The sequence below is a fragment of the Halapricum desulfuricans genome (genome assembly GCF_017094525.1).
Taxonomy (GTDB): Archaea; Halobacteriota; Halobacteria; order Halobacteriales; family Haloarculaceae; genus Halapricum; species Halapricum desulfuricans.
In genome coordinates, this window is record NZ_CP064788.1 from 1,504,569 (window position 1) to 1,559,507 (window position 54,939).

59 protein-coding genes and 1 pseudogene (2 of these 60 running past the window's edge) are annotated in these 54,939 nt (G+C 64.5%); 32 read left to right on the forward strand and 28 right to left on the reverse strand.

The window, feature by feature from the left end; genetic code table 11:
- The 4 genes from HSR122_RS07760 to HSR122_RS07775 form a co-directional block, all read left to right on the forward strand.
- On the forward strand, positions 1–125 hold the 3' end of the coding sequence (locus HSR122_RS07760) for an AbrB/MazE/SpoVT family DNA-binding domain-containing protein (RefSeq protein WP_229109013.1). Its footprint begins 142 nt before the window's first position; only the last 125 of its 267 coding nucleotides appear in the window; its start codon lies off the left edge, out of view; it ends in the stop codon at positions 123–125.
- Between the two features lies 1 nt (position 126).
- Positions 127–480, forward strand: a complete 354-nt coding sequence (locus HSR122_RS07765; protein ID WP_229109014.1) for a type II toxin-antitoxin system PemK/MazF family toxin — start codon at positions 127–129, stop codon at positions 478–480.
- Positions 481–637: 157 nt separating this feature from the next.
- Positions 638–898 carry an antitoxin VapB family protein gene (locus tag HSR122_RS07770; protein ID WP_229109015.1) on the forward strand — a complete coding sequence of 87 codons (261 nt, stop codon included), beginning with the start codon at positions 638–640 and terminating at the stop codon, positions 896–898.
- Positions 895–1,287, forward strand: coding sequence for a type II toxin-antitoxin system VapC family toxin (locus HSR122_RS07775; protein ID WP_229109016.1), 393 nt, complete (start codon positions 895–897; stop codon positions 1,285–1,287). Before HSR122_RS07770 ends, HSR122_RS07775 begins: the two co-directional genes overlap by 4 nt.
- Positions 1,288–1,301: 14 nt before the next feature.
- Here HSR122_RS07775 and HSR122_RS07780 read toward each other — a convergent pair whose 3' ends face one another.
- The 3 genes from HSR122_RS07780 to HSR122_RS07790 form a co-directional block, all read right to left on the reverse strand.
- Positions 1,302–1,607 carry a chorismate mutase gene (locus HSR122_RS07780; protein WP_229109017.1) on the reverse strand — a complete coding sequence of 102 codons (306 nt, stop codon included), beginning with the start codon at positions 1,605–1,607 and terminating at the stop codon, positions 1,302–1,304.
- The gene (locus HSR122_RS07785) at positions 1,565–2,425 is read right to left on the reverse strand and encodes a shikimate kinase (protein ID WP_229109018.1); all 861 of its coding nucleotides are present in this window, start codon (positions 2,423–2,425) and stop codon (positions 1,565–1,567) included. The genes HSR122_RS07780 and HSR122_RS07785 overlap by 43 nt, the downstream gene beginning before the upstream one ends.
- A gap of 87 nt (positions 2,426–2,512) precedes the next feature.
- Positions 2,513–2,713, reverse strand: a complete 201-nt coding sequence (locus HSR122_RS07790) for a dodecin (RefSeq protein WP_229109019.1) — start codon at positions 2,711–2,713, stop codon at positions 2,513–2,515.
- 118 nt (positions 2,714–2,831) lie between these two features.
- Between HSR122_RS07790 and HSR122_RS07795 the strand changes: the two genes are divergently transcribed.
- Together HSR122_RS07795 and HSR122_RS07800 are read left to right on the forward strand one after the other, a co-directional pair.
- Entirely contained in the window at positions 2,832–3,551 is a 720-nt protein-coding gene (locus tag HSR122_RS07795; RefSeq protein ID WP_229109020.1) for a DNA-directed RNA polymerase subunit epsilon, read from the forward strand.
- A 104-nt stretch (positions 3,552–3,655) separates the two neighbouring features.
- The gene (locus tag HSR122_RS07800; protein WP_229109021.1) at positions 3,656–3,934 is read left to right on the forward strand and encodes a hypothetical protein; all 279 of its coding nucleotides are present in this window, start codon (positions 3,656–3,658) and stop codon (positions 3,932–3,934) included.
- A 45-nt stretch (positions 3,935–3,979) separates the two neighbouring features.
- Here the strand turns inward: HSR122_RS07800 and HSR122_RS07805 are convergent, their stop codons facing one another.
- Positions 3,980–5,206, reverse strand: a complete 1,227-nt coding sequence (locus tag HSR122_RS07805; protein ID WP_229109022.1) for a Tm-1-like ATP-binding domain-containing protein — start codon at positions 5,204–5,206, stop codon at positions 3,980–3,982.
- Between the two features lies 1 nt (position 5,207).
- A complete protein-coding gene (locus HSR122_RS07810) occupies positions 5,208–6,041 on the reverse strand; it encodes a phosphoenolpyruvate hydrolase family protein (protein WP_229109023.1) in 834 nt (277 codons plus the stop codon).
- A gap of 151 nt (positions 6,042–6,192) precedes the next feature.
- On the opposite strand from HSR122_RS07810, the gene HSR122_RS07815 reads away from it, so the two are divergent.
- The 4 genes from HSR122_RS07815 to HSR122_RS07830 all read left to right on the forward strand — a co-directional run bounded on the left by HSR122_RS07815 (position 6,193) and on the right by HSR122_RS07830 (position 10,095).
- Positions 6,193–6,636, forward strand: a complete 444-nt coding sequence (locus HSR122_RS07815) for a ferritin-like domain-containing protein (RefSeq protein ID WP_229109024.1) — start codon at positions 6,193–6,195, stop codon at positions 6,634–6,636.
- A gap of 48 nt (positions 6,637–6,684) precedes the next feature.
- On the forward strand, positions 6,685–7,716 hold the full coding sequence (locus tag HSR122_RS07820) for a helix-turn-helix transcriptional regulator (RefSeq protein ID WP_229109025.1): 1,032 nt from the start codon (positions 6,685–6,687) through the stop codon (positions 7,714–7,716).
- Between the two features lie 134 nt (positions 7,717–7,850).
- Positions 7,851–8,546 carry a hypothetical protein gene (locus tag HSR122_RS07825; RefSeq protein WP_229109026.1) on the forward strand — a complete coding sequence of 232 codons (696 nt, stop codon included), beginning with the start codon at positions 7,851–7,853 and terminating at the stop codon, positions 8,544–8,546.
- Between the two features lie 292 nt (positions 8,547–8,838).
- Complete coding sequence (locus HSR122_RS07830; protein ID WP_229112195.1) at positions 8,839–10,095, forward strand: RNA-guided endonuclease InsQ/TnpB family protein; 1,257 nt, start codon at positions 8,839–8,841, stop codon at positions 10,093–10,095.
- A 295-nt stretch (positions 10,096–10,390) separates the two neighbouring features.
- On the opposite strand, the gene HSR122_RS07835 is transcribed toward HSR122_RS07830, so the two are convergent.
- Positions 10,391–11,179 carry a DNA methyltransferase gene (locus tag HSR122_RS07835; protein ID WP_229109027.1) on the reverse strand — a complete coding sequence of 263 codons (789 nt, stop codon included), beginning with the start codon at positions 11,177–11,179 and terminating at the stop codon, positions 10,391–10,393.
- Between the two features lie 265 nt (positions 11,180–11,444).
- Here HSR122_RS07835 and HSR122_RS07840 point away from each other — a divergent pair.
- A pseudogene (locus HSR122_RS07840) lies at positions 11,445–11,585 on the forward strand (dTMP kinase); the annotation flags it as partial.
- Between the two features lie 245 nt (positions 11,586–11,830).
- On the opposite strand, the gene HSR122_RS07845 reads toward HSR122_RS07840, so the two are convergent.
- Positions 11,831–13,105, reverse strand: a complete 1,275-nt coding sequence (locus HSR122_RS07845) for an IS4 family transposase (protein WP_229109028.1) — start codon at positions 13,103–13,105, stop codon at positions 11,831–11,833.
- A gap of 651 nt (positions 13,106–13,756) precedes the next feature.
- Between HSR122_RS07845 and gfo6 the strand changes: the two genes are divergently transcribed.
- The gene (gene gfo6, locus HSR122_RS07850) at positions 13,757–14,842 is read left to right on the forward strand and encodes a D-xylose 1-dehydrogenase Gfo6 (protein ID WP_229109029.1); all 1,086 of its coding nucleotides are present in this window, start codon (positions 13,757–13,759) and stop codon (positions 14,840–14,842) included.
- A gap of 89 nt (positions 14,843–14,931) precedes the next feature.
- Here the strand turns inward: gfo6 and HSR122_RS07855 are convergent, their stop codons facing one another.
- Positions 14,932–15,408: a hypothetical protein gene (locus HSR122_RS07855; protein WP_229109030.1), complete on the reverse strand. Its 477-nt coding sequence runs from the start codon at positions 15,406–15,408 to the stop codon at positions 14,932–14,934.
- Between the two features lie 64 nt (positions 15,409–15,472).
- Here HSR122_RS07855 and HSR122_RS07860 point away from each other — a divergent pair, with 64 nt between their 5' ends.
- On the forward strand, positions 15,473–16,465 hold the full coding sequence (locus HSR122_RS07860; protein ID WP_229109031.1) for a glutathione S-transferase family protein: 993 nt from the start codon (positions 15,473–15,475) through the stop codon (positions 16,463–16,465).
- Here HSR122_RS07860 and HSR122_RS07865 read toward each other — a convergent pair.
- Positions 16,462–16,725 carry a C2H2-type zinc finger protein gene (locus tag HSR122_RS07865; RefSeq protein WP_229109032.1) on the reverse strand — a complete coding sequence of 88 codons (264 nt, stop codon included), beginning with the start codon at positions 16,723–16,725 and terminating at the stop codon, positions 16,462–16,464. The two genes, HSR122_RS07860 and HSR122_RS07865, sit on opposite strands and share 4 nt — an antisense overlap.
- Position 16,726: 1 nt before the next feature.
- Complete coding sequence (locus HSR122_RS07870; protein WP_229109033.1) at positions 16,727–18,112, reverse strand: hypothetical protein; 1,386 nt, start codon at positions 18,110–18,112, stop codon at positions 16,727–16,729.
- A gap of 107 nt (positions 18,113–18,219) precedes the next feature.
- Here HSR122_RS07870 and HSR122_RS07875 point away from each other — a divergent pair, with 107 nt between their 5' ends.
- Complete coding sequence (locus HSR122_RS07875; protein WP_229109034.1) at positions 18,220–19,095, forward strand: cytochrome c oxidase subunit 3; 876 nt, start codon at positions 18,220–18,222, stop codon at positions 19,093–19,095.
- A 381-nt stretch (positions 19,096–19,476) separates the two neighbouring features.
- On the opposite strand, the gene HSR122_RS07880 is transcribed toward HSR122_RS07875, so the two are convergent.
- From HSR122_RS07880 to HSR122_RS07895, 4 genes are all read right to left on the reverse strand, one after another.
- On the reverse strand, positions 19,477–20,385 hold the full coding sequence (locus HSR122_RS07880; protein WP_229109035.1) for a segregation and condensation protein A: 909 nt from the start codon (positions 20,383–20,385) through the stop codon (positions 19,477–19,479).
- Entirely contained in the window at positions 20,382–20,600 is a 219-nt protein-coding gene (locus tag HSR122_RS07885) for a hypothetical protein (protein WP_229109036.1), read from the reverse strand. The genes HSR122_RS07880 and HSR122_RS07885 overlap by 4 nt, the downstream gene beginning before the upstream one ends.
- A complete protein-coding gene (gene smc, locus HSR122_RS07890; protein WP_229109037.1) occupies positions 20,593–24,165 on the reverse strand; it encodes a chromosome segregation protein SMC in 3,573 nt (1,190 codons plus the stop codon). The genes HSR122_RS07885 and smc overlap by 8 nt, the downstream gene beginning before the upstream one ends.
- A 61-nt stretch (positions 24,166–24,226) precedes the next feature.
- Positions 24,227–24,505 carry a DUF7518 family protein gene (locus tag HSR122_RS07895; RefSeq protein WP_229109038.1) on the reverse strand — a complete coding sequence of 93 codons (279 nt, stop codon included), beginning with the start codon at positions 24,503–24,505 and terminating at the stop codon, positions 24,227–24,229.
- A 146-nt stretch (positions 24,506–24,651) separates the two neighbouring features.
- Here HSR122_RS07895 and rpiA point away from each other — a divergent pair, with 146 nt between their 5' ends.
- Positions 24,652–25,332, forward strand: coding sequence for a ribose-5-phosphate isomerase RpiA (gene rpiA, locus HSR122_RS07900; RefSeq protein WP_229109039.1), 681 nt, complete (start codon positions 24,652–24,654; stop codon positions 25,330–25,332).
- Here rpiA and HSR122_RS07905 read toward each other — a convergent pair.
- Positions 25,329–26,324 carry an AEC family transporter gene (locus HSR122_RS07905; RefSeq protein WP_229109040.1) on the reverse strand — a complete coding sequence of 332 codons (996 nt, stop codon included), beginning with the start codon at positions 26,322–26,324 and terminating at the stop codon, positions 25,329–25,331. The two genes, rpiA and HSR122_RS07905, sit on opposite strands and share 4 nt — an antisense overlap.
- 131 nt (positions 26,325–26,455) lie before the next feature.
- Here HSR122_RS07905 and HSR122_RS07910 point away from each other — a divergent pair, with 131 nt between their 5' ends.
- Positions 26,456–27,196, forward strand: a complete 741-nt coding sequence (locus HSR122_RS07910) for a nucleoside phosphorylase (RefSeq protein WP_229109041.1) — start codon at positions 26,456–26,458, stop codon at positions 27,194–27,196.
- A 97-nt stretch (positions 27,197–27,293) separates the two neighbouring features.
- Positions 27,294–28,886: an HPP family protein gene (locus HSR122_RS07915; protein ID WP_229109042.1), complete on the forward strand. Its 1,593-nt coding sequence runs from the start codon at positions 27,294–27,296 to the stop codon at positions 28,884–28,886.
- 13 nt (positions 28,887–28,899) lie between these two features.
- Here the strand turns inward: HSR122_RS07915 and HSR122_RS07920 are convergent, their stop codons facing one another.
- From HSR122_RS07920 to HSR122_RS07945, 6 genes are all read right to left on the reverse strand, one after another.
- Positions 28,900–30,117, reverse strand: a complete 1,218-nt coding sequence (locus HSR122_RS07920) for a DUF7126 family protein (RefSeq protein ID WP_394355519.1) — start codon at positions 30,115–30,117, stop codon at positions 28,900–28,902.
- A gap of 55 nt (positions 30,118–30,172) precedes the next feature.
- Positions 30,173–31,036 carry a hypothetical protein gene (locus tag HSR122_RS07925; RefSeq protein WP_229109044.1) on the reverse strand — a complete coding sequence of 288 codons (864 nt, stop codon included), beginning with the start codon at positions 31,034–31,036 and terminating at the stop codon, positions 30,173–30,175.
- A 74-nt stretch (positions 31,037–31,110) separates the two neighbouring features.
- Positions 31,111–31,524, reverse strand: coding sequence for a DUF302 domain-containing protein (locus HSR122_RS07930; RefSeq protein ID WP_229109045.1), 414 nt, complete (start codon positions 31,522–31,524; stop codon positions 31,111–31,113).
- 123 nt (positions 31,525–31,647) lie between these two features.
- The gene (locus HSR122_RS07935) at positions 31,648–32,106 is read right to left on the reverse strand and encodes a 30S ribosomal protein S19e (protein WP_229109046.1); all 459 of its coding nucleotides are present in this window, start codon (positions 32,104–32,106) and stop codon (positions 31,648–31,650) included.
- A 79-nt stretch (positions 32,107–32,185) separates the two neighbouring features.
- Positions 32,186–34,240: a DNA mismatch repair endonuclease MutL gene (mutL, locus tag HSR122_RS07940; RefSeq protein WP_229109047.1), complete on the reverse strand. Its 2,055-nt coding sequence runs from the start codon at positions 34,238–34,240 to the stop codon at positions 32,186–32,188.
- A 142-nt stretch (positions 34,241–34,382) separates the two neighbouring features.
- Positions 34,383–36,035 carry a histidine kinase N-terminal 7TM domain-containing protein gene (locus HSR122_RS07945; protein ID WP_229109048.1) on the reverse strand — a complete coding sequence of 551 codons (1,653 nt, stop codon included), beginning with the start codon at positions 36,033–36,035 and terminating at the stop codon, positions 34,383–34,385.
- Positions 36,036–36,129: 94 nt separating this feature from the next.
- Between HSR122_RS07945 and HSR122_RS07950 the strand changes: the two genes are divergently transcribed.
- Entirely contained in the window at positions 36,130–36,678 is a 549-nt protein-coding gene (locus HSR122_RS07950; RefSeq protein ID WP_229109049.1) for a hypothetical protein, read from the forward strand.
- Between the two features lie 286 nt (positions 36,679–36,964).
- A complete protein-coding gene (locus HSR122_RS07955) occupies positions 36,965–38,875 on the forward strand; it encodes an ABC transporter ATP-binding protein (RefSeq protein WP_394355560.1) in 1,911 nt (636 codons plus the stop codon).
- Positions 38,876–39,216: 341 nt separating this feature from the next.
- On the opposite strand, the gene HSR122_RS07960 is transcribed toward HSR122_RS07955, so the two are convergent.
- Together HSR122_RS07960 and HSR122_RS07965 are read right to left on the reverse strand one after the other, a co-directional pair.
- Positions 39,217–41,049, reverse strand: a complete 1,833-nt coding sequence (locus HSR122_RS07960; protein WP_229109051.1) for a ribosome biogenesis/translation initiation ATPase RLI — start codon at positions 41,047–41,049, stop codon at positions 39,217–39,219.
- Between the two features lie 14 nt (positions 41,050–41,063).
- Complete coding sequence (locus tag HSR122_RS07965) at positions 41,064–41,366, reverse strand: EMC6-like membrane protein (protein WP_229109052.1); 303 nt, start codon at positions 41,364–41,366, stop codon at positions 41,064–41,066.
- Between the two features lie 119 nt (positions 41,367–41,485).
- Between HSR122_RS07965 and HSR122_RS07970 the strand changes: the two genes are divergently transcribed.
- Positions 41,486–41,752, forward strand: a complete 267-nt coding sequence (locus HSR122_RS07970; protein WP_229109053.1) for a winged helix-turn-helix transcriptional regulator — start codon at positions 41,486–41,488, stop codon at positions 41,750–41,752.
- Here HSR122_RS07970 and HSR122_RS07975 read toward each other — a convergent pair whose 3' ends face one another.
- Together HSR122_RS07975 and cdd are read right to left on the reverse strand one after the other, a co-directional pair.
- The gene (locus HSR122_RS07975) at positions 41,753–42,589 is read right to left on the reverse strand and encodes a nucleoside phosphorylase (RefSeq protein ID WP_229109054.1); all 837 of its coding nucleotides are present in this window, start codon (positions 42,587–42,589) and stop codon (positions 41,753–41,755) included.
- The gene (gene cdd / locus HSR122_RS07980) at positions 42,586–42,978 is read right to left on the reverse strand and encodes a cytidine deaminase (RefSeq protein WP_229109055.1); all 393 of its coding nucleotides are present in this window, start codon (positions 42,976–42,978) and stop codon (positions 42,586–42,588) included. Before cdd ends, HSR122_RS07975 begins: the two co-directional genes overlap by 4 nt.
- A 375-nt stretch (positions 42,979–43,353) precedes the next feature.
- Between cdd and HSR122_RS14960 the strand changes: the two genes are divergently transcribed.
- Positions 43,354–43,473, forward strand: a complete 120-nt coding sequence (locus HSR122_RS14960) for an HVO_2523 family zinc finger protein (protein ID WP_324254637.1) — start codon at positions 43,354–43,356, stop codon at positions 43,471–43,473.
- Here HSR122_RS14960 and HSR122_RS07985 read toward each other — a convergent pair.
- Entirely contained in the window at positions 43,467–44,141 is a 675-nt protein-coding gene (locus HSR122_RS07985; protein ID WP_229109056.1) for a TVP38/TMEM64 family protein, read from the reverse strand. The two genes, HSR122_RS14960 and HSR122_RS07985, sit on opposite strands and share 7 nt — an antisense overlap.
- 76 nt (positions 44,142–44,217) lie before the next feature.
- Between HSR122_RS07985 and HSR122_RS07990 the strand changes: the two genes are divergently transcribed.
- On the forward strand, positions 44,218–44,574 hold the full coding sequence (locus HSR122_RS07990; RefSeq protein WP_229109057.1) for a DUF5830 family protein: 357 nt from the start codon (positions 44,218–44,220) through the stop codon (positions 44,572–44,574).
- Positions 44,575–44,589: 15 nt separating this feature from the next.
- Here HSR122_RS07990 and HSR122_RS07995 read toward each other — a convergent pair whose 3' ends face one another.
- Positions 44,590–45,627 (reverse strand): NAD(P)/FAD-dependent oxidoreductase, encoded by a 1,038-nt coding sequence (locus tag HSR122_RS07995; protein WP_229109058.1) that lies wholly within the window; start codon positions 45,625–45,627, stop codon positions 44,590–44,592.
- Positions 45,628–45,750: 123 nt separating this feature from the next.
- Here HSR122_RS07995 and HSR122_RS08000 point away from each other — a divergent pair, with 123 nt between their 5' ends.
- Genes HSR122_RS08000 through HSR122_RS08015 form a run of 4 tightly spaced genes read left to right on the forward strand, consistent with a single transcriptional unit; the run spans position 45,751 to position 49,068 of the window.
- Positions 45,751–46,524, forward strand: a complete 774-nt coding sequence (locus HSR122_RS08000; protein WP_229109059.1) for a transporter substrate-binding domain-containing protein — start codon at positions 45,751–45,753, stop codon at positions 46,522–46,524.
- Positions 46,525–46,529: 5 nt separating this feature from the next.
- A complete protein-coding gene (locus HSR122_RS08005) occupies positions 46,530–47,333 on the forward strand; it encodes an amino acid ABC transporter permease (RefSeq protein ID WP_229109060.1) in 804 nt (267 codons plus the stop codon).
- The gene (locus HSR122_RS08010) at positions 47,330–48,064 is read left to right on the forward strand and encodes an amino acid ABC transporter ATP-binding protein (RefSeq protein ID WP_229109061.1); all 735 of its coding nucleotides are present in this window, start codon (positions 47,330–47,332) and stop codon (positions 48,062–48,064) included. Before HSR122_RS08005 ends, HSR122_RS08010 begins: the two co-directional genes overlap by 4 nt.
- Positions 48,061–49,068, forward strand: coding sequence for an amino acid ABC transporter permease (locus HSR122_RS08015; protein ID WP_229109062.1), 1,008 nt, complete (start codon positions 48,061–48,063; stop codon positions 49,066–49,068). The genes HSR122_RS08010 and HSR122_RS08015 overlap by 4 nt, the downstream gene beginning before the upstream one ends.
- Positions 49,069–49,120: 52 nt before the next feature.
- Here the strand turns inward: HSR122_RS08015 and HSR122_RS08020 are convergent, their stop codons facing one another.
- Positions 49,121–50,440 (reverse strand): MFS transporter, encoded by a 1,320-nt coding sequence (locus HSR122_RS08020; RefSeq protein WP_229109063.1) that lies wholly within the window; start codon positions 50,438–50,440, stop codon positions 49,121–49,123.
- A 168-nt stretch (positions 50,441–50,608) separates the two neighbouring features.
- Here HSR122_RS08020 and HSR122_RS08025 point away from each other — a divergent pair, with 168 nt between their 5' ends.
- The 6 genes from HSR122_RS08025 to HSR122_RS08050 all read left to right on the forward strand — a co-directional run.
- Positions 50,609–50,965 carry a DnaJ domain-containing protein gene (locus HSR122_RS08025; protein WP_229109064.1) on the forward strand — a complete coding sequence of 119 codons (357 nt, stop codon included), beginning with the start codon at positions 50,609–50,611 and terminating at the stop codon, positions 50,963–50,965.
- A gap of 42 nt (positions 50,966–51,007) precedes the next feature.
- Entirely contained in the window at positions 51,008–51,619 is a 612-nt protein-coding gene (locus HSR122_RS08030; protein WP_229109065.1) for an ArsR/SmtB family transcription factor, read from the forward strand.
- A 102-nt stretch (positions 51,620–51,721) separates the two neighbouring features.
- A complete protein-coding gene (gene hisD, locus HSR122_RS08035) occupies positions 51,722–52,993 on the forward strand; it encodes a histidinol dehydrogenase (RefSeq protein ID WP_229109066.1) in 1,272 nt (423 codons plus the stop codon).
- Between the two features lie 92 nt (positions 52,994–53,085).
- Positions 53,086–53,469: a fluoride efflux transporter FluC gene (locus tag HSR122_RS08040; RefSeq protein WP_229109067.1), complete on the forward strand. Its 384-nt coding sequence runs from the start codon at positions 53,086–53,088 to the stop codon at positions 53,467–53,469.
- Positions 53,466–53,825 (forward strand): fluoride efflux transporter FluC, encoded by a 360-nt coding sequence (locus tag HSR122_RS08045; protein ID WP_229109068.1) that lies wholly within the window; start codon positions 53,466–53,468, stop codon positions 53,823–53,825. Before HSR122_RS08040 ends, HSR122_RS08045 begins: the two co-directional genes overlap by 4 nt.
- A 75-nt stretch (positions 53,826–53,900) precedes the next feature.
- Positions 53,901–54,939: the 5' portion of an aminotransferase class V-fold PLP-dependent enzyme gene (locus tag HSR122_RS08050; RefSeq protein ID WP_229109069.1), read on the forward strand. Its footprint extends 68 nt past the window's final position; the window shows 1,039 of its 1,107 coding nt (coding positions 1–1,039); the start codon lies at positions 53,901–53,903; its stop codon lies beyond the right edge, outside the window.

Genomic DNA, 54,939 nt, shown 5'->3' on the forward strand with positions numbered 1-54,939 from the left:
TCAGTCGGGAGGAACTGGCCGAAGGATATCGACGATACGCGACACGAGCAGCAACCCTCGAAGCGGAGCTGTCCGGCGTGTCCAGTGAAGCCAACCAGTACCTCGGTGACGCGCCGGACTGGTAACATGCGTGTTCGACGCGGGGATGTCGTCACCGTCGATCTCGATCCCGCAACGGGGTCAGAGCAACGGGGGACTCGTCCGTGTCTCGTCGTGCAAAACGACGTCGGGAACGACAACGCACCGACGACGATTATCGTCCCGTTCTCGACGTCGTTCGGTGACAGACTCTATCCGTTCGAGGTGCACGTCCCGGCGGACGAGTCCCCGCTCCATGAGGATTCGATCGCCCTCTGCAACCAGATCCGCACAGTCGCTGTCGAGGAACGCATCGCCGAGAATATCGGTCCCGTTCCGGACGCCCGGATGGCGGAGGTCGATACGGCACTCGAATACAGTCTCGGTCTGCGAGAACTGTGACTACCTGTTCTCGCGCCGCTCGGCCTTGTTCAAGCCGATAACTCACTACCCTGTTTCGTGTACGGTGCCGGTCTCTCGGGGAATGAGGTCACCGTTCCACCGGGCGGATAGGGTTCGCACTAGTTTTTTAAGTGTGCATGTAGTACTGTGTACTACGATGGCGACGAAAACGATTTCACTCGACGAGGAAGCCTACGAGCGGCTGAAAGCCCGAAAAATGGAGGGAGAAAGCTTCAGTGAGACCGTCAAGCGCCTTGCAGGAGAACGGTCGTGGAACGAGGTCGCAGGAATTCTCTCCGAGGACGAGGCGGCAGACCTCGAGGCAGCTATCGAGGACGGACGAACGAAGTCCAGCGAACGGAGTGATCGCCTCGCAGCGGCGTTAAACGAAACCGGAGACGACGAGACGTCGGAATGATTCAGGACACATCGTTCATCATCGACTTGCTCCGGGGCGACGAAAACACGAAACGACTTCTCAATATCGTCGAAAAAGAAGCGCGACCACAGAAACTGTCCTCCGTGACGGTTTTGGAACTCTACGAGGGCGTTGTTCGGTCTCAAACGCCGGAGACGAAGCGGGAGCGAGTTCTCGAGATACTGGAAACGAAGCACGTCGTGAACGCTGACCACATTGTGATGCGAAAAGCCGGAAAACTGTCCGGTGAGCTAATCGATGACGGCGAACGGATCGAGCGAGAAGACCGTATTATCGCTGCGACGGCGCTTCTCAACGACGAACCGGTTATCACGAGAAACGCGAAGCACTTCGGACGTATCGACGGCCTCGAAGTACGGTCGTACTAAATCCTCGAGCGAAGTTACCTGTTCTCGCGCTGTTCGACCTTGTTCAACTCGATCAGGAGTCGGAAGACGGCCTTGACCAAGTTGGCGTCGACGTCGAACTGCTCGGCGTTGTCGCCGGCGCGTTCCATCACGGCCTGTTCCTGCTGCTCGTCGGTCGTCGGCAGCCCCCTCTCGGATTTGACCTGTGCGATCGTGTCCGCGACGTAGGTTCGCTGGGCGATCTTCTCGACGATCTCGCGGTCGATCGTCTCGATCTCCTCGCGCAGTTCCTCGAGGCTCATCTCGTCCGGGTGCCTGCTGTCTGTGTCGTTGTCAGCCATGTTGATCCGTCCCGTTGGTCCCACATCTCTCGTACGTCCTCTAATGACTCCCGGTCCCCGACCGCGACGACGCTCGGGCCGGTCCCCGACAGCGAGACGCCCTCGACCAGGGGCATCGCCTCGACCATCGGGTCCGTCGAGAAGGAAAGCGCCGCGGAGAAGGCCAGTCCGTTGACCGTCATCGCACGGCCGTACGCGCCCTCGCGGGCCAGATCGAAGGCCAGTTCGGCCATCGGAGCGATTCGTTCGCAGCGCTGGACGTCCGCGTCGGCGCTGAACGACTGCTCGTCGGGCGTCCAGACGAGCACGTTCCAGTCGACGTCCTCTCGGGCGAGCAACTCGTCGGTCGTGTTGTCCGTGACGGTGACACCCCCGAGCATCGACGCCGAGGCGTCGTCGAACGCGCCGGTGACGGTGACTCCGACCTCCCGGGCGGCCATCACGCCCAGTCGAGCGGCGTCCTCGCGGGTCATCCGATCGGTCGCGTCGAGCGCGTCGAGCGTCGCCATGACGGTCGCGTTGGCGGCCGCCGAAGACGATTTCAGCCCCGAAGCCATCGGCACCTCGCTCTCGGTCTCGACGTGTGCACCCGAGGTCTCCGGGTCGCCGTGGGCGTCGAGGACGTACTCGACGCAGGTCTCGATCAGCCGCGTGTCGGCGTCGGGGTCTTCCGCCACCGCTCCGGTCACATCCTCGGTATCGTCAAGCAGTTCCACTGTCGCGGTCGTGTATGCGTCGATAGCGAACGCCGAGCCCTTGCCGGTCGCGAGCGCGTTGAGTACCGTCCCGGCTGCCGGTGCCCGTGCCTGACCCTGCATGGTCGTCGGTGGGTTCGAACCGGATATATGGGTGGTGGTTCGCAACGGGAAGGAAATACGGAGTGTGGCTGGACCGTAATGCGAGGTCTAGTCTTCGAGTTGGAAAGCGACGACCGCTTCGGCCTGATACTCGCGGTCTTCCGCGCTTGCGACCTCGACCCCGAACTCTTCGACTTCGACCCAGTGGATGTTCTCGAGTGTCGCTTCGGCGCGCTCGATAGCGTCGTCGACCGCGTCCTCGAAACTCTCTGTGCTCGTCCCGATCAGCGTGATTTTCTTGAAGACCATTGTGGTCACCTGCTGGCACGACTCCCGAGCGGGCCGCGTGCCACCGAATAATTGTCACGGAAAACAAATATAGTTACCGACCGCCACAGTCTTGCCCGCCGAACCCCGAGAGACGGGTATGCGGTACGAGGATCAGGGACTGCGCGAGCCGTCCGAGGGGCCGTGGGTCAGTTCCGGCCCGGGGGACGGTTCGCTACCGAGGACCGAGGCCGTCAAAGACGAGCGCGTCCGCCGGTGGGACGTTGCGACGCCGAGCGCGACGCTGATCGGCCGAGCAAAGGGTCCGGACGAGGACATCCCCGAGCGCCTGCGCCGGCTCCACGAGGAGCGTCACCCGGCGATGGCCGGCCACAGCGAGCGCATGCACCGGCTGGACAAGATTCGGATCGCGCACGCGATCTGTTCGCGACTCGATCTGACGCCCTGGGAGCGCGATCGTGTGCTCGGGCTGATGGCCGATCTCGATCTCACGGCGTTCGGCAGCCAGCGCGCCGTCCCCACGGTCACGCTCGTCGTCGTCAGCCACGTCGTCGATCGCGAGCGACAGCGCCAGCTCGGCCTGCACGACGACGAGCGACTGGCAGCGCTGTCGGCCGACAGCATGGAACGGCTGTACGAACTGTACGACCCGATCACCGACGACGACACCTACCGACAGTTACTCGATCAGCAAGAGGTGACGACGACGAACATCAATCGCCTCAAGCGCGTGCTCGAGACGCAGATCGAGGAGCAGGGGCTCGACGGGGCGGTGCTGGGCCGGTCGCCGTTCCGCGATCCGAACCTCCCGCCGGTCACTGACGACCGCGAGCGCTCCGAGCAGCCAGAGGACGCCTGATCCAGGGCGCCACTGCTGGTAATGGCCGGCTCGATCGGTTACACGCCTCATCCCGGAGATGACGCCAGCAGAGTTATTCGATCCCAGCCCGTACTTTGCCTATAATGACAGTGGATACACAAGAATTGGTCGAGGCAGTAAAGAGAGGGGAGATGACCGACGCCGGGGGAATGACGACCACACAGGACGTTGCTGACGTGGTCTCAGATGCGTACGAGACGGTAGCCGAGAAGTTGCGTGCCCTCGAGCGCGACGGTGTTATCGAGAGTAAACTGTTCGGAAACGAGCGGGTCTGGGTCGTCCCCGAAGACACTGACACTCCTGACGTGGCGTCAGACGAGACTCCTATCCCAACAGACACCCGGGCCCCACCAGACGTGTGACAGCGGCGAAAACCGGGCGGCGACGGATGTGCTACGGCGTTCTGCTCACTCGTCGGGCCCGAGGCCCGCCTCCTGCATGTACTCGTCGAGCTTCTCGGCCATCGCTCGCGCGAACGCCTCGTCGTTGACGTCGGTCTCCATCTCGACCAGTTCGACGGAATCAGCCAGATGTTCTCTGAGCGCCTCGAACAGGGCTGTGTCGGCCTCGGGGTCGTGGAAGTCCTCGCCCTCGATGTCGATCATCGAGACGCCCGAAAGCGGCAGGTACAGCGCGGTCGGTCCGGTCGCCGCGGAGAGTTTCTCGGCGATAATCTCCCCCAGTTCGGCGTTCTCCTCGGGCGTGGTCCGCATCAGCGTCACCTGCGGGTTGTGGATGTGGAACTGCCTGTCCTCGAACGTCTCGGGGACGGAATCGCGCGGCCCGAAGTTGACCATGTCCAGCGCGCCCGTCGAGACGACCTGCGGCGTGCCCGTCTCCGCGGCGGCGTCGAGGCGGTCCGGGCCGGCGTTGAGCACGCCCCCGACGAGTTCGTCGGCCCACTCGGTCGTCGTCACGTCCAGCACGCCGTCGATGACGCCCTGCCGCACCAGGTCTTCCATCGCCTTGCCGCCGGTCCCGGTCGCGTGGAAGACGATCGTCTCGTAGCCCCGCTCTTCGAGGTACTCGCGGGCCGTCTGGACGCAGGGCGTGGTGACGCCGAACATCGTGATCCCGATGGTGGGTCGGTCCGCGACGGCGACGTCGGGTTCGTTCGTGACCATCCCGACCATCGCCAGCGCCGCGTTGGCGATCACCTTCCGGGAGAGCTGGTTGAGGCCCTCGATGTCGGCCACCGAGTACAGCATCATCATGTCCTTCGCACCGACGTACGGCTCGGTATCGCCGGAGGCCATCGTCGAGACCATCACCTTCGGGACGCCGACCGGCAGCGCGCGCATCGCGGTAGTCGCGATCGAGGTGTTGCCCGACCCACCCAGTCCGAGCACACCGTCGAGTTCGCCGTCGTCGTGCATCTGCCGGGCGATCGCGGCCGCGCCCTCGCCCATCGCCTCCATCGCCTCGCCGCGCTCGGCGTCCTCGCGGAGGCGCTCCAGCGTCGTGTCGGCAGCCTCGGCGACCTCGCTCGCAGTAGTGTCCGGATCGATCTCCGGGTCGCCCAGCACGCCCGTGTCGATCACGTGTACGCCGACCCCTTGCGAGCGGAGGACGTCCCGCGCGAATCCGATCTCCTCGCCTTTCGTATCGAGCGTGCCGACGATGACGACGGTCATCTCAGAGGTCGATCTCCTTGAACTCGCGGGCCTGGTTCTCGATGGCCTCCTCCGTCGGGAGGCGCTCGATGCTGGAGGCGCCGAAGAACCCGACGACGCCCTCGGTGTTGTTCAGGACGTACCTGGCGTCGTCGGGCCAGGCGATCGGGCCGCCGTGACAGATCACCATGACGTCCTCGTTGATCTCCTTGGCGGCATCGTGATGTGTCTGGACGCGCTCGGCGGCGGCTTCGAGGTCCAGCGCGGTCTCGGCACCGATGTCTCCCGAGGTCGTCAGACCCATGTGCGAGACGATCACGTCCGCCCCCGCTTCGGCCATCTCGCGGGCCTGTTCCTCCGTGAAGACGTACGGGCAGGTGAGCATGTCCTGCTCGGCGGCCTCTTGGATCATGTCGACTTCCTTGTCGTAGCCCATCCCCGTCTCCTCGAGGTTCTGCCTGAACCCGCTATCCTCGTCGATGAGGCCCACTGTCGGAAAGTTCTGGACGCCCGAGAACCCGCGCCGTTTCAGGTCCTCGATGAAGACGTCCATCTGCCGGAAGGGGTCGGTCCCGTTGACGCCCGCGAGCACGGGCGTGTCCTCGACGACCGGGATGACCTCGTGACCCATCTCGACGACGATCTCGTTGGCGTCACCGTAGGGCAACAGCCCGGCCAACGACCCGCGACCGTTCATCCGGTAGCGCCCGGAATTATAGATGATCAGCAGATCGACGCCGCCACGCTCGGCGAACTTCGCCGATATTCCCGTCCCCGCACCCGCACCGATGATCGGGTCGCCGTGCGATACCGTTTCCTGTAGCCGGTCGAGCGACTCCTGACGTGTGAACTCCATGTGTCATGTATTACCGTCACATCCCACTGTCATCAAATTTTTGATAACTTCGGCGCATCACGAGATTGTGAAATATTAACCATTATTGTTCCCAGCGACCGGGAGTTCGGCCCGTCAATTTATTGTGTGGCCCCCTGAGAGGATACCTGCAATGTCAGACGAAGTCGTTGATTTGCTCAGACAGGCGTACGCCGATGAGGTCGAGACCGTGATGAACTACCTCGCGAACGCGATTTATCTGGAGACGTTCGACGGCGAGGACATCGCCGAGGACCTGATGGAAGACGTCGAAGAGGAACTGGGACACGCCGAGGAACTGGGCTATCGGCTCCGCTACTACGGAGAGGTGCCACCGGCGTCGATGGACATCGAACCGGCACAGGACATGCTCCAGCCCCCCGAAGACAGCACTGACGTTGAGGCAGTCATCGACGGTGTCATCGAAGCCGAAGAAGAGGCGATCGGAACCTACGAGGCGCTGGTCGAAGCGGCAGAGGAAGCCAACGATTACGTCACCGCCGACCTGGCGACGGAACTGCTCGCCGATGAGCAGGCACACAAGGCGGCGTTCCTCAGCATCAAGAAGTCCTTCTAGGTCGCGCGGCCACTACCTCTTTCCCGGACGAGGGCGTACTCGCTGCCGATGACTTCCCCCGCTGTTCGCGCTGTGTTCGTCGCTGCGGTCTTGCTGGGCGGCGTCGCAGCCGGTCCCGCCCTCGCCGGCGACGATGCGCGCGCGGAACTCGGTGCGGAAACGTTCGCCCAGAGCGACCTCGACCCGGATAACATCGTCCTCGATCTACGTCTCGAGCCGGACGGCACCGCGGTCTGGTCGGTCTCCTATCGGGTTGAACTCGCGACGGACAACGAGACGGCGGCCTTCGAGCAACTCCAGGCCGATATCGCGGACAACACCACGACCTACACCGCGGCCTTCCGCGACCGCATGGAGCGCACTGCACGGACTGCCGAGAACGCTACGGGCCGGTCGATGGCGATCGAGAACCTCTCGGTGTCGACGAGCGTCGAAAGCCTCCAGCAGTACGGAACTGTCACCTATCGGTTCTCCTGGACCGATTTCGCTGCGATCGACGGTGAGACGGTTCGTGCCGGCGACGCTCTCGGCGGGTTCTTCCTCGAAGAAGACAGTCGGCTCGTGATCAGCTGGCCCAACGGCTACAGTGCCGACACCGTCTCACCGACGCCCGACGACCGACGCGACCGGACCGCAGTCTGGGAGGGTCCGATCGAGTTCGGTCCCGACGGACCGCAGGTCGTCGCCAGCCCTGCCTCCTCGTTCCCGACGCTGGCTGTCGGTGCCGTTGCCGTCCTCTTCGTGATGGGCGTTGCCGCAGGCCTGTGGTGGCGAGCGCGCGACGGTGAACCGACAGGCGACGTCGAAGCCGCGGACGCCGCGCCCGAAGGCGCCAGCGACGCCGGCGCGACAGCCGACTCCGGGCCGGACGAAGAACTGTTGAGTAACGAAGAACGGGTCCTGCGACTGCTCGACGACCGGGACGGACGCGTCAAGCAGCAGGAGGTCGCCGCCGAGTTCGACTGGACCGACGCGAAGACCAGCCAGGTCGTCAAGACCCTCCGTGAGGACGGCCGCGTCGAGGTCTTCCGACTCGGCCGCGAGAACGTCCTCGTCGATCCCGAGGAGAGCGAGTTATAAATATTTCGTTCGTTCACGTCGGGTTTCACTTGAGATCGGGTGGCTGCGACGGGATAGAAATCCGCTTAATCCCGCTTAATCGGGGGAAGAGGTGTGCTGTTTATAGGTGTCTGTAGCGTCAAGTGGTGGGTACGATGCGTTCACTACCGACCCGAGTGGCGCTGGTGGTCGTCGTCGCGGCACTGTTCGTAACGCCGGCGGCGGCACTGTCGCTCTCGGGAACGAATCAATCCGCCCCACAGACGACCGCCGACGACTCGATCGCTCCGGGTGCTCAACTCGCCGGCGTCGTCGCCGTCGGACAGACCGAAATCGACGGCGCGGTCGAGGGGCGAGCCTTCGGTCAGATGATCGCCGCCGCCGAGAGCAACGCGAGCAAGGCAGCCGTCGTCGCTGACCGGTTGCCCGCCATGACCGACCGTCTCGACGACCTCCGCCAGCAGCGCGAGGAACTCCGGACGGCCTACGAGAACGGCACGCTCGACCGTGACACGTACCGAGCGAAGATGGTGGCTCTCGCCTCCCGTATCCAGCAGATCGAACACCGACTCAATCAGAGCCGCGCTGTTGCTGGTGCGTTGCCCGAACAGGCACGTTCCGCTGCCGGGCTCGATATCGACAGGGTCGACCGCCTCCGCGAGCAGGCCGGCGAGATGCGCGGCGGGGAAATCGCCGAGATCGCACGCGGAATTGCCGGCCCCAACGTCGGTATGGGCATCCCCGACAGCCCCGGTGGTCCACCGGCCGGTGTCCCGGGGAACTGGAGCGGCGGCCCCGGCGGACCTGGCGACCCCGGTCCGCCGAGCGACGACTCGCGCCCGAATCGGTGACGGCACCTTCGAAATTCGTCTGATAGTGACCGTTGTAACGATTTACCGGGCGACCGCACGACTCCGTGCGGTCGATCCCGAAAGGACGTACAACGGTCACTATCTTGATTCAGCGTGAGAATCCCCCCCTTCCCGTGAGGGACGGGTGTTCCGACGCTTAGTCGGAACCGAGGACCGAACAGGGCGGGCGTGAATCGCGTACGCTCCGTTACCCAGCCGACAGTGTTTCTCCCGGCAGGATATTCCACGCTGACCCGTAACAATTAAATCATTATACTGTCATAGGCTATGTATAGTGAATCTGGTCACGACACGCACCATTACAGCGGCACTCACAAATGATCGTGAGGGTGTCGTGTGCGACCTTGATTCACTCGCTCGTTCCGGCAGTAAAATCTGGAACGTTGCTCGGTGGACCGCTGACCGTATCTGGGACGAAACCGGTGACATACCCGATGAAGGACCGCTCAAGTCCTATATGAAGAACCAGCCGTGCTGGAAAGATTTGAACGCCCAATCAAGCCAGGCAATCGTAGAAGAATTGGCTGGCGCTTTCCAGTCCTGGTTCGAACAAGACAACCCAAACGCCAACCCACCGGGCTACCGCAAGCACGGTGAAGAACGCCCACGCTCAACAATCACGTTCAAAGAAGATGGCTTCAAACTCGATACGAAACACCAGCAAGTCCGCCTCTCGAAAGGGCAAAACCTGAAAGACGGGTGGAGCGACTTCATCCTCTGCGAATACGATACCGGTCCAGACGCAGACCTGACTGCCGTCGAAGACGTACAACAAGTCCGCATCGTCTGGGACGGTGAGCAGTGGGAACTACACTTCGTCTGTAAAGTCGCTATTGATACCGCTGACTCAACTGGTGAAAAGACGGCTGGCGTTGACCTCGGTATCTGCAACACTGCGGCTGTCTCTGTTGGTGACGAGACCTTGTTGTATCCCGGCAATGCCCTGAAAGAAGACGCCCACTACTTTCGCCAGGAAGAATATGACACAGAAGGTGAAAACGGTCCAAGCGCCCACGCTGAGTGGGCACGCCGAAAGAAATCCCGGCGACAAACTCACTACCTGCACGCACTGTCGAAAGACATCGTGGAGCAATGTGCAGACCGGGGCGTGGAGACGATAGCTGTTGGGCACCCGAAGAACATCCGCGAAGATGAAGACTGGGGACGGCACGGGAACAAGCGCCTGCATGACTGGGCGTTTGAAACCGTGCTGAGTCACATTGAGTACAAGGCCGAAGAACGTGGTATTGAGGTGGAACGAGTTGACGAGTACGAGTTGGCCACGTCGATAACCTGCTGTGCGTGCGGGGTGAAAGCCGATTCGAATCGTGTCGAGCGTGGCTTGTACGTGTGTGAAAACTGCGAGTTAGTGGCGAACAGCGACCTGAATGCAGCGGAGAATATGCGTGCGACGGTAACTCCGAATCCTGCTGAGGATAGGAGTAACGGCTGTCTGGCCCAGCCATCGGTGCGCCTGTTCGACAAATCCACGGGGCGAGTCGCCCCTCAAGAACAGGTCTGCCCGTAGACCAGCAAATATCCCAACGCTTGCGGTGCGGTTCGGGAAGCCCCGTCGTCGTCGGGTGGTTCGAGAGAGCGAAGCTCTCTCGTCATCACGAAAGGCGCTCGCGCCTTTCGAACGACTACGCCCGACTGCCTGAGGGATCTTCGATCCCTCTCCGTTCACGACGGGGAGGAGGTCACGACCGCTTTGGACAACAGCATCACCACTCTTACAGCCGAGTCTGATCCCAGGTGTATTAGAATATTTATTCGATAATATGAAGGCGTGGAGTTGCGATGACAGCCGCAATTTTGGGGAATCAGAATTCGCTCAGGGAGGCGTGACTGGTGTTATGATCGGGAAAAACGTTATTTTCTAGTTCTTCGACCGTCGTTTCAAAGACCTGCTTCGCGTTCTCGTTCAAGTCGCCAAGAACCGCCTCTCGACCAAGACCGGCTGCCCCGATTCCAACACTTCCTGACCCAGCCAGCGGGTCAAACACTTTGTCCCCTGGCTCGGTAAAGTGCTCGAGTAAGACGCCCACGACTTCCAGTGGCAATCGCGTCGGATACTTTGGCATCTCTTTCAAGTAATTCCGTTTGATGTCCAGAACAGACAGGTTCGCTTCGCCTTCCTGACAGTGGTCGAACGAACACTCGTTCGAATAAAACCAGTCGTCGCCCTTCACCATCCAAAACAATTCGTACACGTTGTGTGCGGGGCGTTTCTTGCAATACGGGGCGAAGTTATACGCCCAGTATAGTTTTCCCTCTAACCGCCACGTGTCGTGGTCAAGCACCATCTGGTGGAGCAAGTGACTGTTGTCTTTCCCGGAGAACACGATCGCCTGGCCGTTTGCGTTCGTGTTCCGTGCGAGAACGTCCAGCAACTGGTTTATCTTATCGGAATATTCGTTCGTCTCCCATTCGACATATCCATCGACCACACGCGACACATCACGATTGTAGTTGCCCGCTTTTCCGTCGAATTCGAGGCCGAATGGGGGGTCAGTGATCGCAATATCGGCGTCTACATCAGACCATTCTTCCATATCCTGCAGTTCGTAAACGAGGTCCCCACGAGATTTCGCGGAAGAGACATCACTCATGCCACACAGTTACGAGATGGGGGGATAAATCTGTTTTCGAATCTCTCGACGGCCTAATATCCGATGATTCATCATAATATACACTATAACTTTTATTCTGCACAAATATGGGGAGTCCGATCACAGTGTCCCACGCAATCGTTCAATGGAAAAAGCAAGGACGATCCCTCGGAACCACTAGGCCTGCACTTGCACGGCGTCAGCGAGCGCTTCACTGCCGAATGTGTGGTTTCGGCCGTCGATCTACGGGCCGCGAGATGCGGATATGCTCATCACGCTGGAGAGGATCGACGGCAGCGGCAAAACGAGCGCCTGGGAGGCGCTCCGGAGAGCCGAGTTTGGCGTCGAGACGTTCACGCTCGAACCGACCGACTCGTGGTACGGCGATGCAGTCGCCCGTTCGATCGGCGTGATGTCGTTGAAACCGTCCGTGAACGACTCTGATTGGCTCTGCATGTTTCATACTGTCGGCTGTAACAAACTGAAGGAGTTCGCCACCCCGGGTGGCGAATATCTTTACGAACTTACAGCCGACAGTATCAGCCGGGATACCGTGTGAAGTACCTCGGGGACAAGCCCCGAGGCTTCCCTGTTTAGGGCCGCATCGCACCGGCAAGGGAATGTAATTCCCCTCGACCCATTCGTCTTTAGCTAAGACTCACACCTCGGTTGCGTGGCGGTAGCGAGCGTCTCTTGTAAGATCGGTCGTTGCTGGTGGATCTTCTGTGCGTCTTCGATCAGCCGCTCCAACAGCGGCGGTGGCGAGTAGCCAAGGTACTCACCGAGTTCGTGGAGGATGAGCTGGGCGTGCGACCGGAAGGTCGCCGCCCAGCGTTCCGGCGGAAACACGATCTCATCGTCAGCCTGCTCGGTGACCAGATCCAACAGCTCACGACTCACCAGCAGTGACAGCAACGCCGCATACAGCAGAATCTCCACGACATCCGGGTCGCTTGTGTCGAATTCATCCAGTTCGTACTGTGTCTTCAGCTCACGGAACAACGTTTCTACTTCCCAGCGACACCGATACAGCGTTGCTAGATCTGCCGGGAGAAACTCCTCTCTCGGCAGATTCGTGATGTAGAGATGGTAGTCGTCGGCGTCCTCGTCGCGGACGCCGACGACGCGGAACCGCTTCGTATCCAGCGAGCGCGTCCCTTCGTACGGTCCTCGCTTGAACTCCGCCTCGACCTCTACGTCGATGTACTTCCGCGAGAGGTCATCGACCACATCGTGGATCTGCTTGCCCTCCAAGGGAATGGCGCGCCCGCGCCATTCCCGTAATTCCTCTGTTATCACCGGGTTCGCGCTCTTCTTCAGCCGACTCACGAAGTAGCCGTCGTTCTCGTCGATTAACGCGAAGCGGCGGTACTTGAAGTACGCTAGATCGAGCAAAACGAGCCGTCCTTGCAGCCACGAACCTGTATTGAACAACGTGCTGTCGTGCGTTTTCTCGTCTGTTACGTCGATCCGTTCAATTGTCTTGTCGGTGGCGTTATGGAGCAGGTGGAGCGTCGCTCCAGCCTGCTCCTCGTGACGGGCTTGGAACTCATCAGAGAGGAACTCGTGGAGCCGCAACACCGTTCCATCAGCAATCATCACGTCCCTGAATCGGTCGATATCAGCGTCAACAGCGTCGGGAACAGCGACCTCGTCGAGACCGCGCTCAACGAGGTCGCGGAGGTACTCCGCCAGCGTCGGTGTCAACCGGTGATAGAAGCCACCGGGCGAGATCGTTTCGTCAGCTGTGGAGTTGTAGCTGCGTCTGAACCCAGCGAGTGTTCGGCTCTCGCCTGCGGCGAAGCCGAACACGAGCGCCCACACGAGGACTGGAACCTGGAGTTTTCCCTCTCGTTCGACCACGCCGAGTTCCTCGGCGTGCTCTTCGAGGAACTCGGAGGGAAACAGTGTAGTGAGCCGACGCATAACTCTCGATGAGGAGGTTTTAGTGTGCACAACCGACACCTCCTCATTCCTCTCGAAAAGAAGCCTCGATAAGCTACTGCTGTACTGCGGTTCTTCTCTTAGCTAAAGACGGATGCCCCTCGACCTTCCCAGATGGGTCGGCTGGAATTAACACCCGAACACGCCGATGTGTCCGTGAGGGCCTGGACCTCCACCAGCCCACGACAACTCCCGTCTCACGCCCAATGGACGGTCTTGAGAGGAGTCGCATTTCCACACTACCGAACGGCCAGCAAAGGAATTGAGATGTTCAATTCCATATTTTGAGGGTTGTTCTCTGGCCGTTACAGCTCTATTTGTCGCCAAGGGTATTAAATATCGCCTTACCGGGGTGAAAGTGAAAGTGAGCGTACGGCCTTCACCCTCGGGGTCAAGTGGTTCGAGAATCCCCGATTCTCGTCATCTGCTCACGGCGCTTGCGCCGTTCGCAGGTTCGTGGGACTTCGTCCCACGCCCATCACGGAAATCTTCGATTTCCGTACGACCCCGAGGCACTCGGCCTGCTCCGCCTGTAGAGGACAGTGACGGCCGATGCGACCGATAACGGATTTCGGGAGTCTCTGAACGTGCAGAGTAAGGTATTATGCAGTGCCGGGTCGACATCCAGTCGTCATGCACTCTCTCGGCGAGTACTTCGACGAGTTCACCCACCGAGACTGGCAGACTCTCGATCCAACTGCCGTCGACGACACAGTCAGACTTGCAGTCGTCGGCCTCGGCTGGTTCACCCGCGAGTGGGCACTTCCAGGTATCGAGCGCTCGGGGTTCACCGAGGCGACTGTTGCAATCGACATCGACTCAGATGCCGTGGCCACTGTCGCGAACGAGCACGATCTCATAGGACTCACGCCCGAAGAATTCCGTAATGGGGTGGCCAGCGAGGCGTACGACGCGGTCTACGTCGCGACGCCGAACGCGAACCATCTCGAATATGCCGAAATCGCAGCCGATCAGGGCACTGCTCTCCTCTGTGAGAAGCCGCTGGAGGCATCTCTTGACCGAGCGAGGCGCCTCGTGACCGCTTGCAACGACGCTGATATCCCCCTGATGGTGGGATATCGGATGCAGACCGACCCCGCAGTGCGTCGTCTCAAAGAACTGCTCCGCGAGGATTTCATCGGTGATGTCCTCCACATTCACGGCACCATGTCACAGATGATGCTCGGAGAGTTGAGCGAGGAGACCGATCAGTGGCGATTGGACCCCGACCTCTCGGGCGGGTGTGCACTCATGGACCTCGGCATCTACCCACTCAACACGACGCGGTTCATCCTTGACGCCGACCCGACGGAAGTGTACGGTCACACACGCTCGGAGCATGACCCCTTCGAAGAGGTCGACGAACACGCCACCTTCCAGTTGCGATTCCCCGATGACGTTCGCGCGCTCTGTTCAGTGAGTCAGAACGCACAGCACGCCAGCCGACTTGAGATTACTGGCACCGACGGACAACTCATACTCGATCCCGCGTTCTACGAGCGGGAAGCCCGCGAACTCACACTCGTCCGCGATGGCGTCGAGTCGGAAATCGAATTCGATCCCGTCCATCAACTCGAAGAGGAGTTCGCGTACTTCGGCCATCACCTGCTGACCGACACCAATTTTGTCCCCGATGGCGAGCATGCACTGGCCGACATGCGCATCCTCGATGCGGTGTACGAGTCCGCAGCCACCGGCATTCCCATAGCCGTCGAGTGACCGTCGTGTTCAGACTCATAGTGACTCGTCCGTGTGCGAAGGGAGCCGAGTCATGGGCGTTACAGCCCGGATGCCGCGCTGGGCGGCCCTCAGTGGCCGGCTGAGGCCCTCCGTGAGCGACTGCTATCGCCGGACAGCGACCGCACCGCATCACTATCAGGAATCGTCGGGTTCCAGCGATTCGAACAGCTCCAGAAAGTCCTTTTCAGCCGTCCCGCCTTCGACCGAGTAGGCGACTGTCGTGTCAGTCGTTTCCCGTCGATCGCGTCCGTGACCGTTATGCTGCTCGTGTACTCGCCCGCAGCGGCGTCGGTCGAGAGCGTCACATTCCAGAACAGGTAGATCTCCGAGACGGACTCGTTCGAGCCGATCGGCCGGGTTATGTCGTCGGACAGCGTGTCGATCGTCGTACCGTCCCCGTTACATCCTGCAACGAGCATCGCAACGGTGTGGCCACCTGCTGTGAGCAGTTGTCGCCGTGTTTGAGACGCCATATGTGTTATTTTATAATATTTCGTATGTATCCACTGCCAGACTATGGGGGATTTCAAAATCAGATCAGTCACTCGAATCGGTAACACCGACGTCACTGGGCCGCTTTTCAGGCCAGCGGACGTACGAAGAGTCATAATGAACATGCTCGTCGACGGCGAGTGGCGGACAGACGTCTACCGGACGACCAACGAGGACGGAGAGTTCGAGCGCCAGGAGACGGCGTTCCGTGACTGGGTCCGCGACGACCCCGACGCGCGGTTCCAGCCGGAGGCCGGCCGGTATCACCTGTACGTCTCGTATGCCTGCCCGTGGGCCCACCGGACACTGATCGCGCGGAAACTGCTCGGACTCGAGGACGCCATCAGCGTCGACGTGGTCGATCCTTACCGCGGAGAGGACGGCTGGCAGTTCACGCCCGAAAAGGACGGCTGTACCGAGGACTCGCTGTACGGCTCGGACTATCTTCGGGAACTGTACGTGAGAGCCGACCCCGAGACGGCCGGTCGGGTGACCGTCCCCGTGCTCTGGGACACACAGACGGAGACGATCGTCAACAACGAGTCCAGAGAGATCCTGCGGATGCTCGATACCGAGTTCGACGACGTCGCGGACCGTGACGTCGACCTCTACCCGAAGGGGTATCGCGAGGAGGTCGACCGGATCATCGACGAGATCTACGAACCGATCAATAACGGCGTTTACCGCGCCGGATTCGCCGACTCACAGGCCGCCTACGATCGGGCTGTCGAGGAGCTGTTCGACGCCCTCGACCACTGGGACTCGGTACTTGCCGACCAGCGCTATCTCGCCGGCGACCGCCTGACTGAAGCCGATGTCTGTCTGTTCACGACGCTCGTCCGTTTCGACGAAGTCTATCACACGCATTTCATGTGCAATCACCGACTGATTCGGGAATACGACGATCTCTGGCCGTATCTTCGGGACGTGTATACGACCGGGAATATATCCGAGACAGTATACATGGACCACATCAAGGAACACTACTACACGACCCACCCCGACGTCAGCCCGAAGCGGATCGTCCCGAAAGGCCCCGATCCGGATTTCGAGAAGCCCCACGACCGGGACGAACTGCCGGGCGAGCCGCCGTCGAGACAGTCGCGCTAGCCCAGTAGCGCAAAGGCCATCAGCAGCCCGAAGTACAGCACCACGAGCACGCCGACGGCGGCGATCCGGTAGCGCCTGAGCGGCTCGGCTTCGGCCTCGTAGGCGGACTCGAAAGCGTCCCGTTCGGCTTCGTCGAGACGATCGGGATGGTCGAGCCCGCGATGTAACGCGAGCAGCCGCCGTTCCGGAAACGGTCGTCCACAGTCGGGACACTCATAGACCGGCTCTCCGGGCGGGACGTCGTACGTTTCACTGGTCATATCAGAGGAACGGTGGTTCGATAGTCGGTTGCGAGACGATGAACAGGCTCGAGATCGTATAGAGGACCATCACGACAGTGTAGGGGTACTGGCTGCGGATCGCCTGCAGCCGTCCGGGGAAGCTGTCGAACGCGACCGCGTGGGCGGTCCAGATAGCCAGGACGTGTCCGAGCAACACGCTCGCCAGCGCGACGGCGTCGAACCACCCGGGCAGGGCGAGCACCGGAACAGTCTCGCGAAGCGCCAGCGGCGTCGCCGCGGTCGCGATCAGTGACGGGGCCAGCGACAGGAAGTACTCGAGGTAGTGTGCGAGGTGATACCCGGCGGCGATCGCGAGCAGCGGCGGGGCGAACCGGCGGGCGAGCGTCGCCGTCGAGAGGTAGGTCCCGGCGAGCTGTCGGCTGTAGCGCGTCCCGAGCAGGTAGACACCGACGAACAGCAGATACCCGGCCACCAGTACGACGAGATACAGCACGAGCGGCGGGACGCCGGCCTCGACGATCGGGGCCACGGCCGACTCCCAGGCCGGCGTCGCGACGAACCCGTCGTAGGTCGTCGCCCACACCAGCGCGATCACGAACCCGACCTCGTCGAACCCGTCGACCAGCCGCGTCTCCGCGAGCGCGGTCCCGGGCAGCCGGAGCCTGATCGAACCGCCCTCGCGAGCCAGCGGCGCGAGTCGTCCGTAGTACCGGAAGACGCGGGCGATCGGATCGACCGTCTCGAACCACCTGTCCGGGCCGTAAGCGATCGCGCCCGACAGAGTGACGGCCGTGTATCCGGCGACGACGGCCGCGAGCGTCCGCGGGTCGCCGGCGACCGGGCTGACGACCTCGATCCAGATCAGCGCGAGCAGGCCGACGACGCTCGGCCACGCGCCGAGTCGGTCCGGGTAGAGCCGGTCTAGCGACGAGAGCGAGTCCGCGACTGTCCGCCAGGGATTGAGGGCGGGCCAGACGGAGCCAACGAGATACGTCGACATCGTGAACCCGGCCCACCAGCCGACCCACACCAGCAGGACCGCCGCGTTCGAAGCGCCGCGTTGCGGGCCGACGACGCCGACGACGAACACCCAGAGCAACCCGACGACGCCGACGAGGGACAGGACCGATCCCAGTCGCGATGCACCGGGGACCGGAGCCCGTCGTCGCCACTCGTGGACCGCGGCAATGAGCGCGCGGTCGGTGACCAGCGAGGCGAGCAGAAACGACGCGCCGATCGCCGCGCCACCGGTCACCAGAAACAGCCACGTCGGGACGGCGACGGCCTCGCGGCCGCCACCTCCGAGCGCCGCGCCGTGTGCCGCGACCGATCCGGTCGCAACGACGGCCAGCCCGAGCAGGCCGGCGACTCGACCGTATCGACGGTGACACCGACGGCGACCCATATGCCTCACGGTTGGGTGCCCCGCTGGTGAATAGCTTCCGGACCGGAATATGAGCAAACACCCCCGTATTCAGGGAGGTTTTAATATCCGGCCCGCTACGGGTGGGTATGAGCACCGCAGATTCCGAGGACCACGGAGGACACCACCTCCCCGCAGTCGAGGACTGGCCCCGCGGATTCGGCGAGGCGAGCTGGTGGCCCTTCGTCACGGCCGTCGGCGGAGCGTTGGTCTACGTCGGCGTAGCGCTTGTCATCTGGAGCAGCAGTTCGAACCCGACGCTGACGACGGTCGGCGGGACGGCGGTCACGCTACGGGTCGCCGCCGGTGGCGTCCTCTCGACGAGCGTCCTGCTGTTGCTCGGCGGGATCTACGGCTGGCTATATCACGCGTTCGTGGCTACCTATTGGGAACACGGTACCGAACAGCGAAGCAGCAGTTCGCTCCGGTTCGGGATGGTGCTGTTTCTCGGCTCGGAGATCGCGACGTTCGGCGCCGGTTTCGTCTACTACTTCTTCATCCGGTCCGGCGCCTGGAGCACGGACGCGTTCCCCGAGTTGCTCGGCAGCCTGGTGTTGATCAACACTGCCATCCTGCTGGCGAGTAGCGTGACACTGCACTTCGCCCACGTCGCGCTACGGAACGGCAACCGCCGGCGGTACGTCCGCCTGCTCGGGCTCACGCTCCTGCTCGGACTGATCTTCATCGGCGGCCAGGCTTACGAGTACTATGAGTTCATCGTTCACAAGGGCTTCACGGTTCAGGGCGGGGCCTTCAACAGCGCGTTCTACGGGCTGACTGGACTCCACGGGGCGCACGTCTCGCTGGGCGCGCTCCTGCTCGGGATCGTCTTCGTCCGTAGCCTCATGGGCCAATACACCCAGGACCGCCACACGTCCGTCAGCACCGTCTCGATGTACTGGCACTTCGTCGACCTGGTGTGGGTCTTCCTCGTCGTCTCGCTGTACGTCGGTGCTGAACTCTGATCAGTCGAGGTCCGGGTTATCTGAAGGGTATCTCTGATCGGTACCAAAACTATTTTATAGGATTCTGGTGTGGTATCGAGGCGAGGGATAGTGTCGCACGCGGGGGAAAGGATCACCGACCGCACCGGGGGAGACAGGCCGTCGACCCACCTGGGGGGGCTGTTTGGGGGTGGCACCGACGGAAAACGACGATCCGCGGTCGGCTGTGGCCCCGCGCCAGCTTCCTGGCGCACTATCCCGGTTCTCTCTCGACTGATTCATCGTGAGCCTCGCACGGGGTGTTATCGCGACGATGATACGATATAGGGCAGTCGATACGGTACCGATTTGCCGGTGTGACTGCACGATGGCGTGCGGTCAACCCGGAACGGACAGACACTATCAGTCCGCTGCGGCATCGCTGATCCCCGAGTTCTCGATCCAGAGATCGCCGAAGAGGTCGTCCTGCGAGAGCAGGACTTCGCCCCGATGGGACAGAAAGAGCAGTCCCAGAAACGTCTCGACGCGGGAGCCCCCGACGTCGCTGATCTCGCGATAGAGCACCTCCGACCGACCGGCCTCGTACTGCTCGGCGAGCGCCTGTTCGACGCTGTCGATTATTTCGTCGATGTTTTCGGCGTGGGCCGTTCCCGTCACTTCGGCCGCCGTCGGCTCCTCGTCCATGCGGAGGTCGTCGGCGCTCCGGTAGTCGAGTTGCTGGGTCCCGCGCTGGTAGCCCTGCGGCGAGTCGCTGGTGTCGTACTCGCGGGACTCTTTCCACCAAGAGTCGCGTTCGGCGTCGCGCAGTTCGTGGACGAGTTCGTCCAGCGTCCGGGGCATCCCGCGAGCGCGCTTGCGTTCGAGCCGGCGGTCGATCTCCGCGTCGAGCTGGTCGAAGGGATCGACGCCCAGTTCCTCCTCGCCCAGCGGCTCGACCCAGGGTTCGTCGTCGTCCGGTTCCTCTCGGCCGTCGTCGCCGTCCAGCAGGGCGTCGCTTTTCATGCGCACGAGGACGCTCGCGTAGAACAGCGCCCGGCCCGAGGTCCGCAGGTCGGCCGACTCGAGCGCGTCGAGGAACTTGTCGGTCACCCGGACGACGTCGATGTCCCAGGGATCGATCTCGCCGTCCTCGGCCAGCTGGACCAGCACCTCGACCGGTTCGATGTCGCTATCAGCGGCGTCCGGGCCGGCTGGCCCGCCGCTGTCCGGTTCGCCACCTGCGACGACGCTCGTGCCGCCGTCGGGCAGACTCCGCTCGTCGTCCCGTGTCTCGTGGCCCGCGATGTCCAGTGGAATCTCCTCGCTAGTCATGACTCACCTCCGACGTTCGAGACGCTCGACTGTCGGAGACGCTCACTGCCGTTCGCGTCTCCCTGCTCGCGGGTCGATCCGCTCGCGGGTCGATTCTCTCCCCGCTCGCGTTCGAGGATCTTCACTTCGTTCAGATCCTCGCTAGTCTCGCGGGTCACTCCGTTCCCCGCTCGACTGTCGGAGACGCTCACTGCCGTTCGCGTCTCCCTAGTCATCGGCAGGAACACCTCCAGCACTCAGGTCGATCCCGGTGACCGCCGAGACGTTGTCCTGTTGCATGGTGACGCCGATCGCCCGCTCGGAACGTTCGAGCAGTGCCGAGCGATGGGAGACGACGACGAACTGGGCGTCGCCGGCGAGTTCGTCGACCATCTCGCCGACGCGCTCGGCGTTCGCCGCGTCGAGGAACGCGTCGATCTCGTCGAGCGCGTAGAACGGGGCCGGGTTGTGGCGCTGGATCGCGAAGATGAACGCGAGCGCAGTCAGCGACTTCTCGCCGCCGCTCATGGCGTTGAGCCGCTGGATCGGCTTGTCGCCGGGCTGGGCCTTCATCGTCAGCCCGCCGTCGAACGGATCGTCCTCGTTTTCGAGATAGAGGTGGCCCGTCCCGTTCGAGAGCCGCTCGAAGATCGACTCGAAGTGGTCGTTGATCGACTCGAAGGCGTCCATGAACGTCTCCTTCTTGCGGGCCTCGTAGGTCTCGATCCGGTCGCGGATCCCGTCTGCCTCCTCCTGGAGCGTGGCACGCTTCGCCTCTAGGTCTTCGAGGTCGGACTGGACGTCGTCGTACTCCTCGATCGCGAGCATGTTGACCGGCTCCAGTTTCTCCATCTCGCTCTCCAGGCGGCCGATCCGCGATTCGACCGTGTGATGATCGGGGATCTCCTCGGGATCGTAGTCGCCGACCTCGCTCTCGAGTTCGTCGATCTCCCAGTCGAGGCGCTGTTCGGTCTCCTCGAGTGCATCGATCTCGCTCTGGACGCTGTCGACGGCCGCCTTTTGCTCGTCGCGCGCCTCCTTGGCGTCGCTCAGTTCCGCCCGGAGATCCTCGCGCTCGGCCTTGAGGTCGGCCAGTTCGTCTTCGAGGTCCTCAACTGCGGTTTCTTTCCCTTCGAGCAGGTCCGCTTGCTTCTCGATCTCGCTCTCGAGTTCGGCGATCTCCTTCTGGCGGTCTGCCTTGCGGTTCTGGGCAGTCTCGATCTTCTCGTGGAGCTCGTCGATGGCGTCCTCGGCGTACTCTTTCTCCAGCTGTTTCTCGTTCAGGTCCGCGTCGAGGTCGTCGACCCGGTCCTGCAGTTCGTCGATCTCGGCTTCGATCGCCTCGGCCTCGTCGGTCAGCTCGGGCAGCTCCGAGTCCTCGATCTCGGCTTCGAGATCGGCGATTTCGTCTTCGATCTCCTCGATCTCGGCTTCCTTCGCCTCGATGTCGGCCTCGATCTCGTCCATCCGCTCGGAAACCTCCTCGCGTTCGTCCTCGATCGCTTCGAGGTCGGCCTCGAGATCGGCGATCTCCTCGCGGACCTCCTCGCGCTCGGCCTCGCGCTTCTCGATCTCGGTTTCGATGTCCCGGACCTGCTCGGCCGCGTCGGACTTGCGGTCGCGGGCGTCTTCCAGCCGGTCCTCGACGTCCCGGATGTCGTCCCGGACGTCCTGGCGCTGGTCCTCGAGTTCGTTGATCCGCTGGGCGACCCGTTCGAGTTTGCCTTCGCTGCCCGCGAACGAATAGCGAGAGCCGCTCTTCGAACCACCGGTCATCGCGCCGCTTTTCTCGACCAGATCACCGTCAAGCGTCACCAGCCGGAACTCGCCCATCAGATCGCGAGCCGTTTCCATGTCCTCGACGACCAGCGTGTCGCCCAGCACGTACGAGAAGACCGGTGCGTACTCGCTGTCGAACTCGACGAGATTGTAGGCGAAATCGACCACGCCCGGGAGGTCCGGCTCCGCCGGGAGCGAGCGGTGTTGCATCTCCGTGATCGGCAGGAAGGTCGCCCGCCCGGCGTTGCGGGACTTGAGGTACTCGATGCACTGCTGGCCGACCCCGTCGTCCTCGACCACGACGTGTGCCATCCGCCCGCCCGCGGCTGTCTCGCAGGCCGTCGCGTACTGGCCGCCGACGCTGCCGAGCTGTGCGACCGTCCCGTGGACGCCGTCCATGCCGGCGTTGAGAACCGTCGTCACCGCCCGCCCGTAGGAGGTGTCACCGCTGTCGTCGGCTTTCGCCTCTAGCTGGGCGTACTCCTGCTGTTTGGCGCTGATCTCGTCCTCGATGGTCTCGAGGTCCGATTGCAGTTCGCGCTTCTCCTCGGTGAGATCGGCGACGACTTCGGCGATCGTCTCGCGGTTCTGCTCGGCCTTGTCAAGTTCCGCACGCAGGTCCTCGAGCTCGGCCTCGATCTCGGGGATGCGAGCCTCGGCCTCCTCGATCGCCTCCTCTTTTTGGCGCTGGTCGTTCGACCGCCGCCGCGCTTCGTCGAGCAGTCGGTCCTGCTCGTGCTGGAGTTCGCTGCGCTCGGATCTGGCGTCCGCGAGATCCTCCTTGCGCGATTCCAGCTCCTCGCGGACGTCCTCGAACTCCTCGCCCAGTTGCTCGATCTCGGCCTCGACCGACTCCAGTTCGGCCTCTTTCTCCTGGATCTCGGCCATCAGCGAGGACTTCTCGACTTTGATCTCGCGGATCTCGCCCTCCAGATCGTCGATCGTCTCCTGCTTGCGATCGATCTCGACGAAGGCCTGCCTGCGCTCGTTCTCGGCGTCTTCGAGTTTCTCTTCGGCAGTGGCGACCTTGTCTTCCAGCCGGGAGATCTCGCCTTTGACCTCTTCGATCTCCCGTTTGAGCTGGAGCTGTTCGTCCTCGCCCTTGCGTTCGATCTCGCGGTTGAGTTCGGCCAGTTCGTCCTCCAGCCGGACGACCTTCCCTTCCCGTTCGTCCAGTTCGGCCTGCAGTTCGGCGAGTTCGTCGTCCCTGTCAGCGATCTCCTCGCGGACGTCGTTCACCTCCTCGCGTTTGTCCTCCAGTTCGGCGGCCTTCCGGTAACCCTCGTATTCTTCTTTCTGCTCGCGCAGGTCCTGATATTCGAGGGCGGTCTCGCGTTCGTCCTCGAGCTGATCGAGCCGGTCCTGTTTCTCCTCGATCCGGAGGTCGGCCTCCTCGATGCGGTCTTCGACGACGTCCAGTTCCTCGAAGGCGTCCTCTTTCTTTTCGTCGAACTCGGCGACGCCCGCGATCTCGTCGATGATCTGCCGGCGGGCGTGAGGCGTCATGTTGATGATCTCGGTCACGTCGCCCTGCATGACGACGTTGTACCCCTCGGGCGTGACGCCCGCCTGCGCGAGCAGGTCCCGGATGTCAGAGAGGTTGACCGACCGACCGTTGATGTAATAGTAGGAGTAGTAGTTGTCGTCGGTCTCCTTGACGCGGCGCTTGATCGTGATTTCCCCGACCTCGCCGATCTTGTCGGTGCCGGCGGCGTTGACGACCTGCGAGCGCTCCAGCGCTCGATCAGTGTTGTCGAGCACGACCTCGACGCTGGCCTCCCGCTCGCCGGCCGTCTCGGCGCTGCCGTCCTGATGGCCGGGGTTGTAGATGAGGTCGGTCAGCTTCTCGGCACGGATGCCCGAGGTGCGGGCCAGCCCGAGTGCGAACAGCACGGCGTCGATGATGTTCGACTTGCCCGAGCCGTTCGGGCCGCTGATGGTGGTAAAGTCCTCGTAGAAGGGGATTTTCGTCTTCCGACCGAAGCTCTTGAAGTTGTCGAGTACGAGCTCTTTGATGTGCATAGGGTGTCAATGCTCCGCAGACGCCGGTTGGGCACCCGGTGGCGTCATGCCGGAGTCGGTCTCATGCGATGATGATGTCCGAATCGCCGTCCGTCTCCGGTTCCTCGTCGTGTTCGTCCGTTGGGTCGGCTTCCTCGGTGTTAGGTTCTTCGGCCGATGGTGGTTCTGTCTCCGGGTCAGTCTCCGACGAGGCCGGGCTGAATCCCATGTCTGCATCGACGGCGTTCTCGAGTTCGCGGATGCGAACCTTGCACTCGACCAGTTCGTCGGTCAGTCCGTCGACGGTCGCCTGCAGTTGATTGACCTGCTCTTCGAGCTCTTCGACGCGATTGCCGCACATATCCCTACCACGCGCCCCCGTCCGCATAAACTTACGTCAGACATTCACATAGTAACTGATACGATCGGCGGTCGTGGACGCGAAAGGGGACGACTCGGTAGCCGCGGACGCGAACGCTTTTCCGGATCCGGGTCGCTCCTTCGAGTATGAAACGAGGGGGTACGGACGAGCAGAAGCGCGCCGCGGGCGAGTCGGCGGCCGACACCGTCTCCGACGGCATCGTCGTCGGTCTCGGAACGGGAAGCACGACTGCCTACGCGATCCGCGAACTCGGGAGACGCGTCGACGCCGGGCTGGACATCGAGGGGATCCCGACCTCCTACCAGTCCCGACAATTGGCCCGCGAGATCGGGATCCCGCTGACGACGCTTGACGACGCGAGGCCCGAGGTAGCGATCGACGGTGCCGATCAGGTCGCCGGCGGGACGCTGATCAAGGGCGGCGGTGCGGCACACGCCCGGGAGAAACTCGTCGACGCCGCCGCCGACCGGCTGCTCGTGGTCGTCGACCCGACGAAGGAGGCGGACGTTCTCGATCACCCGGTGCCGGTCGAGGTGCTCCCGGACGCTCGCCGGACCGTCGCCGACGCGGTGGCCGACCTCGGTGGCGACCCGCAACTGCGGGCGGCCGAGCGCAAGGACGGCCCGGTCGTCACCGACAACGGCAACCTCGTGCTGGACTGTGACTTCGGCGAGATCGGAGACCCGGCGACGCTGGCGAGCGACCTCTCGGCGCTACCGGGCGTACTCGAACACGGCCTGTTCGTCGACCTGGCCGACGAGATCCACTGCGGGACGGCCGACGGCGTTCGCGTGACCCGCCTCTAGAGAACGAAACCGGTCTGCAGGATCGCGATCAGCGCGGTCAGCGTCGGGATCGAGACGAGCGTCGAGGTGAACACGACCGTCGAGACGTACGACTCGGGAGTGACGCCCTCGACCGAGCCGCCGGAGAACTCGCCCACGAGGATCAGCGGTGTCACGGCCGCCGGCGTCGCACACTCGAGGACGAACACGCGGGCGACGGTCGCCTGCGGCCCTTCCAGTCCGAGTCGGGCAAAGGCCGCCAGCGAGAGCAACGCGACGCCGACGGCGACGGCCGGCGCGAGCGCCATCTTCAGGGCGTTCGCGCGGACGACGCTCCCCAGCGCGGCCCCGAGATCGGCGTTCGACAGCTGGACCCCGAGCAACAGCAACATCACGGGGATCGAAGCGTTGCCGACCATCCCGACCGTCTCCATGGTCGCGCTCTCGGCGGGCGGCAACAGCCCCAGCGGCCCCGCGACCAGCCCGACGGCGACGGCGTAGACGAGCGGGATCGAGAAGACCCGTCGCACGCCGGCCAGCGCGCTCTCGTCGCGACCGCGGGCGGCGAGATAGACCCCGAGCGTGTACAGCAGGACGCTCTGGACGACGATATACAGCACGGCGGTCGAGCGACCGACCGCGCCGAAGGCGAAATCCGACAGCGGGATGCCGTAGTTGCCGGCGTTGCCGAACGAACTCGTCAGGACGAACGCCCCGAGCAGGGGTTCGGTCTCGCCGGCGATCCGGCCGATCCCCTCCGCGAGCGTAGCCATCGTCAGCGTGAAGCCCGTGACGCCGATCGCCAGCCATAGCAACGTCTCCCCGCCGAGCGGCGTGGTCGCGACGCTGTGAAAGACCAGCGCCGGCGCGAGCACGTAGACAGTGATCGTGTTCAGCGGCCCGGCATCGACGTCCTGCGTTCGACCGAGAGCGTACCCCACCGCCGCGATGGCGATGATCGGCGCGATGGCGGTCGCGAAGATCGACAGCAGGTCCGAATCGACTGGCGACACGAACGGAAGTCGCGCCGGGGCGTGCTTGTGCGTTGTGGATCGTTCCCGGGGTTTGCACGTCGCGGTTTGACTCGCGGCACGTGCGTCGTGGATCGACCCGATTTTTGTCCTCCGAGCACCCACTGCGAGATATGGCCAAACAGCCACACCTGCTCGTCGAGGAGGGCGACATTCACGATCTGGCGCTCGTGCCGGGCGATCCCGGCCGCGTCGACCGTATCGCCGACCGCTGTGAGGACGTCGAACTCGTCGCACAGAACCGCGAGTACAAGCTCGTCAACGCCACCTACGACGGGCGACCGCTGACGATCTGTTCGACCGGAATCGGAAGCCCTTCGGCCGCGATCGCCGCCGAAGAGCTGGCCGCTGTCGGCGTCGAAACCCTCGTCCGCGTGGGGACGACCGGCGCGCTCCAGCCGGGCATCGAGATCGGCGATATGATCGTTGCGACGGGCGCGGCCAAAGACGAGGGAACGACGAAACGCTACGAGTCCGCGACCGTCCCGGCCGTTCCCGACTACGAGGTGCTCTCCGGACTCGTCGATGCGGCCGAACGGATCGAAGACGAGACCGCGGGCGGGGCCGTCCACGTCGGTCCGATCGCGACCGACGACGCCTTCTACGCCGAGACCGACGAGTACGTCGATGCCTGGGAGGCGGCCGGACTGCTGGCCGTCGAGATGGAAGCGGCCGCGCTGTTCACGCTCGCCCGTCGGAAGGGGCTCGCTGCCGGTGCGATCTGCACTGTCGATGGCAACCTCGTCGAGGGGGCCCAGAAGGGCGAAACCGAATCGGAGGAGCTCCCCGAGAAGGCCAAGAACAACGTCGAGCGTGCGATCGAGATCGCGCTCGAGGCGGCGACGGGACTGTAGCGCGGACCTCGTCGTCGACCTGCCGCCAAAGCGGAGGCTCGTGACCGGAACGGGGCCGCGGATTTTTTGTCCCTGTAGGCGGATCGGACGGTAAACCATGCTCGGCCCGGTCGATAGCGTGCGAGGGCTCCCGAGGCGGATCTCCAGGCTGATCCACGAGAAGGTTCGGGCGTTTCGCCGGTGGATCGAGACGACCCACAATCTGATCCACCTCTCGGTGCTCCTCGCGCTGCCGCTGTTGCTTGGATCCGTGACGGCGCTGTCGAACGCGATCGACCTCCTGCCGTTTCTGCTCTTCCCGCCGCTTGCGTCGGGATCGTACACGCTCTTTTCCAGTCCCGAGAGTCGCTCCGCCTCGCCGCGCCGGTTCGTCGGCGGACTCACGGCAGGCGCGTTCTGTGGCTGGATCGCGCTCGAACTCGCGTTGCGCTACTGGTATCAGCCCCGGCCACAGGCGCTCGCGGCCGATCCGGCAGCCGTCGCGCTGGGGCTGTTCCTGACGGGCGTCGTCACCTGGGCGCTCGACATCGAAGAGGCGTCGGCGTTCTCGACGGCGCTTCTGGTGCACGTCACCGGTGCGGACCAGTTCGCCTACGTCCTCAGCGTCGCAGCGTCAAGCGCGCTGGTCGCCGCCGCGTTCGTGCTCTGGCGCGACAACGTCTACGAACAGCGCGCGAACATCCTCTACGAGTCGACACGCGGCGACGATCACGTGCTAGTCCCGACGGGCGGCCCCCACGAAGACGCGACCGCGATGCTGGGTGCGCGACTCGCGGCCGCCCACGACGCCGGGAAAGTCGTCCTCTGTGACGTCGTCGCCGACGAGGACATCGCCGCTCAGGAACAGGCACTGCTGGAGGGGCGTGGAGAACCCGTCGACGAGGGGATCGATGCCATTGTCCCGCAGGCCGACCCGACCGGCGTCCAGCCCGGCGACGTCCACCAGAACTGGGCCGACTTCGAGCGCGAATCCCCGGACCACAGTCAGGGGGTCGATGCCGGTGACATCAGCCAGGACTGGGACGCCTACGACGCGGACACGATCCGAGAGCGCGCACGCGATCGTGCCGTCGCCGTGTCGGCCGCCACGCTCGAATCGCGTGCCGAGCGCATCGAGAGAGACGTGGGCGTCCCCTGTGAGGTCGTCGTCGCCGCCGGAAGCAGGTCCCGCGCGCGGACGATCTCCCGGACGGCCCGCGAGACCGGCTGTGACCTGATCGTAGCGTCCTACGAGACCGACAACGGGGATCTCGCACCGTCGGTCCGCGAACTATTCGAGAGCGATATCGACGTGCTCGTCCACCGGTCTGCCGACGAACGGGCTCGCTGGTCACGTGTGCTGGTGCTGGTGCGACGGGCCAGCGACGTCGCACACGCCATGATCGACTTCGCGACGCGACTGACCGGCGACGACGTCAGTCTGTGTCGCTGTATCGACGCCGAGCGCGAGCGCCGCGACGCCGAGGAGATGCTCGCGAACCTCGCCGGGACCGCGGACGGGAACGTCGAAACGCGGGTCGCTCGCGCCGACGTCGTGTCGTTCCTCGAGGCGAACGCCGCCCAGTTCGATCTGGTCGTGCTCGGATCGAGCGGGGACCGAAGTGCCGCTTCTCGATTCCTCACCCCGCCGACCTACGAGCGACTCGGCGAACTCGACATCGACGTCGCGATTCTCGACCGGGGGCGATAGGATCCGTCGACGACTACCCGTCGTCGGTCTCGTCTTGGGCGATCTCTTCGACCTCTTCGCCGGAGGTGCCCAGGATTCGATCGGCGACGGATTCGACCTCCGCCTGCCCGAGCGCCGACTGGACGAGCAAGTGCCCGCCGATGACTGCGGGGCTGATGACGGCATCCGCGCCGGCTCGCCGGAGTTTGTCGATGTTCTGGCGGTCGGTCGCCGCCGCGACGATCCGGATATCGGGGTTGAGCTCCCGCGCGGTCAGGATGGCGAGCGCGTCCTCGGCGTCGTTGTTCGTCGCCGCCACGACGCCGGTCGCGCGTTCGATCCCGGCGTCGTGCAGCGGCTGTTCGTCGCTCGGGTCGCCGATCAGGACGTTGATCTCCCGATCCCGGAGCGAGGAGGCTCGCTCCCTGTCCGGCGTGACGACGATAAAGGCGGTGCGCGCTTCGTCGAGTCCTTCGAGGATCGGTTCGGTCAGTTCGCCATATCCCATGACGATGATGTGGTCTTCGAGCATGCTGAGTTGTGCCTCCGACATCTGTCCGAGCGCGGCCGCGAATCTGGCCTCGATCGCCGGGCCCAGTAGCGTCCCCGCCGCGACACCGAAGCTGGCGACGCCGACGACCAGCACTGACATGCTGAACAGCCGCCCGATCTGACTGGTCGCCGTGAAGTCGCCGTAGCCGACCGTCGAGGCCGTTACGAGCGTGAAATAGAACGCATCGAGCACCGTATTCACGCCGGGAAACTCCTCGCGCAGGGCATAGGTCCCGACGGTGCCGTAGATCTGAGCGCCGATCAGTGCCGACAGTGCTGCCAGCTGACTGGTCGACAGCTCCCACGACTCGGTGTACTGGCTGCGCCCGGCCGAGACCAGGGGAATCGACACCACCGAGAGCACGACCAGCGGCGTCGAAGCCGGGATCGGAACCTCGATCAACGGGACCGGGATCGTTCCGGGTTGGACCAGTCCCTGCAGTGCGGTCACCGGCAGCAAGACCAGCGTCGAGTACCAGGCTGCACGGAGTCGCTTCCGAAGCCCGTAGGCACTGGTCAGCATGAGAAAGCCGGTCATCGCGCCGGTAAACCCAGCGAGACGCTGGATTGACTTCGGGACGTATGCGCTCAGTAGGGCCACTTCCTGGGACGCGATGTTGACGACTCCGACAGCGAACGAGAGCACCGCGACGACGGTCACGAGCCAGACCGTCGCTCGCGCTCCCGGATGCCGGATCATACCCATGCTCGTCCGGCGACGGATATAACAGTTACAGGTTTCGGGGAACGGTCGGCTACCGGACGCCGTCGACTTCGAGCCAGGGGACCTCGACGAGCGCCGGGATGTGTGTCTCGACGTGGTGTTCCCAGACGCCTTCTTCGCCGAAGGCCTCGCCGTGGTCAGCGGTCACGACGACCGTGCCGTCCAGATCTTCGACGAGTTCGACGACCGACTCCAGCGCGATCCGGAGGTTCTCCTCGTAGAGGTTCATCGCCGCGCCGCGCGTGCCGTCCTGCAGGACCGCGCGCGGACCGAGTTCCAGCCACAGCCCCATCTTCTGGGCGAGTTCGACGCCGTCGAGCGCGCCCTCGACCGTCCGGCGGACCCCGCCGACGGCCGAGGAGATGACGCCGTCACCGTCGGAGTGGTCCTGTGCGCCCTGTCGTTTGATGCCCTTCTGGATCTGCTTGAGTTTCTGGCCCTTGCCGCGCGAGAGGTACGGCGCGTGGGGTTGCATGTAGTGAACCACGGTTCGGTCGGCGGCCTCGACGGCGTCCCGATTGGCGAAGAAGGCTTCGTTGAGGCTGTCCGGCGGGACCGTCTCCAGGTCGTCGTCCCAGCCGGACTGCCAGACGTCGAAGATGTTCGCGATGTGCTCAGAGGCCGTCCACGTGTAGCCGGCGCTCGCTCCCCACTTGAGTTCGTTGAGCGGGATCCCCAGATCGTTGATGAAGGGGTTCCCCGAGAAGTACGCGAGGTCATGCACGTCGGTGAACGTTTTCGAGGCCCATTCGGGGGTTGAGGAGCCGATGCTCGTTCGCTTTTCGAGGTCGCCCTCGAGGTAGTCCTCGTAGACGTCGCTGAAGACATCGTACCGGCACGCGTCCAGCACGACCGCGTAGTCCCAGTCCGATTCGAGGAAGTCGTGGTCCGCCATCGATAGACGGTAGTTGGTGCGTGCGTATCTATTTCTTTGGTTTCACAGCCCGAGCCCTCTCTCTGATGTCACGATCACGCCGATACGGGTTCGGCGTTCGGGATGGCGGCGAAGGCGGCCTCGACAAGGCTGCTCACCTCTTCAGCGATTGGTTCGACTGCCTCGTTTTCGGTAATCGTCAGCACCGCCGTCGGATCGACGACGCTGACACCGGTCTCGTCGCCGTCCGTCTCGTAGACGACGACGTTACACGGCAACAGGGCACCGATCTCGAACTCCACGTCGATCGCGTCGTACGCGAGCGGCGGGTTGCACGCTCCGAGAATCCGATACCGGACGTGTTCTTTGTCGAGTTTCTCCTCGAATGCCGCCTGCATGTCGATATCGGAGAGGACTCCGAACCCCTCTTCGGCGAGCGCGTCAGTCACGATCTCGATCGTTTCGTCGAACGGTGCGTCGACTCGATACTGGTGGGTATAGGGTGCCATCGTCCACTAGACGAGCTGAGCACTCATCAACCCTCCGTGCAGGTCAATCGTTGCCGGGAACCGACGAACCGTTGCCGCGAGGCTGCCGGGAAACGGAGATCGAACGGGCAGAAGCAGCGCCGATCAGGCGTAGCGTTCGAGTTCGGGCCGGTCGAGTTCCTCGAGCACGTCCTCTGCGATCGAATCGAGCAACTGGCGTCCCTCGGCGGTGACCACGCGACCGTCGTTGGCCTCCGTCTCGACGTAGCCGGCGTCTTCGAGCTGCTGGAGCGCGGTGCGGATGATCTTGCGCGAACCGTCGCTCTGGCTCGGGGGTCGGACCTGATAGCGGTTGGAGCCGCCCTTGGTGTTGCCGTAGGCGGTCGCGAGCGATCCGACGCCGACGGGGCCGTCGACGGCGACCTTCCGGAGCAGGCTGGCGGCGCGACGCGCCCAGAAGTCGTCCTGCTCGGGCGGCAGTTCGCGGTCGACGCCCGTAGTCGTGAACTCGATCCAGTCCGGTTGCTCGAGGTCGTCCTCGTCGAGTCGGTCCGCGGCGGCCTCGATGAGGTCCTCCGCGGGGACATCGTAGAGTGTCGTCATTGAGCGTTCATACTGTGGTCGGTCATTTAAGCACATCGTCTCGTGCCCGTGACTGCCGATGTCGATCGGCGGTCGAGACCTACCCGTGACCCGGATAGTCCCGCTCGAACCGGGCTTCGATCTCGTCGGTATCGATTTCGATCAACACCGGGCGACCGTGCGGGCAGGCGTAGGGGTTCTCACAGTCTGCGAGCGCCTCGAGCAGCGAGACGACCGACCCGTCGGTCAGCGAGGTGTTGGCCGTCACCGAGGGATAGCAGGCCAGATCGGCCAGCAGTTCGTCGGCGACCGCCTCGACTGTCCCGGCGGCGTCGCCGTCGCGCTCGACGAACGACGAGAGGACGTCCCGGACGAGTTCCGGCCCGCCGGCCTCCGCGATCAGCGCCGGGACCGTCCGTACCTCGATCGTCCGGTCGTCGATCCGCTCCGCCTGAAACCCCAGTCGAGACAGCGCCTCGGTGAACTGCTCGAACAGCGCCGACTCCCGGGCCGTGAGTTCGATCTCGACGCTGTCGGCCAGCACCTGTGTCGTCGTTTCCCCGAGGAACTGCTCGCGGAGCCGCTCGTAATTGATCCGCTCGTCGGCCGCGTGCTGGTCAATCAACACCAGTCCGTCGTCGGTTTCCGCGACCACGTAGCTGTCCTCGACCTGTCCGAGCACGCGCATCGACGGCAGCGAATCGAACGACTGCATCGCAGGATCGTCGTCGCCGAACCGCCGCTGTTCGGTCGCCATCACCGTCGGTGCCGCGTCCGGCGTTTCCGCGCTCCTTTGCTCGGGTGTCTCCGACTGCGTGGATGGCTTATCGGGCGATTCCGGTCGTCCGAATGGCCGATCTTCCGACTCCGATCGTTCGGCCGGTCCCGACCGTTCGGGCGTTCGGTCCGTCGATGCCGTCCCGACGGACTCGGACACGCCGTCGTCGCTCGTTGCTGTCGGTCGCTCGTCCCTCGGGTCTCCGTCGCGCACGGCGCTTGATCGCTCGCCGTCTCCGTTCGCGTCCGCCGTCGTCGAATCGGCTGCGTCGGCCCGGTCCGATCGGCCCTCGGTCCGGTTTCCGGGGTCGATCTCGGTCTGTTCCGGGGCGGACTGGCCGCGGGGCGCGCGCGTCCGGAGCCCGCCCTCACGACGGAGCGCCGCTTCGACGGCCGCCGTGATCTGCTCGCGGACGCCCTCGGCGTCGGCGAACCTGACCTCCATTTTCCGGGGGTGGACGTTGACGTCGACCAGCGAGGGATCGACCTCGACGAACAGGACGGCAAAGGGGTACCGGTCGCTCGCGATCTGGCCGCCGTAGGCCTCGATCACGGCTTCACGGACGGCGTCAGCGGTGACGAACCGCCCGTTGACGTACGTCGAGAGGTACTCCCGGCTCGCGCGGTTGGTCTCGGGATGGCTGACCAGCCCCGAGATGTCCTCGAGCGGCCCCTCGGGGACGGCCGCCCCGTCGATCTCGATCATCGCCTCGGCGACCTCGCGCCCGTAGACGTCCAGTACTGTCTCTTCGAGGTCCCCGCGTCCGGTCGTCGCAAAGACCTCCCGACCGCCGTGTTCCAGCGCCACGGCGACATCGGGGTTGGCGAGCGCGTAGGCGGTCGTGACGCTGTTGACGTGTGCGAACTCCGTGGCCTCCTGGGCGAGGTACTTCCGGCGGGCGGGCACGTTGTAGAACAGGTCTTCGACCTCGACGGTCGTCCCGACCGGACACCCGGCCGGCTGGACAGTTCCGACATCGCCGCCCTCGACGGTTATTTTCGCGCCGCGATCGGCACTGTCATCGCGCGGACGGGAGGTGATCGTCAGCCGGGAGACCGCGCCGATCGCGTGGAGCGCCTCTCCGCGGAACCCGAGCGTCGCAAGTCCAGCCTCGAGATCGTCGATGTCCCGGATCTTCGAGGTCGTGTGCTGTCTGACCGCACGTTCCAGCGCCTGCTCGTCCATCCCGATACCGTCGTCGCTGACGCGGATCGACTCGGTGCCGCCGCTCTCGACGGCGACGCGAACCCGCGAAGCGTCTGCGTCGAGACTGTTCTCGACCAGCTCCTTGACGACCGAGGCGGGTCGCTCGACGACCTCGCCGGCGGCGATCCGTTCGACGGTCGTCGGATCGAGCTCCCGGATCTCCTGGGGCATTCGTGGGCTCGTTGGGAAGCGACGCTCTTGAGATTGGCGGCTATGATCGTGGTTGCTGTAACGATTTACCGATGTGACCGCACGTCGTCGTGCGGTCGACCCGGAACAGGCGTACAGCAACCACGATGAGAAACCGCACCGATCAGTCGTCCGCGGCGACCGCTTTCCGCGGGCAGGCCACGACGCCCTCGACGACGATCCGGACGCCGTCGTCGTATTCGGCGTCGAAAGCGGGTTCCCAGCCGTGGGCGCGGGCAAGCGCACGGAAACTCGGCAGCGCCATCCCCGCGCTGGCGGTCGGTACCGACTCCTCGAACTCGAAGAACGTCTCTGCGCTGGTTCCAGTCGGACGGTCGCCGTTAGCCTCGAAAATCAGCGCTCCGTCCTCGAGCGTGACAGTCACCGACGAACTGTCGATCGCATCGGCGAAGACGAACGCCCGGTGTAACAACTCCTCGAGGCGGCTTTCGTCGGCCTCGAGGGCGCTCTCACCTTCCAGTTGCACGTCGAGTCCGTCCGCATCGACCCGTTGCCGGGCCGTCTCGGCGACCCCGCGCAGTTCCACCGGTTCGGTCTCCTCGACGGACTGGCTGTATTCGGCCAGCATCGACAGGTCGTCGACGATATCGCGCATTCGCTCGCTCGTCGTCGCGGCCGTCGAGAGCGCGCGCGAGGCCGCCTCTGGGTCGCGTTCGACGTACTGCTGGGCGGCCTCGACGTTCCCGGCGACGATCTGGAGGGTGTTGCGCAACTCGTGGCGGATGCCGACCGCCAGCTCCTCCAGTTGGTCGTTGTGACGTTTCAGCTCGCGACGCTGGCGCTCGATCCGGGTGACGTCGGTCAACACGAGCATCCGTCCGTCCCCGGTCGGGCCGAGCGAAAAGTCGCTTCGGGTCACCAGGAAGTGACGCGTCTCGGCGTCGATCCGAAAATCGAGGACGGTCCGCTCGGCACCGAGCGCGTCCGCGAGCGGTTCGACGCGCTCGACGTGCTCGCCGCGCGCGTCTTCGAGGCCGGGGACGATCCGCGCCGCGGCGTCGTTGAAATCGCGGATCCGATCGTCGTCGTCGAGGAAGACGACCGCGTCGTCGACATCGGCCGAGAAGTGGATCGCCAGGAACTGCTCCTGATACAAAAAGAGCGCTCCTAGCGCGAACGCGGCGACGCCGAACGGCGCGTGGATGATGTTGACGAGTTCCGGAATCGAGTACGCCGCGATATCGAGCACGACTGGAACGGCTGTCAGCGACGCGAGCGCGGCGACGATACGGGTATCGTGATCGGATTCGGCGAACTCCTCGAAGAGCATGAACAGCCCGATCGACGCCAGCGCGTAGGACAGTCCTGTCACCGTCCAGTGGAAGATGCCCTGCTGGATGACGAGGTGGGTGAACCCGTCGTCCACGAGGGTCGCGTTGTAGTACGCGTGGTGAATCGGGTTGGTGAGTTTGACCGCGACGACCGCGAGATACGTCGCGAGACCGGCGCGTCGAAAGGTCGGATCGCGGTGGTACGTGCGACCCGTGTACGCTGAAGCGAAGTACAGCCACGCCCAGACCGTCGAGAAGCCGAAGACGAGCCCGATCAGGTAGGCCGTGTTTTTCAGCTGGAAGCCGGGTAACAACAGCACTGCCGTGTGCGCCCCGGCCCACGCGCCGCTTCCCGTGAGCAGTCCCATCATTCCGACTCGCGTGTCGCGGTCTTCGATCTCTCTCGCTCGAAAGAGGCTCGCGAAACACGCCAGCGACGTGAACGCGAACGCGATAATATACACGAGATTCGACAGAGCGATCACGGCCAAACAATATGGCGGCCCGGATAAATATGATTCCCCCGACGGGGACACCGTTCCCCGCATTTGATAGTGATCGGGAGCGATAGCCGCGACCATGAGCTTCGAGCACTACCCCGACGAGGTCGAGATCGTCGAGACGAACTTCAAGACCGACCAGCAGGAAGACGCGGCCGAGACGATCGCCGACGAGTGGCCGGTCGATCTCGACCGGCTCGCCGAGGAAGGCCAGCACGTCAAGATGTTCTACAAGCAGGTCCTCGAGCAGTTTCTCGGCCCGGCGGAGGAGGACGCAACTTTCGCACAGCTCAAAGACGAGTACGGCAGCATGGAGCAGTGGGCCGAGAACGGCGACGCCGAATCCGACGCCGAGGAGGTGGACGTCCCGGACGCCGACGACATCCTTGGCGTCGGCGAGAGCGACGACACGAGCACCGGTATCGAGCCGGACGCCGACATGAGCGACTGGTCGACGGAAGCGTCGCCAGCGTCGGATAGCGAGGCTTCGTCGTCGAACGTGGACGCAGCGGCCGTCGAGACCGCCCCGGACGGCGTCGATGCGAAGCGCCGTGCGTGGTTCCGGGCCGGCTTCCGGGAAGGCGTCGAGTTCGCGCTCGAAAACCCCGACCTGTTTCGGGACGAATGATCACAACCGTTGTCATACGGTCGGTTGTAATACTGGTGGCTATAACATTTCCAAATGATCTGGTACGACGGCGTGCCAGATATCTTTACGAACTTATAGCCACCAGTATAAGTCTGTTCCAGATCGATCGCATCCGTTATGCGATCGTACCGGTAAATCGTTACAACCGACCGTATCAAACCAGCAATGGGTTTTTGACCGCGACACGCCTGCAAAGTGTGTGGACGCTCTCGACCCGGACGACGACGACGTATTCGAGGCCCAGCGCGAGCGCGTCGAGCGGCCGATGGCCCGGTTGTTCCGCGAATACGGTCGTGAGAACAGCGGCTACTTCGGCGTCGGGCTGTTCGCCAGCATCGTCGCGCGAGTGCTGGATCTGCTCCCGCCGCTGTTTCTGGGCATCGCGATCGACGCGATCATCCGACAGGAGACGGCGTTCTCGCTACTCTTCGTCCCGGACGCCTGGATCCCGAGCGCGCCGCGCGACCAGCTGTGGCTCGCCGCCGCCATTGTCGCCGGAGCCTTTCTGTTCGGTGCGGCCTTTCACTGGGCGCGCAACTGGGGCTGGAACAACTTCGCCCAGCACATCCAGCACGACGTCCGGACCGACACCTACGACCAGATGCAGCGGCTGAACATGGACTTCTTCGCCGACAAGCAGACCGGCGAGATGATGTCCGTGCTCAGCAACGACGTCAACCGCCTCGAACGGTTTCTCAACGACGGGATGAACGCGGCGTTCCGGCTGATTGTGATGGTCGTGGGTATCGCCGTGATCCTGTTCTCGCTCAACTGGCAACTGGCGCTGATCGCGCTGGTCCCCGTGCCGCTGATCGCCTTCTTCACGAAGCGGTTCATCGAGACGATCCAGCCCAAGTACGCCGACGTGCGCTCCTCTGTCGGCGCGCTCAACTCCCGACTTGAGAACAATCTCGGCGGTATCCAGGTCATCAAGAGTTCCAACACCGAATCCTACGAGTCGGACCGCGTCGACGACGTCTCGCGGGATTACTTCGACGCCAACTGGGACGCCATCGAGACGCGGATCAAGTTCTTCCCCGGGTTGCGGGTCATCTCGGGCATCGGGTTCGTGCTCACCTTCGCCGTCGGCGGCTACTGGGCGCTGACCTACGAGACGACCGGGGCCGCGCCCTGGCTGTTCAGCGAACCGCTGACGACCGGGCAGTTCGTCGTCTTCATCACGCTGACCCAGCGGTTCGTCTGGCCGATGGCACAGTTCGGACAGATAATCAACATGTACCAGCGGGCCTACGCCTCCGCCGAGCGGATCTTCGGACTGATGGACACGCCCGCACGGATCGAGGAGGATCCCGACGCCGATCCGCTGGACGTGACCGACGGGCGCGTCGTCTACGACGAGGTCACCTTCGGCTACGATTACGAGCCCCCGGAGGGACCCCGCGACGACCCCGAGGGCGAGTCGATCGTCGAGGACATCTCCTTCGAAGTCGAGGGCGGCGAGACCATCGCGCTCGTCGGTCCGACGGGCGCGGGCAAGTCGACGATTCTGAAACTCCTGTTGCGGATGTACGACGTCGACGCGGGTTCGATCACCGTCGACGGGACGGATCTGCGAGCGGTGACGATCCCCAGTCTTCGCCGGCAGATCGGCTACGTCAGCCAGGAGACCTTTCTGTTCTACGGGACCGTCGAAGAGAACATCACCTACGGGACGTTCGGCGCGAGCCGCGAGGCGGTCGTCGAGGCCGCGAAGATGGCCGAGGCCCACCAGTTCATCGAGAACCTCCCCGACGGCTACGAGACGAAGGTGGGCGAGCGCGGCGTGAAGCTCTCTGGCGGGCAGCGCCAGCGGATCGCCATCGCCCGCGCGATCCTCAAAGACCCCGAGATTCTGGTGCTCGACGAGGCGACCAGCGACGTCGACACCGAGACGGAAATGCTCATCCAGAAGAGCCTCGACGAGCTGGCGGCCGACCGGACCACGTTCGCGATCGCACACCGCCTGTCGACGATCAAAGACGCCGATCAGATCGTCGTGGTCGAGGACGGACGGATCGTCGAGCGCGGCACTCACGACGACCTGCTCGCCGCGGACGGGCTCTACGCGAACCTCTGGGCGGTTCAGGCCGGCGAGATCGACGAACTCCCGCGGGAGTTCATCGAACGGGCGGCCAGACGTCGGTCACGCGTCGACGCCGAGGCAGGTGACGACTGATCGTGATTGCTGGACCGGGTTGCCGGTGCGACCGCACTACTTCGTACGGAACAGACGTACAGTAATCTCGATGCCGGGAGACGACCCGGCGGCCGTCAGAACGCCCCCGGCGCGACGACGGACACGAGAACCGTCCCGCCAGTGCCAGAATCGCTGTGCTTGCTATGTACGTGATCCGTTTGGCCGGGATACTGTAACCTATTGGTTCGATATTAGCAATAACAAAAAACACTCGATGCAGGGGATGACATCCGAATATAATTGGTGGGTATATTCGGACAGCGCAGCAATGACGCTTTTCAAATATGGCTCGTGACGGTTCGGAACGTCGTGTTCCGCGATCACTCGGGGGCGTAGTAGTATTCGCCGGCCTGTTTCTGTTCGCGGTCGAGGTTGCTCCCGGATTTGTTGATCCGCGGACGGCCGGTGCGCTCGTCCCGGCGGAAGGTGACGTCGAGGTTCGCGAGGAACTCGTTCATTCCCTCGCGCATCCCTTGCGGTTCGGAGGCGTGACCGCGCTCGGCCGGTTCACCGTCGAAGACCAGCAGTCGGTCGGAGAGCAGGTCGATCATGTAGATGTCGTGGTCGATGACCATCGCCGTCGCGTCGTGGTTTTCCGCATAGCGACGGATCGCGCTCGTCGCGAGCACGCGCTGTTCGACGTCGAGGTGTGCGGAGGGTTCGTCCAGCAGGTAGAGGTCGGCGTCTTTCGAGAGACAGGCCGCGATGGCGACGCGCTGGCGTTCCCCGCCGGAGAGATCGGTGAGGTTCTGCTCCATGATTCGGTCCAGTTGCAGCGGCTGGGCGATCTCGGTGTTCCAGTAGGAACTGCCGAACTCGTCGGTGATCGAAGCGAGGAACGCGTCGACGCGCATCGGCTGGTCGATCTCGACGTACTGGGGCTTGTAGGCGATATCGAGCCGGGCGTCGATCTCGCCCTCGTCGGGCTCGAGCCTGCCCGCGAGCAGTTTCGCGAAGGTCGATTTCCCGATCCCGTTGGGACCGACGACGCCGAGCACTTCGCCCTCGTGGATCTCGCCGCCGGCGACCGACAGCGAGAACTCGCCCTCGCCGTAACTTTTCTCCAGCGCGGGGTACTCGACGACCGACTGGCCGCCGGCGACGCTGCGGGGCGCGTGCTGTTCGAACTCGATGGCGTCCTGGCGGATCCGCATGTTCTCGTTATCCAGATAACCCTTGAGGTACTCGTTGATCCCGTTTTTCGTCGACTTCGGATCGGTGATGACACCGAACGCCCCGGGTTCACCGTAGGCGACGTGCAGGGCGTCCGCGAGCAGATCCAAGATCGCGAGGTCGTGCTCGACGACCAGCATCGATCGGTCGCCGTCCTCGGCCAGTTCCTGAATGATCCGGGCGGCGGTCATCCGCTGGCCGATGTCGAGATAGGGCGTGATCTCGTCGAGGAAATAGAAGTCGGCGTCCCGCGCCAGCGCCGCCACGAGCGCGACGCGCTGGAGTTCCCCGCCCGAGAGCGTCCCGATGTCCTGGTCGACGACCGGCCCGATCCCGACCCGCTCGATCAGCGCGTCGAGTTCGCCCCGCTCGTCGGTCCGCTCGAGCAACTGACGGGTTGTCCCGTCGAACTGGTCGGGGATCTGATCGACGTACTGGGGCTTGCGGGCGACGGTCACGTCGCCGTCGATCAGCGCCTCGAGGTAGTCCTGCAAGGCGGTCCCGCGGTACTCCTCGAGGACGGCGTCCCAGCCGGGATCGGCGTTGTACTCGCCGAGGTTCGGCGTGAGTTCGTCCGCCAGGATGTGGACGGCAGTCGTCTTCCCGATCCCGTTCGGACCGAGGATGCCGGTCACGCGCCCGTCGCCTGGCGCGGGCAGGCCGTACAGCGAGAAGGCGTTCTCGCCGTAGCGGTGGATCGGTTCGTCGTCCAGTTCCTGGGGGAGGTTGATGATCTCGATGGCGTCGAACGGACACTTCTCGACGCAGATCCCGCAGGTCTCGCCCAGGCAGATCTCCTCGGAGATGCGGACCTGATCGGGCCCGCCCTCGAACGGTTCGTCCTCTTCGTATGCGTCGCCGCGCGTGACGATGCACTCCTTGCCCGTCCGGTTGGGCGGACAGAAGTTCATACACTCGTAGTTGCAGCGGTCGGGCTGGCAACGGTCGAGGTCGACGACGGCAATGCTGTCATCAGCCATTGGAAGTCACCCGGTCAGACGGCAGACGCGGTGAGAATCAGCGTCCAGGAGACGAACCACAGCGAGAACGTCATGAACGCGACGTACAGGTAGTCTTTCGTGCTGAACTCCTGGGTGTCGACGCCCAGGGCCTGGAGGATCGGGACCTGGACAGCTATCGCACCCAGCACGACGAACACGTTGACCCGTCCCGAGGGGTCCGCCCCGAGGCCGTACTCGGAGATCAGCGCCGCGACGATCCCCATCAGGGAGGCCAGCGTGGTCACTGTCACGCTGCGGACGTGACCGGTCAGCCCGTCGGCCGTCTCGGTAGCCATACCCCACTGTCGGCTACCCGAAGTGAAAAGCCGTTCGTTACGGGTCGGATCGATGGCCGACTAGACTCCGGAATCGATTGCCTCAATATTTATACGGGGCGGGGCCCTCCATTCAGCCAATGACAGAATCCGACGGGGAGGAGATCACGGATCTGCCACCGAGCGCGAAGCTCGTATTCAAGGTTCTCGAATACAACGGCCCGCTCACGCAGAAGGGTATCGTCGAGGAGTCGATGCTCTCAGCCCGGACGGTCCGGTACGCGCTCGAACGCCTCGAAGAGGTCGGGGTCGTCGAGGAAGACGTCTACTTCGCCGACGCGCGACAGAACCTCTACGAGCTGACGCTCGATGATTCCGACAAGTCCGAACAGGCGGTCTCCGACTGATTATCGCCGCTGTTCGTCGATCCGAAGACCTGGGTGCCAGCGATCCGCGCCCGCCTTCTCGGCTGTCCCGTCCATCGCCGCGAGAAGCGAGACCGCCTCGCTTGCGGTTTTCGCGGCCTTTCGCTCGCCCTCCGTCCGGAACTCGCCGGTGACTCGGTTGGCGTAGACCGTGCTGACCGCGCCCGCCCGGAGGCCGTACAGCGACGCCAGCGTCAGGATCGAGCTGGCCTCCATCTCGAAGTTGAGCACGTTCGCGTCCCTGAGTTCCGCGACCAGTTCATCGCTGTCCCGGGCCTGAAACCCCTCGAATCCGGGTCGTCCCTGCCCGGCGTAAAACGAGTCCGTCGAGCAGGTCACCCCGACGTGATAGTCGTAGCCCAGTCGCTCGGCGGCCGCGATCAGCGCCGAGACGACGGCGTGATCCGCGACAGCGGGGTAGTCCTCGCGGACGTATTCGTCGCTGGTCCCCTCCTGACGGACCGCGCCCGTCGTGATCACGAGGTCGCCGACCCCGGCTTCGGGCTGGATCGACCCACAGGACCCGACGCGTATCAGCGTCTCGCTGCCGACGCGCGCGAGTTCCTCGACCGCGATGGCCGCCGAGGGACTGCCGATCCCCGTCGAGGTAACCGAGACGGGCGTGCCGTCGTAGGTCCCCGTCGCCGTCCGGTACTCGCGGTGGTCGGCGACGACCTCGTGGTCGTCCCAGACGTCGGTTATCTTCGGGACGCGATCCGGGTCGCCGGGAAGCAACACGCTGTCAGCGACGTCGCCGGGTTCGACTTCGAGGTGGTACTGTTCGTCGTCGTTCGGGTCCTCCGCGGGATCGGGTGTCATCGGTCCAGATGAGCTGCCGTGATCGTGTTCGGGAGCAACTCGCCGAGTGTGTAGGTACTGTACCCGTCGTCGCCTTCATCGCAGTGGATTGCGAGGTCGTCACCGCAGAACTCCGCCAGCGTCTGTCGACACATCCCGCAGGGCGTGACGCCGTCGCGCTCGCTGGACGCCACCGCGATCGCGTCGAACGCCCGGTGACCGGCCTGGACGGCCTTGCTGATCGCCAGCTCCTCGGCGTGAACGCTGTTGGAGTAGTTGGCGTTCTCGATGTTACAGCCCGTGAAGACGGTCCCGTCCGCCGTCCTGATCGCCGCGCCGACGCGGTACTCCGAGTACGGGGCGTACGAATCGGACAGCGCGTCTCGCGCTCGCTCGATGAGGTCCTCCATGGCTGCCCCTCGGCGTCCACCGGCAAAGAGGCTGGGTATCGATACGAGACAGAGGGTCCGACGTCACCGGGAGTTTTTCGTCTCGCACTTCCGTAACCCGCCTGCAATGCGACGATTCGCCCTCCGAACGAGCCTGATTAACAGCATCACCCCACCGACGATGGCGACAGACGGTGCGAGGCCGATCGCCAATTCGTCCAGACGCTGAAGGGGTTGCCGGGGAGCACTGCGATCGACACAGAGGGCGAGGATCACTATACCCAGTGATATCTCCTATCGTGGATGGGGGGAATCGAGCAGCACTTCCGGCAGCTACTCCGCTCTCGTTGCCCTATCGGCACAAGAGACAAGCCATCATAGCGTGGATCGGGACGTATGAGTGACTCCAGCGGGCGACCGTGTCCACAATGTGACCGACCGATGTATCATCGCCACTGCAAGTACGTCTGTCCGGTCCACGGCGTCGTCTTCGACTGCGCGGACACGTTTTATTGATCGATCGCCGGCCCGTCGAGCACGCCGCGCCGCCGGAGGTGGCGGTATGCGGGCCCGCTCAACAGCACGACGCCGAGCAGCGTCGCCGCCAGCAGCAGCGACAGGGTCGATCCGGCCGCCTCGAGCGCGAACGTCCGCATCGACGCACCGGCAAGCACGGTCGCGACGACCCACGGCGTCTCGCCGAGTGCCGTCCCGAGCGCGTAGCGTCCGACGGGGACCTCGGCCAGTCCGGCCGCATACGAGACGGCGTCCGCGGGCATGGGAACCAGGCGCGCGGCGATCAGTCCGCGGAGGTCGCCGGTCACCTCGACTGCGGAGCGACCGAGTGCGTGCAGGCGCGCGAGCGGCCCGCGCTGGCGGGGTGCATATCGCGCGAGCAAGTACGGCGGCAGGCACGTATAGACGGCACCGGCCAGCCCGATCGGGATCCCCACCGCGGGCCCGTAGACGAACCCGACCAGCAGCGACAGCGCCGAGATGGGCCACAGCACCAGCGACCGAACCCCGTAGAGTCCGACAAGCGCGAGCGCGAACAGGACAGGCCGATCGGCTGTCCCGGCGAGCGACGCCAGCGCCCGCTCGGGCGAGACCACGAGGACGCCGAGCGCGCCCGTCGCTGCCAGCGCGAGCCCGCCCGCCAGTTGGATCCGCACCTGCCGGTCCATCACTCGACCGTGTTTCTGCCAGCGAAATACGCCTTGTGGTCGTGTCTTTCTTGCTCGCGGCGGTCGTTGTCCCGACGTGGACTCCGATCCCGTCGAACTCGGCGTGACACTGCTCGCCCACCTCGAAGACGAGTCGCTGTCGGTCGCGGAGGCGATCGACCGCCTCGAAACCATCACGACCGACCCCCACCTCACAAGGGAGATCCTCGACACGGCCGAGTTGCGCGGGATCATCGAGCGCGAGGAGGGGCTGATCCGCACGCGATCGGACTCGTTCGTCCGCTTCGAGAGACAGGTCGTCTCACGGGAGGGCGACTTCGAGTGTCGACGCTGTGGCTCGCCGCTGTCAACCGGCTACTTCATCCAGTTCGAGACCGGTGAGCTCGGCCCGTTCGGCTCCTCGTGCATCCGGAAAGTGACGGGTCGAGAGTGACTCTTTCCGCGCGAGTCACAGTCCGTAGACGAGTTTCTCACCGGTGTCCAGCCCGTTTCGCAGTGCGGCGTGTATCCTGGCCTCTCCCGGGACCCAGTCACCGACGAAATACAGGCCGTGATCGGTGGCCGAGTCGATCGGCCCCTGCCGAACTGGCTCGTCGGGTAACGCGTAGCGCCAGCCCTGGTGGTCGGTCCAGTCGGGCTCCCGGAGGCGTTCGTCGTCAAGCAGGTCCACCGTCAGATCGATCAGTTCCGCGACGTTGGTCTCGGGATCGCGCTCGAAGTGTCGCTCCGACCAGTCCTGTCCGGCCTGGACGACCAGCAGCGACTCCCCGTCGGGGACGTGGCCGGGCTTGCACTCCTCGCGGGCGATCCAGCCGATCTCGTGTTCCGCGTCCGTGTTGATGACCGCATAATAGGGCCGGTCCAGCTCGAAGGGATAGTGCAGGACCGCGGTCCAGACGCTGCGGTAGGGGACAGCATCGATTGCCTCGAGGAGGTCTTCGCGCAGTGGATCGTCCCACTCGGCCGTCCGCAGGAGGTCGGCGGTCTGGGGAGCCGGCGGGTTCACGACCAGCGCGTCGAACGGCCCCCACGACTGCCCGTCGGCGTCGGTCAGCCGCCACTGTTCGCCCTCGCGGTGGATTCGGTCGACACGAGTGTTGCGATGGACGGTCGCGTCGGTTCGATCGAGCAGGCGCTTGGCGATCTGTGTCAACCCGGCCTCGTAGCTCCACTTGCGGTCGTCGCTGTCCCGGCCGGGGCCGATCTCGCCGTCGCGCTCGTAGGCGTAGATCGGCCCCCGGGTGTCGACCAGCCCCTCTGTGTCCATCGTCTCGGTGATCAGCTCGGTCACCCGGCTGTCGCGGTCCTTGAGGTAGTTCGCGCCGTAATCGTACGTGACTGGACCCCGCCGGCGAGTGGCCGCACGACCGCAGAGACCACCGGACTTCTCGAGTATCGTCACTTCGACGTCCTCGCGGGCCTGATCGACGACGTGCGTCGCGGCTGTCGCCGCCGCACCGGCACCGACGACTCCGATCGTAGTCATGCCCGCCCGTTAGGATCGGATCCACAAAACTGCCAGCCTCGAACGCGCTCGCGGTCGAAAGTTAACGAACGATAGTCGGAGACGGCTCGAAACGTTCAACACTGCGACCACGAATCGGTGAATATGGCTCGCAGGTTTAGCATGGACCGTCGCGCGTATCTCAAGACAGTCGGAGCAGTCGGTGCAGCGTCCGCAATTGCGGGTTGCTCCGGCGGCTCCGACTCCGAGACGCTCGTTCCCGGAACGAACGCCGCGTTCGCGCCGTTCGAGTTCGAGGAGAACGGCGATATCGTCGGCTTCGACATCGACCTGGCCGAAGAAGCGATCGACCGCGCCGGCTACGAGGCCGGCAGCTGGTCGGATCTCGAGTTCGGCTCGCTCATCCCGTCGCTGAACAACGGCGATATCGATCTCATCGCGGCCGGGATGACGATCGAACCCGACCGTCAGGAACAGATCGACTTCACCGATCCCTACTGGGAGTCGAACCAGTCCGTGCTCGTCCAGTCGGACGGCGACTTCCAGCCCGAAGGCGAGAGCGACCTCGACGGTGCGAGCGTGGGCGTCCAGGGCGGGACGACCGGCGAAGGGGAAGCCGAGCGCCTCCTCGAGGAGGGCGTAATCGCCGAGGACGACCTCGAGCGATACCCCAACTACGTGCTGGCCGTCGAGGACCTCGAGGGCGGTAACGTCGACGCGGTGATCGTCGACCAGCCAGTCGCGAAGAACTTCTCGGCCGAGCGCGACGTCTCGGTCGCGTTCGTCATCGAGACGGGCGAACAGTTCGGCATGGGGATGCGCACGGACGACGACCGGCTCGCCGAGATCAACGACGCGCTCGCCGAGATCCGCGAGGACGGGACGTACGACGAACTCGTCGCCGAGTGGTTCGAATAGGACTGATGTTCGGGATCGTGACCCCCAGCGTTCGGGCGGACGTCGCGTCGAAGGCCAGCGTTCGGCTCGACAGCGCGTTGCAGACCGCCGGCCAACTCGATAGCGTGCTGCAGGCCAGCGACTGGGCGTTCGTCGCCGCCAACTGGGAGTACCTGCTTGCGGGGACGGCCGTGACGATCCTGCTGACGATCACGAGCCTCTCGCTGGGCTTTCTGGCCGGGTTCCCCGCCGGGGCGATCGAGGTCTACGGTTCCGGTCGAGTTAGCGAGGCCGTGAGCACGCTCGGCGTGCTGCTCCGCGGGACGCCGATCGTCGTGCTCGTCGTGCTGTTTCACTACGGGTTGCCGCTGCCGCGGTTCGGGTCGGTCCCGTGGCTGGAGATCAATCTCACGGCGTTTCTCTCGGCGACGCTGGCGCTCGGATTTAGGAGTGGCGCATACCAGAGTCAGGTGTTTCGCGGCGCGATCGAGTCGATCGACGACGGACAGACCGAGGCCGCTCGCTCGGTCGGGATGAGCAAACGGCAGGCGGTCCGCCACATCGTCTTCCCGCAGGCGCTGCGACGCTCGCTGCCGGGCTTTCAAAACGAGTTCACGATCGTCCTCAAGGACACGAGCATCGCCTTCGCGATCGGGCTGGCGGAGCTGTTGACCCGCGCAGAGAGCCTCTACCTTCAGCCCGGCAAGGGCACGGCCGTGATGGAAGTCATCCTCACGATCACGGCGATCTACTTCGTGTTGACCTTCGCGACCAACCGGTCGCTGGACGCGCTTCACGACCGCTATTCGATTCCGGGTGGTACGGAATGAGTCTGCTACGCTTCGAGGACGTGTCCAAGTCCTACGGCGACGAGGAGGTACTGCACGACGTCAGCTTCGAACTGGACGCACGCGACGTCGAAGTGATCGTCGGTCCGAGCGGGTCGGGCAAGTCGACGCTGTTGCGGTGTGTCAACCGGCTCACCGAGATCGACGGCGGCGCGATATACCTCGACGGCGAGGACGTCCACGCGATGGACGAAAACGTCCTGCGACGACACGTCGGGATGGTGTTTCAGGACTTCAACCTCTTCGCTCACCGGACCGCCCGCGGGAACGTCACGCTCGGGCTAACCGAGGTGCTGGGACTCTCGGAACGGGAGGCCGACGAGCGCGCCGAACAGTACCTCCGGCGGGTCGGTGTGGCCGATCAGGCCGAGTCGTATCCGGCGGAGCTGTCGGGCGGGCAGAAACAGCGCGTCGGAATCGCCCGCGCGCTGGCGATGGACCCCGACCTCATGCTGTTCGACGAACCGACCAGCGCGCTGGACCCCGAACTCGTCGGCGAAGTGCTCGGGGTCATGCGCGACCTCGCCGACGACGGGATGACGATGCTGGCGGTGACCCACGAGATGGGCTTCGCCCGCTCGGTCGCCTCCCGGCTGACCTTCCTCGAAGACGGTCGGATCGTCGAGCGCGGGCCGCCCGAGCGACTCTTCGAACAACCCGACCACGACCGGACGCGCGAATTTCTCGGCGAACTGACTGAACTCCACCGATGAGCGTCGACGAAACCGAACCGGCCGCGGTCGGCGAGCTCCCCGGGCGACGACGCGCGGTCGTGCTCGCGGTCGGGGCCGTCTTCTGGGCGTGGCTGCTGGCCCGCTGGGCGTATCACAACGCGGTGCTGGACGGTATCTTCGGGGCGCTGGGCGCGCCGGACCTGATCCGCTCGGAGGTCGCCGTGATGAGCCGCGAGCCGTGGCTGTCGCCCGCTCCCCTCGAATCGGCTGCCGATTCCGTGGCGTCGTCCGGCCTGCCGGAGGTCGCAACCGGCTGGCCCGTCTGGCTGCTCGATCTCGCCGCGTTCGCCGTCGAGAGCGCGCCCGCGCTGGCCGAGGGTGCCTACGTCACGGTCTATCTCACGATCGCGTCGATGCTGCTCGGGCTGGTGGTTGCCGTGCCGCTGGCGGTCGCACGAGTCTACGGCGGGGCCACACTCAGTCGTCTCTCGCTGGCGTACACGGAGTTGATCCGGGGGACACCGTTGCTCGCACAGCTGTTCCTGCTGTACTACGGACTGCCGCTCACGGGCGTGATCGGCAGCATCGGCCTCGTCGGGAGCGGATCGATCCCGGGCGCGGCGGTCTTCGTCGCGATCCTCGGGTTCACGATCAACTCCTCGGCCTATCAGTCGGAGTACATCCGGTCGGCCCTGCAGTCGGTCGACGACGACCAGCTCGTCGCCGCCCGGTCGGTTGGGCTCTCGAAGTGGGGCGGGATCCGACACGTCGTCCTGCCACAGGGGTTGCGGTACGCGATCCCCGGCTGGACCAACGAGTTCGTCTATCTCATCAAGTACTCCGCGCTGGCGGCGTTTATCACCGTGCCGGAGCTGTTCGGTCGGGCCGAAATTATCGGCTCGGACACGTTCCGCATTACCGAGATCTACGTGATCGTCGCGGTGTTCTACCTCGCGCTCGTGCTGACGGCCGCGCTCGCGATGAAACGGGTCTCCGCTGCCGTCGCGATCCCCGGCGTCGGGCAACACGAGGGCGATCGGTGATCGGAACAGTCGTTCCGACTTCCGCGATGAGGTTCTCACTGCGACAGATCACTCACCGCCGTAGCAACACCGCAACCGGCACGAGAAGGAGCGCTCCGGCGACGAACGGCGACCAGTCGACGACCACGTAGGCGGCGGCAGCGAGCGGCGGTCCGACCGTCCGCCCGAGGCTTCCCGCACCCTGCGTAACCCCGAATGCGGCCCCCTGTGTGTCGTCGGTGGCACCCCTCGAAACGAGCGCCGCGAGCCCGACCGTGATTGCGCCGTTTCCGAACGAGGCAAGCGCCCCGAATGCGAGCAACACGACGAGTCCGCCGGTCACCCATCCGGGACCACCGGCGGCGATAGAGTCCGTCCCCGCCAGCGGAGACACAGCGAGCAGAACGAGCGCGAGAAACAGCGACGTCACACCGCCCCGGACGACGTGTCGGACGCTGAACCGCCGCGAGAGCCAGCCGATGAGCACACCCTGGTTGACGATGCCGAGCGCACCGATGTAGGCGAGGAACATCGCCGCTTCGGTCGCGTCGTATCCGAAGGCGTCGGCCATAAACGGGACGAACATCACGGTGACGCCGGCGAACGCGAGCGAGGTCAGAAAGAACGCGACGACGAGCGGCCGGAGGGTCGCGTCGGCGAGTGGCGTCCGGAACTGACCGACGAACGACACGCGCCGTGCCCGGATGCGGGTTCGATTCGGCTCTTTCAACACGGCGGCCGCCGTTCCGAGCGCGAGAAACGAGAAGCCCGCAGCGGCAAAACTCGGCAACGAGAACGGCGTCACCGGGACGAACCCTGGCAACACGGTACGGGCGGTCGACACCGCAGTGTCGCTGGCCAGCAGACCGCCGATCGCCGGGCCGAACACGAAACCCAGACCGAAGGCCGCGCCGACGAGACCGAGTGCGCCGGTCCGGTCAGCCGGTGACGTCACGTCGGCGATGTACGCCTGTGCGGCTGCGATGTTTCCGCCGGCTGCGCCGGCCAGCAACCGGGCACTGAACAGGACGACGAGACCGAACGTCACCCCCATGGCCGCACCGATCTCCGAAGCGAACCCGAAGACGACCCAGGCGATCCCGGAGACGCCGACGGACAGCATGAGAACCGGCCGCCGTCCGCGCTCGTCGGAGATCCGGCCGAGCACCGGTGCGGCGACGAACTGCGCCAGCGAGTACGACGCCGCCAGCAGACCGATGAAGACGTCGCTCACGCCGAACGAACGGACGTAGAAGGGCAGAATCGGGATGATGATACCGAAACCGAGCAGATCGATAAAGACGATCCCGACAACGACTGCGACCCGGCGACGTGTTCCCGACGCGGGAACCGGCTCCGCCTGTCCGCTCGTCGCTGCCTGACTCGAGGCCACACTATGGACATCCGTACGCGATCATATACGGATGTCGGATCCCGCACCTGCCCGTGCTTGGAGGGGCTTTCGTCGATGGCCGTTTCGAGTCGAGGGGGACGGTACTTCAGGCTGTGAAGACGCCCGAGGGAGATAAAGAGGGAACGACGCGACAGGTCGAATACGGGCATGGGTGAATCGCTGTATTCGCTACTGGGTGTTCGGGAGGACGCGGATCCGGAGACGATCCGCCGGGCGTATCGCGAGCGGGCCAGCGACGTGCACCCGGACGTCAGCGACGCTCCGGACGCGACCCGGCGGTTCAAGCGGCTCACGGTGGCCCGCGACACGCTCGTAGACGAAGACGAGCGGGCCAGATACGACCGACTGGGTCTTCTACCGGAGCCTCCCGTCGCAGTTCGCGATCGCCGGTCTGTTCGCCACGGTCGGCCTCCTCGTGACCGCGGTCGCCGCGACTGTCCTGCACCTCGTTTCGATCGTGTACACGTGAACGTCGCGGCCTGGATCGGTCAAACGGCTCTTTGAGCTACAGGAACCGGATTATAGGTGGCTTCGCTAGAGGCGCACATGTCGATCCAACGGTTGCTGCCGTCGAGGCTGGACCCGGCTCCGCCGGAGGAGCCCAGAGTCTATAGCCTCGACGCCCAGGACACCCAGGACGCGCTGGACGCGCTGTCGGCCGACACGGCACGAACGATGCTCTCGACGCTGTACGACCAGCCCCGCTCCCCGACCGAACTCCGGGAAGAGGTCGGGACCTCGCTGCAGAACGTCCACTATCACCTCGAAAACCTGCAGTCGGCGGGGCTCATCCGTGAGGTCGGCACCCGCTACTCCGAGAAGGGAAACGAGATGTCAGTTTACGGGCCGGCCAGCGAGGCCGTCGTCTTCGTCGCCGGTGACGACGACAGCGAGTCGCGGCTGGAGCAGTCTCTCGCCCGGGTACTGGGTGCCGTCGGACTACTCGCCGGTGGGAGTCTCGCGTTCGGTGCGGCGGTCGAACGCTGGCTCGCGCCCGACCCCGAGCCGACCGAACCTGCTGGACCGGGAATCATGACCGAATCCACTCAGACCGCAGCCGAAACCATCAGTGCCGTCGACCCCGCGCTCGCGTTCTTCCTCGGCGGCGCGTTCGTGCTCGCGATGGTCGCCGGGTGGGGACTGCTCCGATCGCGATAGCGGCCCATCACGTTCGATACAGGTAGAATCCCGTCGCGTCCGCGACTTTCGCGCGATCGAAATGGCAAACGGTATGCTACTCCGGTCGAAACGCCAACGCGTATGGACGTACAGTCCATCTCCGAACTCGATCCGGCGGAGCGACGCGCCCTGTTCGAACGCGATGCGGGGCTCGAAGAGATCCGCGACGACGTCGCGGAGATCGTCCATCGCGTGCGCGAAGAGGGCGACGTCGCGCTCCGGGAGTACTGTCGGAAGTTCGATGATGTCGAGGTAGGAAACTTCGACATCACGGACGAGGCCGAGCGGGCCTACGAGTCGATCGACGACGACGTCCGCGAGGCCATCGAGACCGCCGCCGACAACATCCGGGAGTTCCACGAGCATCAGGTCCGCGAGGACTGGTCCTACGAAACTGAGGGGCGGGAACTCGGTCGCAGGTTCTACCCGCTCGACAGTGCGGGCGTCTACGCGCCGGGCGGCACGGCCGCATACCCCTCGAGCGCGCTCATGGGGATCGTCCCCGCGACGGTCGCCGGCGTCGATCACGTCGTCGCCGTGACGCCCCCGGCCGAGCAGATCAACCCGGTCACGCTCGCGGCGATCCACGCCGGCGGCGCCGACGCTGTCTATCAAGTGGGCGGTGCACAGGCGATCAGCGCGATGGCCTACGGGACCGAGTCGATCGACAGCGTCGACGTCATCGTCGGCCCCGGCAACCGGTGGGTGACAGCCGCGAAGGCCGAGGTTCGCGGCGACGTGAAGATCGACATGCTTGCCGGCCCGAGCGAGGTACTGGTACTCGCGGACGGGACAGCCGACCCCGAACGACTGGGCGCGGAGATGATCGCGCAGGCCGAACACGACCCCCACGCCGCCGTCGTGACTGTCACCGACGACGTGGACCTCGCGGAGGCCGTCGTCGAGGAGATCGACGCACAGACAGGCGATCGCGACCGCGAGGACATCATCCGTGAGGCGCTGGCAAACGAAGCAAGCGGCGTGTTCGTCGCGCGTTCGATGAGCGAGGCGGCGCTCTTTGCCGACCAGTTCGCCCCCGAGCACATCTACGTCGAGGCCGACGACGAGGACGCCCTGCTCGATCGGATCGAGAACTACGGCAGCGCCTTCCTCGGGCCGCACTCGCCGGTCGCCGCTGGCGACTACGCCAGCGGGACGAACCACGTGCTTCCGACCGACGCACAGGCACGGCTCGCGAGCGGGCTGTCGGTCGATACGTTCGTTCGCTCGGCGACCGTCCAGCGACTCTCCGAAGACGGACTGGCCGAACTCCGGGAGACGATCACGACGCTCGCCGACCGGGAAGGCCTCGAAGCCCACGCCCACAGCGTCGACGTTCGGTTCGACGAGTGACGGAATGGCGCGGTTCCGTTCGCGCGGAAAATGACGCGCCGGCTGACGATCCGCCCACGTCACTGACGACGAGTGCTGTGTGATCGACGACAATGAACGAAGACCATCCGATCGCGCGGGTCGAACCACTGCTGTTGATCGCTATCGGTGGGTTCGTCGGCGCGACGCTCCGGTATGCCGTCTCGGCGGCGTTGCCGGGCGGGTTTCCCTGGGGGACGCTGGCCGTGAACGCGCTGGGGAGTTTCGCACTCGGGCTGTTGCTCTACGAGGCGCGACTCACGGACCTGCTGAGCGCGGAGACGCGACTCACCCTCGGAACCGGGCTGCTGTCGTCGTTCACCACCTACAGCACCTTCGCGGTCGAGACGACGGCGCTCGACCCGGCAATGGCGCTGGTCAATGTCGGCGCGAACTACGCGCTCGGGTTCCTCGCCGTGATCGCGGCCCGCGCTGTCACCCGGGGGTCGCTGCCGTGACCAGCCCCGCCGTCCTCGTCGGCGTCGGCGGCGTTCTCGGCGCGATCGCCCGGCATCTCGTCGGCGCTCGAATCGAGACTGACACCGCCGACACGTGCGCCGTCAACGTTCTGGGAAGCGCCGCGCTCGGGTTGCTCGTCACGGTACCGATCGGATCCGGACTGACGTCCGTGTTCGCGACGGGATTCTGTGGCGCGTTCACGACGTTCTCGTCGTTCGCCTTCGAAACCATACGGCTCTACGAGACCGGCCGCCGGCGTCGCGCGATCGCCAACGCCGTCGGAACGCTGAGCGCGGCACTGGTCGGCGTCGCACTCGGGGCCGGCGTCGGGCACGCCCTCGGAGCCGTGCTGTGAGACGGACGACCGGGCTGACTTGCCGAGCCTGTCGCTGCCGACAGCATCAAGCGGGCGGAACCATCACACTCGTGTATGGATCCCGAGCAACTGCGTGCGGACATCCCGGCGCTCGAACGCGCCACGTATCTCAATACCGGCGCGTCGAGCCCGAGCCCGCGTCGCGTCGTCGAGGCGATGACGGACTTCGCGGCATATTTCGAGTACGAGGTCCCGGCCGGCGAGGGCGTCTACGAGGTCGGCTGGGAGACCTACGAGGCCGCACGGGAGACGATCGCCGACTTTCTTGGTGCCGACGCCGACGAGATCGCGCTCACCAGAAGCACAGCCGACGGGGTGAACCTGCTCGCCTGCGCGATCGACTGGCAACCCGGTGACGTCGTCGTTCGAACTGACCTCGAACACCCCGCCGGAATACTCCCCTGGGACCGGCTGGCTGATCTCGACAGGATCGAAGTCCGCGTTCTTGAGACGGAGGACGGACGGGTCGACCTCGACGCGGTCGCGGCCGCCGCCGAGGACGCCCGGCTGTTCGCGGTGAGCTCGCTCACCTGGACTCACGGGACGCGCCTGCCGATCGGGGAAATCGCCGACATCGCGCACGACGCCGGTGCGCGCGTGCTCGTCGACGCGGTCCAGTCGCCCGGCCAGTACCCCGTCGACCTCGACGACTGGGGCGCGGATTTCGTCGTCGGGGCCGGTCACAAGTGGCTGCTCGGTCCCTTCGGGAGCGGCTTCGCCTACGTCGACAGCGACGCGATCGACGAACTCGTGCCGCGCCGGATCGGCTACCGCTCGGTCGAAGAGCCGACTGACCCGGAGTACGCGTTCAAAGACGGGGCGTCCCGCTTCGAGGTCGGCACCGCCTCGCCGCTCCCGCACGTCGGCCTGTCCGAGGCGATGGATCTCCTCGAGGAGATCGGCGTGAAGACCGTCGAGGCGCGGATCGAGCGTCTCACCGACCGACTCAAGGACGGCATCGACGATGAGCGACTGCTCAGCCCCCGCGAGTACGAGTCCGGGCTGGTCACGTTCCGCGTCGACGACCCCGAAGCGACCGTCGAGCGTCTGCGCGAGCGAGGCGTGATCGTCCGGTCGCTGCCGTACCCGAAGG

Bases quoted from the DNA above. Each gene is read 5' to 3' on its own strand.
- HSR122_RS07965 (WP_229109052.1), bottom strand. From the start codon at position 41,366: ATGGCTACCGAGACGGCCGACGGGCTGACCGGTCACGTCCGCAGCGTG.
- HSR122_RS07975 (WP_229109054.1), bottom strand. From the start codon at position 42,589: ATGACACCCGATCCCGCGGAGGACCCGAACGACGACGAACAGTACCAC.
- HSR122_RS07880 (WP_229109035.1), bottom strand. From the start codon at position 20,385: ATGACTAGCGAGGAGATTCCACTGGACATCGCGGGCCACGAGACACGG.
- HSR122_RS07775 (WP_229109016.1), top strand. From the start codon at position 895: ATGATTCAGGACACATCGTTCATCATCGACTTGCTCCGGGGCGACGAA.
- HSR122_RS07865 (WP_229109032.1), bottom strand. From the start codon at position 16,725: ATGACCAGTGAAACGTACGACGTCCCGCCCGGAGAGCCGGTCTATGAG.
- HSR122_RS07800 (WP_229109021.1), top strand. From the start codon at position 3,656: ATGACAGTGGATACACAAGAATTGGTCGAGGCAGTAAAGAGAGGGGAG.
- HSR122_RS07780 (WP_229109017.1), bottom strand. From the start codon at position 1,607: ATGGCTGACAACGACACAGACAGCAGGCACCCGGACGAGATGAGCCTC.
- HSR122_RS07910 (WP_229109041.1), top strand. From the start codon at position 26,456: ATGGCCAAACAGCCACACCTGCTCGTCGAGGAGGGCGACATTCACGAT.
- HSR122_RS07805 (WP_229109022.1), bottom strand. From the start codon at position 5,206: ATGACCGTCGTCATCGTCGGCACGCTCGATACGAAAGGCGAGGAGATC.
- HSR122_RS07925 (WP_229109044.1), bottom strand. From the start codon at position 31,036: ATGGCGGACCACGACTTCCTCGAATCGGACTGGGACTACGCGGTCGTG.
- HSR122_RS07955 (WP_394355560.1), top strand. From the start codon at position 36,965: ATGGCCCGGTTGTTCCGCGAATACGGTCGTGAGAACAGCGGCTACTTC.
- HSR122_RS08025 (WP_229109064.1), top strand. From the start codon at position 50,609: ATGGGTGAATCGCTGTATTCGCTACTGGGTGTTCGGGAGGACGCGGAT.
- HSR122_RS08030 (WP_229109065.1), top strand. From the start codon at position 51,008: ATGTCGATCCAACGGTTGCTGCCGTCGAGGCTGGACCCGGCTCCGCCG.
- HSR122_RS07845 (WP_229109028.1), bottom strand. From the start codon at position 13,105: ATGCGTCGGCTCACTACACTGTTTCCCTCCGAGTTCCTCGAAGAGCAC.
- HSR122_RS07885 (WP_229109036.1), bottom strand. From the start codon at position 20,600: ATGACTAGGGAGACGCGAACGGCAGTGAGCGTCTCCGACAGTCGAGCG.
- HSR122_RS07835 (WP_229109027.1), bottom strand. From the start codon at position 11,179: ATGAGTGATGTCTCTTCCGCGAAATCTCGTGGGGACCTCGTTTACGAA.
- cdd (WP_229109055.1), bottom strand. From the start codon at position 42,978: ATGGAGGACCTCATCGAGCGAGCGCGAGACGCGCTGTCCGATTCGTAC.
- HSR122_RS07765 (WP_229109014.1), top strand. From the start codon at position 127: ATGCGTGTTCGACGCGGGGATGTCGTCACCGTCGATCTCGATCCCGCA.
- HSR122_RS07995 (WP_229109058.1), bottom strand. From the start codon at position 45,627: ATGACTACGATCGGAGTCGTCGGTGCCGGTGCGGCGGCGACAGCCGCG.
- HSR122_RS07960 (WP_229109051.1), bottom strand. From the start codon at position 41,049: ATGGCTGATGACAGCATTGCCGTCGTCGACCTCGACCGTTGCCAGCCC.
- rpiA (WP_229109039.1), top strand. From the start codon at position 24,652: ATGAAACGAGGGGGTACGGACGAGCAGAAGCGCGCCGCGGGCGAGTCG.
- mutL (WP_229109047.1), bottom strand. From the start codon at position 34,240: ATGCCCCAGGAGATCCGGGAGCTCGATCCGACGACCGTCGAACGGATC.
- HSR122_RS08005 (WP_229109060.1), top strand. From the start codon at position 46,530: ATGTTCGGGATCGTGACCCCCAGCGTTCGGGCGGACGTCGCGTCGAAG.
- gfo6 (WP_229109029.1), top strand. From the start codon at position 13,757: ATGCACTCTCTCGGCGAGTACTTCGACGAGTTCACCCACCGAGACTGG.
- HSR122_RS07875 (WP_229109034.1), top strand. From the start codon at position 18,220: ATGAGCACCGCAGATTCCGAGGACCACGGAGGACACCACCTCCCCGCA.
- HSR122_RS08015 (WP_229109062.1), top strand. From the start codon at position 48,061: ATGAGCGTCGACGAAACCGAACCGGCCGCGGTCGGCGAGCTCCCCGGG.
- HSR122_RS07920 (WP_394355519.1), bottom strand. From the start codon at position 30,117: ATGATCCGGCATCCGGGAGCGCGAGCGACGGTCTGGCTCGTGACCGTC.
- HSR122_RS07915 (WP_229109042.1), top strand. From the start codon at position 27,294: ATGCTCGGCCCGGTCGATAGCGTGCGAGGGCTCCCGAGGCGGATCTCC.
- HSR122_RS14960 (WP_324254637.1), top strand. From the start codon at position 43,354: ATGAGTGACTCCAGCGGGCGACCGTGTCCACAATGTGACCGACCGATG.
- HSR122_RS07815 (WP_229109024.1), top strand. From the start codon at position 6,193: ATGTCAGACGAAGTCGTTGATTTGCTCAGACAGGCGTACGCCGATGAG.
- HSR122_RS07970 (WP_229109053.1), top strand. From the start codon at position 41,486: ATGACAGAATCCGACGGGGAGGAGATCACGGATCTGCCACCGAGCGCG.
- HSR122_RS07825 (WP_229109026.1), top strand. From the start codon at position 7,851: ATGCGTTCACTACCGACCCGAGTGGCGCTGGTGGTCGTCGTCGCGGCA.
- HSR122_RS08040 (WP_229109067.1), top strand. From the start codon at position 53,086: ATGAACGAAGACCATCCGATCGCGCGGGTCGAACCACTGCTGTTGATC.
- HSR122_RS07770 (WP_229109015.1), top strand. From the start codon at position 638: ATGGCGACGAAAACGATTTCACTCGACGAGGAAGCCTACGAGCGGCTG.
- hisD (WP_229109066.1), top strand. From the start codon at position 51,722: ATGGACGTACAGTCCATCTCCGAACTCGATCCGGCGGAGCGACGCGCC.
- HSR122_RS07950 (WP_229109049.1), top strand. From the start codon at position 36,130: ATGAGCTTCGAGCACTACCCCGACGAGGTCGAGATCGTCGAGACGAAC.
- HSR122_RS07795 (WP_229109020.1), top strand. From the start codon at position 2,832: ATGCGGTACGAGGATCAGGGACTGCGCGAGCCGTCCGAGGGGCCGTGG.
- HSR122_RS07810 (WP_229109023.1), bottom strand. From the start codon at position 6,041: ATGGAGTTCACACGTCAGGAGTCGCTCGACCGGCTACAGGAAACGGTA.
- HSR122_RS07860 (WP_229109031.1), top strand. From the start codon at position 15,473: ATGAACATGCTCGTCGACGGCGAGTGGCGGACAGACGTCTACCGGACG.
- HSR122_RS07985 (WP_229109056.1), bottom strand. From the start codon at position 44,141: ATGGACCGGCAGGTGCGGATCCAACTGGCGGGCGGGCTCGCGCTGGCA.
- smc (WP_229109037.1), bottom strand. From the start codon at position 24,165: ATGCACATCAAAGAGCTCGTACTCGACAACTTCAAGAGCTTCGGTCGG.
- HSR122_RS07895 (WP_229109038.1), bottom strand. From the start codon at position 24,505: ATGTGCGGCAATCGCGTCGAAGAGCTCGAAGAGCAGGTCAATCAACTG.
- HSR122_RS07870 (WP_229109033.1), bottom strand. From the start codon at position 18,112: ATGGGTCGCCGTCGGTGTCACCGTCGATACGGTCGAGTCGCCGGCCTG.
- HSR122_RS07785 (WP_229109018.1), bottom strand. From the start codon at position 2,425: ATGCAGGGTCAGGCACGGGCACCGGCAGCCGGGACGGTACTCAACGCG.
- HSR122_RS07820 (WP_229109025.1), top strand. From the start codon at position 6,685: ATGACTTCCCCCGCTGTTCGCGCTGTGTTCGTCGCTGCGGTCTTGCTG.
- HSR122_RS07935 (WP_229109046.1), bottom strand. From the start codon at position 32,106: ATGACGACACTCTACGATGTCCCCGCGGAGGACCTCATCGAGGCCGCC.
- HSR122_RS07930 (WP_229109045.1), bottom strand. From the start codon at position 31,524: ATGGCACCCTATACCCACCAGTATCGAGTCGACGCACCGTTCGACGAA.
- HSR122_RS08000 (WP_229109059.1), top strand. From the start codon at position 45,751: ATGGCTCGCAGGTTTAGCATGGACCGTCGCGCGTATCTCAAGACAGTC.
- HSR122_RS08010 (WP_229109061.1), top strand. From the start codon at position 47,330: ATGAGTCTGCTACGCTTCGAGGACGTGTCCAAGTCCTACGGCGACGAG.
- HSR122_RS07790 (WP_229109019.1), bottom strand. From the start codon at position 2,713: ATGGTCTTCAAGAAAATCACGCTGATCGGGACGAGCACAGAGAGTTTC.